We start from the raw sequence: 48,336 nt of genomic DNA, 5'->3' as shown, positions 1-48,336 counted from the left end.
CCCGCAGGTCGTTCCCGCCCGGCAGCTCAAGGACGCACTCGGCATCCGCAGCGTCGGCTACCGCCAAGGCGACCGCGAACTGGCCATCAAGAACCAGAGGCTGGCATGAACACCCAAAGACTCCCCATCCCGGCCTTGCGGTGGGCGACCGCCGCAACCCTCGCCGCCGGCGGATACATCCACGCCCAGCTCTACGTCGACGAGTACCGCTTCATCCACATCATCGGCCCCCTGTTCCTGCTCCAGGCCAGCGCATCCTTCGCCCTCGCTGCCCTGCTGCTGATCGGGACACCACCCCCGCTGCTGAGGGCCGCCGCGGCAGGCGTCGAGCTCGGCGCCCTCGTCGGCTTCACCGCTTCGCGCACCGTTGGCGTGTTCGGATTCACCGAGCGCGGTCTGCAACCGGCACCACAAGCCGTCCTCAGCCTCCTCGCCGAAACCGGCACGCTGCTGCTCCTCGCCATCTGGCAGATGACGGTGGCCACACAACACCGCGCTGCCCGACCACCCGTCAGGCCACCGATCCCGAACCGGGCCACCACCCGCACACCATTCGACTGAGCCACCACGGCGAAGCCCGCCGTCTGCGACACCTGCCACTCTTCCCGGAAGCAAGAGGTATCTCCCATGCACCTGGAACCACGCCCAGGAATCGCCTGGCCGAGTCCGCACCTTCGCGAACTGAGGGACGCTGTGCGCATCCTGCTCGGCCTGGACGACGACACCGCCGTCGTGATCCGCCAATTCAGCTGTGGTGAACTCGGTTACCCACCGCTGGAAACCGTCGTCGAGGTGCTGCCCATGGACGGCGGGCTCCACCGTTGGACACTCCACCGCCCAGCCGACGAGATCACCGAGCACGACCTGGCCTCCGCTTTTCAGTCGGCTCCGGCTGAGCTGGGTTGACGGCGTTGGTGACGTCCTGCTGGCCGTACGCGGTCGCGGGGCATGCCGAGGGCCCGACGCGGAGAGGTCGGGCTCTCCAAGGGTCCTCGGTCGGGGCTGGGCAGGGACGGTCGTACTGGCTCAGGTGGCGGGCCGGGGCAGGCTCCGTAGTCGGGTGAAGGCGGCCGCCAGGTCGTGGCGCCAGGGCCAGGTGGCGGCGATCCGCAGGTGCAGGCGGCGGGCGCCGTGGTTGAGGCGGGCGGCGGAGTGCGGGAGTCGGTAGCGGAGACTCTTCGGCTCGGAGATGGCCAACTTGCCCTTGAGCAGGCGCGTTTTGGTCCAGGAAAGGAGGTAGGTGGCTGCCAGGGCAAGCGCGGGAGCAGCCGACCAGGGCTCCTGCACGCCATGGCCGAAGGCCACGCCGTCCTTCGTCCCACCCTCGCCAGCCACGTCATTGACGTCGGATTTTCCAACGGCGGCTTGACCTGCGGCGGAGCACAGCCGAGGAACGGGCATGGCCCCAGCCTGTGATGGTCACTACTGAGCTTGAACTCGTGGTGTCGCGGTGACTGTCCGGTTCCGAAGGCGAGTCCGGTTTCTGTGAGGCAGCCGTCGAGGAGAGCGGGGCGGTACTGGATCTCGCGAAGGCCTGGCGGACGGCGCGGATCAAGTGGTCTGGGTTGGTGAAGGCGACGTTGGAGGTGTAGCCGCGTCGCAGCAGCGACCACACACCTTCGACGGGGTTGAGTTCGGGCGCGTAGGCCGGTAACTGGAAGACGGTCAGCCAGTCCTGGCCGTCGATGAACGCTCGCATGTCTGCGCAAAGGTGCGTGCCGAGGTTGTCCTAGATCAGGACGATGCGGGCGCCGAGCTGTCGGTGGGCGGCGATCAGCGGGTCGCGGTAGTCGCTCCAGGCAAAGCTCCTGCGCTCGCCCCGCCGTCCGCGATGCCGCCTGGGCCGGTAGATCAGGCGTGACCGTTCGCCTGCTTTGCAGCAGGTCAGGGCGGCGATGGAGAGCTGGCGCGAGGTGCGGCCCCGGACCCGGATGACGGGCGTGTGCCCCCGGCGGGACCAGGTGCGTGCAGTCGGCGGCGTCATCGAGAAGCCGGCCTCGTCCTCGAAGACGAGCCATGCCCCGAGCGCCGCCGCAGTGCTTCCCCCTGCGGCCAGGTCTCCATCACCCAGCCGCAGATCGCTTCCTCGTCGCGTTCGACGGCCCGTCTGGCCGGCACCTGGCAGGAGAAACCGTGCCGGATCAGCAGCTTGCGCACGCCCTGGAGGGTGTACCTCTTGTGGAATCGCCGGCCAATCACGGTTTTGACCCGCGCCAGCGTCCACCGCTGATCGGGCCAGCCATGCGCGACCGGGCCCTTGGCCAACTCCCCTTCCAGCACGACGAACCGGGCATCGCTCAGCCGGGGATGGGCGGCGGGACCGGCCGACCGCAGAGCCCGCGGGCCGCCCCAGGCCCGCCGCCGCTGGACCGAGCGGACACTGACCCGTAACTCCTTCGCGATCACCGAGATCGGCTCGCCCACCGCGAACCGCTCGGCGGCCATCATCCGGATGCCTTCGCGGTACTGTCGCCGCTCATCCGTCAACCCACCACCCTGCGCGTACCTCATAACGACGGCGTACCGCGAGGATCAAGCCTTGTCAGCAGCCACGACAACCCGAGTTCAAGCTCAGTAAAGTCGGTCGGGTGACTGCCGGGTCGGCCATGAGCCATGCACGAGCGAGGTTTCCGGCCTCGGCGTGAGTGCGAGGCGGGCAAGAGGCCCGCCCCCTTCTCCGCGTCTTTGTTCCCGGCGCCCGTATGCGGCGCTTCACCACAGCGGATCCCAAGACCGGAGACACACCACTGATGTCCTCTGACCAGCGGTACCCGCGTGAACCCGTGCCGCCGGCGGCCGGTGTCCAGTTGAACCACACCGCCATCTACGCAAGTGACCGGCGCCTGTCTGCCGAGTTCATCGCCGCGATCCTGGCTTGAAGGTCGGCACCCCGTTTGGGCCGTTCCTGCCTGTCGACCTCGGCAACGGCGTGACGCTCGACTACTACGAGAAGAGGGACGAGCCGATCCAGTCACAGCACTACGCCTTCCTGGTGCCCGACGAGCAGTTCGACGCCATGATCGCCCGCCTGGAGGTGGTCGGGGTTGCCTACTACGCCTGCCCCAGCCATACCGAAGCCGGCCAGATCAACCGTCTATTCGGTGGCCGCGGCGCCTACTTCGACGCCCCGGACGGCCACAACATGGAAGTCATGACTCGGCCTTACGTCCGCCCCTAGTTCCGGTTGGCGGTCTCGTCCTTCTTCTCGGGGATGACCGCCTTGGTGTGGTGTTTGCGCAGGTGGGTCCGGTTGAAAATGTGCGGACCGGGGCCGGTGACGTCGGTGCGGGCTGCGCCACCTGGCCGCTGGTGGCCGCGATGGTAGCCAGCCACGTGCCTCCCGACGCTGCCCCGCGATGACCGTCGTGGCCGTGGCGACTCCAACCAGCTGCCTCCGCCAGACGGTACGACGTCGGGACGCGGCCTGCTGGAGCAACCGGTCGAGCCGGCTTCCTTCGGTTCGCCGCGGGACGCCCGGTACGGCAGCGGCCGCAGACTGCGGCTGCGCGCTTGCGGCGGCCCGCCGTACGAGCCGATCGGCCAGCGGATACGACGGCGACCTGGACCAACAAGGACACCGACACCCACACCGCAACCAACTCCGGATCGGGCGGGCCCTTGCACTCAGCACCACCTCCCTTCATGGCCGCGACCGTGGAGGTGACCCCATGAACCAGTGCCAGGACAGGCACGGCGAGTCCCTGGGTGCCGCCCTCGATCAGCCAGCGGAACGTGGCATGACAAAGCGTCAACTCCTAGGCCTGACGCTGATTCAGCTATTTCTCGCCTTTTGGATGTACGGCCGCCTGCCCGCACTGCGCGCCGCACCCTCTCGCTCCCCATCGCTGAGCACTGCATCACCGCCTACGGTGTCCAGCTGACCGACACCCGCCTGCACTGCACTCGCTCACCGGCTGCTTCCTCGTCGGGACTTTCGTCGCCAAGGTGATCGTGGTCCGTCACCGCCGCTGGCCCGGTTGGGCGCTCCCCCTGGCTGGAGGCACCCTTGTCACCGCTATCGCCCTGGTCTGGTACGCCGCCGCCTTCTGGTACCCGAACGGCTTCCAGGCACCCGGCCTGTGAGAATCAGATTGCTGGGCTGCGCAGGCAGCACGCCTCGGTGATCGTGGTGGCTGTACGCCAAGGAACCTGCGCGAGAGGCTGTTGTGGAGCACGCGATCGAGTGTCTGCTCCTCCGCGCTGGAGGCCCGGTTCACCTTACGCCGGAATGGTGAGGAGCTTTTGGCCGTTGGCCGCGTATATGTCGAAGTGGCCGATGGATCCGGGGGGCACAGGTGCTGTCCCGGAAATCGTGTTGCTATCTGAGTAACCGCCGGCCTGCCAGGTGGCGGCGGTCGCTGTGGCCCCCGTGACCGCGACCGCTTGCAGCCTGCACGTGGTCCCGGGGGGCGCTCCCTCAGCCGTGACCTGCACGGTGCTGCCCCAGGCGGCAGGTGAGAGCTTCACCGAGGCGGACACGCCGGTGGCGGGGTCGCTTGCCGACAAGGTGCGGACCGGGGCCGGCGAAGTCGTTCCCGGCTGCGCCACTTCACTGCCGGCGGAGCCCACGATCGCCAGCAACGTGCCGCTGGAGGCGGCCGCGGCCATGAGCGTCAAGGCGGCCGCGACACTGACCAGCCGCCGCCGACGGGTCGTGCGACGTCGGGCCGTGGTCTGTTGGAGCAGTTGCTCCAACAGACCGGGCTCGGGCACCTGCGGGATGGACGGCTCGGCGGGTGGATCAGTCAGCTGTGGGCTGGGACGGGCGCGATGCGCGGCCCGTCCCAGCAACCGGTCCGCCCGGTCCTCGCTGGGCGCGGGCGCGGTCTGACCCGAGACCTCGGCCTCGGTGATCGACGCGAGCAGGGCGGGCAGCCCCGCCAGTTTGGCGTACTCAGCCCGGCACTCGGTGCATTCCGCGAGGTGGGCGCACACCCGATCCGACTCTGCGGGCGACAGCGTCTCCAGCACGTATGCGCCCAATGACAGCCGGATGGCGTCACGGTCCGCATTCATACTGTCCACCTCCTTCATGCCGCCGTCACGATGCCCATGGGGACGCCGAGCGCTGTGCGGCTTTGACCGTCCCGGCCCCGATAGACGTCTCCAGCAGCAGGACGCAGGCGGTCTGGGGGAGTGGTGTCCGCAGGGCGTCAGCCATCACGGTTCGGTTGTCTGTTCCAGGGTCTGCCCGCAGCAGCATCTCCTGCGCGGCGTCCGCGGCCCATTGCCTGATTGCTGATGTCTCATCTGGCTGCACAGGACACATTTCCCTCATAAGAGACACGGCTCCCGCAACGATTCGGATCAGCCATTGGAACCCTTTTTTGCGAAGGGCTTCCCTTGTCACTCCGCGTTGGGTCGCTGTGCAGGGGCCATGAATACAAGACGCGGTACAGGGTTACATGTCGACGCGCACGGCTACGAGACGTAAGAACCTCGATACGGCATGTGACCCACAAAGCCGTGGACCCGGCTTCGCGCCGCCGAGAAGACCGCGATCGAGTAAGTCAAGGCAGAGCAAGTCAGACCCGGATGCGGATGATCCCGGGGACCTGCTGGTCGTGGTGCACGCCCGTCCCATCCGAAGACGCTATTCGGCGACTTGGGGTGTCGGCGTTGCACAGCCGCATGTCGCTCATGAGGTGCTGTGGCCGAAGTGAGGAGGCTCGAGGGAGAGGCCTCCCCTGACATTGCGTGACCGAGGCGAGCGTTTTTTGGCGGCTCCGCCGCCACCGCGCGAGCCGGTCATGGTGCCGCGTGCCGAGGAGTGGGTCTTCGTGCGGCCCGCCCGCGAAGGGATCTCGCAAAAGGTGCGCATCCGTCGAACCGGGCGGCGTCCGCCGCCCGTGGAAATTGAACAAGCGCTACTAGCCACGGGATCCCCCCACGCACCGACCGCAAGGAGCGAGCTGAGATGACCGACACGCTCCACTCGCAGCAAGCACCCGTGACGCCCGCGACGCTCACACCGACCATGCACGGGGAAGCCTCCGCCACCGAACGGCCGGCCCGTACGCGGCGCGAACATCACGCACTTCGGTTGTACGAGGCGCTCGGGGAACACAGCGGCTTCACCGCCCGCCTCCACACGGGCACGTTTGTCATCGCCCGCGACGGCTACGTCGCAACCGGCGCCGACCGCGTTCGGCTCCTGGCAGATGCCACGTACGGCATGTTCCGTTACGCCCTCGACATGCTGCTCACCCGGCGCCCCCGCATGCGGGCGATCGGCGCTCAGGAACACGAGGGCCGCATTGACCTGGAAGTCGTGGAGATGCACTACTCGCCCGGGAACCGCACAGAACACCCGCCGGATGCTCGACCGCAGCGCGAGGCACGATCCGCGCCCGCCCATCCCGGGCACCACCGAGCCCACCTGAATCTTTGGGCGCAGCGCGGAGATGCTCCGGGTCCGAGCGCGCGACGCCGGGCCGAAAGGGTGACGTCGTGAGCGTGTTCCTGCCGGGGATCGGTGCCGCCTGCTGCCTCGGCGTCGGCTTCGTCCTCCAGCAGCGACAGGCCCAGCGGGCGCCCCTTTCTGACTCTCTCTGCTTCCGGTTGCTGCTCGGCCTGATGCGTTATCCGCAATGGCTGGTCGGCATCGCCGCGATGATCGTGGGCATGGCGCTGAGCACCATCGCCCTTGCCAACGGCGAGGTGTCGCTGGTCGAACCGCTCACCGCGACCAACCTGCTCTTCGCGATGGCACTGTCCCGCTGGCTCACCGGCCAGCCGCTCGGCTGGAACGGCTGGGGTGGGGTGCTGCTGCTGGCGCTGGGCGTGACGGGGTTCCTCGTCGCCGGACAGCCGTCAGAGGGCGGGCACCTGGCCGGGCCGCTGCGCCACTGGATCCTCTTCGGCATCGTCGTCGGACTGGCCGGGCTGCTCGTCACGCTCGCCCAGCACCTCCGGCCGGCGCTCCAGGCGGCCGTGCTGGCCTGCGCCGCCGGACTCCTGTACGGGTTGCAAGACTCCCTCACCCGCATCTCGAGCCGGATCGTCAGCAGGCACGGGATCGCAGTGCTGTTCGCGCACTGGCAGCCCTACGTGGTCGCGTGCCTCGGCGTGACCGGCCTGGTGCTCGTCCAGACAGCATTCCAGACCGCGCCGCTGCGCTCCTCGCTGCCCGCGCTCACCGCTGCGCAGCCGCTGGCCGGGATCGCCAGCGGGGTCGGCATCATCGGCGACCGGCTCCAGGCTACGCCGGGCGCGCTCACCGTGCAGACCGTCGGACTCATGGCGATCGTGATCGGCATCGTGCTGATCGGCCGCCACCCCTGTGTGGCTCCAGAAGTCCCGCACGGGCGCTGAGCTGCGTGTGCGCCGAGTCTTGGCTGATTCACCGTCAGGCACTGCAGTACTCGTGGATGAGCCCGCCGAGGGTGTCATGGCGCTGGAGCTGCTGTGCCGGGAAGGCGGGGAGTGCTCGGTTCGGAACCCGCTCGATTGAGGAGAAGAGGGGGCCATGCCCCAGACCCGCGAACTCTTCAGCACCATGACCACCAAGCCCTGGCTCGGCTGGCAGCTACCCGCGACCGAAACGCTGGTTGCCGTGATCCTTGTCGCCGTCGCCACGGTGGTGGGTGCCTGGCTGGCCCGGCGTGGATCCGGTCGTTCGGCCATGCTGCTCGCTGCGGCTTCCGGGATTTTGCTGATCATCGCTGTTCTCGATCTTCTGCCCGACGCGTGGGAGGGGGCACATGGGGCTGGTGTGCCACTGTGGGCGGTGCCGGTCACCGCGCTCGCCTCGTATGCGGCTGTCGGCGTCGTGGTCCGTATTGGCTGCCGTGCGAGCTGGGCCGTGCCGGTGGCATCGGCGCGGCATCCGGGCTCGCCCTGCACCGGTTCCGGGAGGGGGCGACTCTGGCGCTGACCGCCTCTTTTGTCGTGGTGTCGGCGCTGCTGGTGCATACCGCGAGCGAAGGCCTGGCACTTGCCGCCCTGCTGGGGGCGCAACCGCGCCGGCGAGTGGCGCCCTGGATCGGGCTGGCCTGCCTGAGTCCGGCCGCGGGCGCCTTGGTGGCCAGTGCGCTGCCCATCCCGAACGGTCTCATGCCGCTGCTGCTGGCATTCGTTGCCGGGGTACTCGCGCGGGGAGCGTGGGTGGCCCTCAGGCTCGCCCGTCAGCAGCATCCTCGGGAGCGGCGATTCCTTGGAGCGCCAGCAACCGTCGCGATGACTCTCGCGGCCCTCCTCACGGCGCTCGTCGTCCTTGTCGGTGCCGTCGGCCACTGAAGCTGACATGGCCCCGGCGGCGAGTGGGGGCGGGCACGGCTATGCGGGGGGCCTGCGGGGGCGTTCACCTCAACCTCCGCCGCGAGGAAGCCAAAGCCAGCGTCCGGATCTTTCTCGGGGCGCGCCCGACGGCTCCCGGGAGCTGATCGCTCTCACCGTCGGCTCCCGCGAACCGGGCCGGTCCTCAGCCGCACTTGATGCGTGAGAGCGCCGACGAGGCGTACGCCCCCTCCGGGCGGCCGGTGACGGCGCCCTTCACCTCAGGAGGGCCTGGCCAAGGTGTTCCCCCCTCTCGTGAGCAGAGGTACGGGGTTCACCAGAGGGCCGACGTCCTCGGCTCTCCTCTCTTGCGAAATCCGTGCAGCCCGGAGCAAAGAAGGGGATCCAGGGCATCTGCACGCCGAGGGCCGCCGCGAGCGGGCCGGGCGCGGGCAGGGACGTTCGCCCAGTTCAACGGCGCGACGGCCCCTCAGGGCCGCCAAGAGGACCACGGACGTGAGGACCGCGTTGCCGGTGCCCAGTCCAGTCGGGTACGGCGTCGTCGAGCTCTGACAGAGGCGAGTGAGGTTAGCCCGGCCATCGGCATTGACCCGACCTGCAAGAAGTCGAGCAAAAGGTGCGAACGGTTCGAACCGTTCGGCATGCGTCGTCCGTGGAACTGAATGAGCGCGCCTATCCAGGACCGGCCCACCGACCGCCCCGACCTTGTTGGCGGTCTCCCCCGTTCCGAGCTCCGCACATCCACAGAAGAGCCAGAAGACCATGTTCGTGACCGATTCCCCCAGCCCGAGCTCACTGCTCGGCCGGCCCTGCCGTCACCAGGCGTTGCTCACCCTGCCCGCGCAGGAGGCGCACGTCTCCGCCGCTCGTCACTTCGCGGCCGATCTGCTCACGACCTGGAGTGTGCCCGCGAGTGAGCGGGACTCCGCCGTTCTCATCGTCGACGAACTCGCCACCAACGCCGCCCAGTACGGCCGAGAACGCATGACCCTCCAGCTCGTGCTCGACGACGGCACTCTGCACATCGTGGTCACCGACTCCGGCAAGGCCGTGGAGCGCCACCGCCCCGACATCGCCCCCGACGAACACGGCCGAGGCACCGGCATCGTCCAGTACCTCGCCCAGTCGACCCAGGTGCGCCAGGCACGCAGCGGCCGCGAAGTCCGCGCCTACCTGAGGTGCTCGCCATGACCGGCCGGGACGTCCCGCACGGGCCGCGGCCCTCCGCCGGGGCCGACACTGCAGCACAACGACAGGCCACTGGGGGCGGCTGCGGCGCCGGGTCACCCGACGACCCCTCCGAGTGGTCCTCCGCGACCCACAAGCCGCGCCCCGTCGACGGCTGCCCGGACCCGGCCCAGGTGCCCACGCGGTTCCGGGCAAACCTGTCGGCCCTCGATCACGGCGGCCCCGACCACGACGCGGTGCTGTGTCAACGCTGCGGCAGAGGTGTGAGCGTGGAGGTCAGCCCGAACAGCGGCGAGGACATGGCCGCCCCGCCCCCGCACGAGGCGTACGCGGACGCCCCCGACCTGCGTCGCGAGATGCACCAAGTACTCGCCCTCGGTGCCGAGCGCGACGGCCGCCGGGCCAGGTCCGTCACTGGCCCCCCGGTCGATGCACTGGCCGCCGAACGCGCCTGGCTACTACGCCGGGCCGCCCTCATGGACCGGATGGCCCTGGACGACCCCGGCCCCGGCCTGGTCGCGGCCGCCGCACAAACCGCCGAACAACTCGTCCTGCACGACCGCCGCCACCCCGACCTGGTGGCCGGCCCACACCATCCCGACGCGATCACACTCGCCCCCAGCCGCCGCCTCTACGTCCGCCAGGAGTACGCCGCCTGGACGGCCGCCGGGCGCCCCGGAACCAGAACCGACCCCACTCCCATCAGGAAGAAAGACATATGACTCGCACGGATATCAACACCCGGAACGCCCTCACAGCAACCGACCGACCCCGCTCGCCTCGCCTCTCACGCTCGAAAGCCCTGCGTGAACATTGCGCCGATCTGCGACAGGAACGGTCATGCCAGGGAGGGGCGATGAACGCACCATGGCCGAATGCGCAGACCCACCAGCCGTTCCAGATGCCCGAACGTGATTGCTCCCAGGGACAGCGGCTGGGCGTCCATCCGGCCCAAACGCCCCCGCACGTCCTGCGGGCCGGGCAGCCGGCGCAAGTGGCCATACAGGTCACAGGCGGCGAACTACGCCTCGTCATAGGCCTGTTGCCGATCGATCTCCCCGCGGTTGCGGCGGCGCCCCAAGGTCGTACGGTTGCGCACGGTAGCAAGCATGCCTTCGAAGGGCTGGTGTAACGATGTTCCGCAATGCGTTGGAGCCCTGGCACCTGCTGATCCTGGTCGCGGTAGTGGTTTTGATCTTCGGTTCGAAGAAACTACCCGACACGGCCCGGGCGCTGGGCAAGTCCATGCGAATCCTCAAGAGCGAGACGAAGGCCATGAAAGACGACGGCGCCTCAAACGAGCCACGCCCCGAGCCTGAGCCTGAGCCTGAGCCTGCACCGGGACCGCGGACGATCTCGGGCGTTCCCGAAGACACCGCCACCGCCCGCACCGTGCCCACGGACAGCACGACCAGACACCGAGACTGAGCCCGGTCCTGCGCCCCTGGCTGATCCCCCGCACGAGACGCTGCCCGAAGCCTCCCCTGCCGGCTCGCCTCTCGCGCTGTCGGGCCGCCCGCGTCGTTGCCCGCAGTATCGGCCGGCGTCTTGGCCGGAGCAGTGCTGTTTCCTAGCCCGGGCGCGGGCGCGTAACAGTGGGCGGTCTGGGGACCTTCGTGAGCCGCCCAGCCTCGTGCAGGGCAGGGCAGATCAGCTCGCGGTAAGTGGTGCCGACCTGAACCAACTGCCTCCTGGACGTGCTACCTGCCGCAACCGACGCCGTGGCGAGCTCGCGCCCCACCGGGCGACACAGACGATCAAGTACTAACGCAGGGCCGGTAGTCTCCGGTCCGGCGCACGAGATGAGGACGTGGCGTGCCCCAGTCAGCCCGCAACAAGGAGAAGGATTCCGGGGGGCGGATGCCGCTCGCGGAGCACGTTCGTGAGCTTCGCAACCGGCTCGCCAAGGCCGTCCTGGCCATCCTGGTCGTCACGATCGCTGCGGCCTTCCACTACAGGGACATCATAAACTTCTTCACCAGGCCGGTGCTGGACTCGGTCGGCTGCCCGACGTCCTTCGCCGATCTGGCCAAGCAGACCGCGAACACCACCTGCGCGCGGATCACGATCAACGGTCTGCTCGCGCCCTTCACCCTGGCGCTGAAGGTGACCCTGATGGCCGGCGTCGTGCTGGCCTCGCCGGTATGGCTGTACCAGCTGTGGGCGTTCGTTGCCCCCGGCCTGCACAAGCACGAGCGGAAATACGCCTACGCGTTCGTCGGCGCGGGCGTCCCTCTGTTCTTCGGCGGCGCCTTCTTCGCCTACAAGGTGCTGCCCACGACTGCGAAGGTGTTGATCGACTTCACCCCGCATGGGGTGAGCAACCTGCTGCCGCTGGACGATCTGCTCGACCTCGTCACCCGCATGGTGGTCGTCTTTGGTCTCTCCTTCGAGATGCCGCTGCTGCTGGTGATGCTGAACCTCACCGGGGGAGTGTCCGGCCGGCGGATGCTCGGCTGGTGGCGCGGCATGATCCTGGGGATCACGGCCTTTTCGGCTGTGGCGACGCCGAGCACGGACCCGCTGTCCATGCTGGCGCTGGCCGCGCCGATCTGGGTGCTCTATTTCGCCGCTGTTGTTTTTTCGCTTTTCCACGACCGGCGCAAGGCCCGCAGAGAGACAGAGGGACCCGGCGACGACGAGGCCTCCGACCTCGCCCTCACGCCGCAGGACATCGGCGAAGTGGAATCGGTGTCCGTCGGCCAGACCCTGCCCGCGCAGCCGGACGCTGACGACGACCGCGCCGACGGGTAACAACAGCTAACACAATGAGGTGGATCGGCTCAGGGGGCGTGTCCGGGGCGGTGAATTGTCCTTGCCGTCGCGGGCGAGGACGACTTCGCGGGTGTCGCAGGTGCCGTACTGGAGGATCCAGTGCGGGAACTTCGCCCGCGAGTATCCGGTCATCGAGTGCGGGGCGGCGATGTTCGGTTCGCCGAGTTCTTTGCGGACGATCTCGGCTGGCGGGGGCTCGGGCAGGTCCCGGCGCGCTGGTGCGGCGTGGGCCGCGTGGTGGGTGGATGCCGGTGTGACGGCTGCGGGAGCTGTGGTGAGGGGGGCGAGGAGTGCGGTGGCGGCCGCGGTGATCAGGGCGAGTTTCGCGGGGATCCGCAGGCGTTGATCTCTCTTGTGCGGCAGGGGAGTTGGCGTCTCAAGAGAGATAGCGGCGCGCACGCTGCCGGTGTCGGTGTGCTGAGGTGGAGTCACCCGAACGGCGGGCGGGAATTCACCGCAGAAACGATAATGCGGTGGGCCGTTGCGGTCGACCGCGGTCGCGGCGGCGAGACTGCGCTGCGGATGACTGGTAGCGCTGAGTTGGGTTCTGTCTCTGCCCGGCCGAGAGGCGGCCGCGTTGTGCAGGCGCTGGTTCCGCACCGTCACCAGATTCCAGCGCAGGCGACCGGTCTGCCGCGTTCAGTTCCTCATGGGTGCCCTGTACGGGCCCGGTCCGGGGCGCGGGTACAGCTCGCTGTCCGGTACCCGCGCGCCCTGCCGCTGGCACTGTGTGGCCGACGAGGGGGCGGCGGTCGGCCGGTTTGCGACCGGCGCGAGCAAGAGTGCCTGTGAGCTGGTCGTTTCAAGCCATACCTCGGCAGAACACGTAGTGGTGGTTTCGCGCTGAGGCACTGGTTCCGCCGCCGTGTGTCGGGGCTGAATGGAAGCGAGGCTAGAGCGGGCAGGCAACACGCTCCGGCTGATTGCGCGCACTCGCGGCACACCCGATCCGGAGGACTTCTTGGTGGACCAGCTGGCATTGCGTCCGTACCGACTGGCCGTGGCACCGACCGTGCGGCGCATGTCCATCGTGGCCCGGGTGTACGGGTATCCACCGGATCACAACGCGGGTTCGGAGTGGATGCTGCACTCGATGCTGCGGCCTCTGGCCGAGCGTGGCCATCAGGTGGAGGTCTGGCTGTCCCATCCCGGAAGGAGCGAGAAGGCCTACGAGATCGACGGGGTGCGGGTCGTCCCTTTCCAGGAGGGTATCGACTTCGCCGCCCACGCCCACACGGCGGACGTGCTGGTCTCCCATTACGAGAACGTGCCCCTGGTCGCCGGCCTCGCCCGTGACCGTCTCATCCCGCTGGCTGTGATCTGCCACGACAACTTCGCCGCCAGCTTCCACAACGCGGCGGGTGCCGATCTCGTCGTCTACAACAGCGAGTGGATCAGGCGGGACGGCGAGATCTTCTACGCCCGCTACCCGCGCGAGTTCCTGCCCCGGCACAGCATCGTGGTGCGGCCGCCGGTGATCGCTGAGGAGTACCGCACGCAGCCCGGGGACTGCGCGACCCTGGTCAACCTCAACGCCGACAAGGGCGGTGAGGTGTTCTGGCAGATCGCTGCCTGGACGCCGCAGTGGAAGTTCCTCGGCGTCCGTGGCGCCTACGGCCAGCAGATCATGCCTCCACCACGGCTGCCCAACTGCGAGGTCCTCGACGGAGTTCCCGGTCAGCGGATGCGCGAGCACGTCTACAGCCGCTCCCGCGTGATGCTCATGCCCAGCCTGTACGAGTCCTGGGGACGCGTCGCCGTCGAGGCGTTCGCCTCAGGCATCCCTGTCATCGCCCACCCCACCCCCGGACTCGTCGAGTCATTGGGCGAAGCGGGCATCTTCGCCTACCGCGACGACCTCAACGCCTGGATCGACGCCCTGGCATCCCTCCAGGACCCCGAGAACTGGGCCCGCGCCTCCCACCGGGCCAAGGCCCGCTCCATCGAACTGAGCGCCGCACCCGACCTCGACCTGTGGTGCGACGCCATCGAAGCGCTGACCACCACACGCACACCAAACGGCCCCCGCCGACGCGCACTTGGCACGCTCGTCGACGCCACGGAGATGGTCCGCAGCACGGGGGACAGCGATGCGGCCCGCGGCGGCGAACCGCACCCGTGCACGTGTTCATCACAGGGCTGCGCAACACAGACCAACCACCACTGATTCGGTCGAGCGCTACGAAAAGGACGGCAGGTCATGACTCAGGAAACCCTCACCTCCACCCCCGAACCCGCCCCGGTCGTCGAGCCCCGCGCGGCCATCGCGCAGACCGCTGCTGCGCCCCTTGCTCCCTACACTCACATCCGGCGCTTCAACTACTCGGGCAGCGTGGAGAACTTCACCGTTCCTCCCGGTGTCACCACGATCAACGCCCGCTGCTGGGGCGGCGGGGGCGCGGGGCCCGGGCAAGGCGGCGGGGGTGGCTTCGCCACCGGGAATGTCGCCGTGGTGCCGGGGGAGACGCTGCGGGTCGTCGTCGACCTGGGGGGAGGCCCGAGCGGCGGGGGCGGAATGAGCGGTTTGTTCAGTCAGCGGCTGGGGCAGACGCTTTTGATTGCCGGAGGCGGCGGAGCATGTTTGCTTGGGAATAACTCCGATGCCGCCGCTGCGCGCGGTGGTGCGGGCGGCGGCGCCAGCGGTTCCGACGCCGTGGGCTCATCGTGGGCCGGCTCGCCAGGCACGCCGGCGCGTGGAGCATCGGGGTCGACGGGCGGTGCTGCTGCTTCCAGGTTCGACGTGAACGGCGGGCGTGGCGGCAACAGCGGCCAGAACGGCGGCGCCAACGTGATCGGGACCGCTGGAGGCCAGGTGCCGATCCCGGGCATGGGGGGAGGCGGGGGCGCCAGCTACGGCGGCAATACAGGTGGAGGTGCCGGCTACGCAGGTGGCGGTGGAGGGATCGCCGTCGGCAACGCGGCGAGCGCCTACTTCAGCGGCGGTGCTGGTGGCAGCAGCTTCGTGAGCGGCCCCGGTGTCACCTCGGGGCGTACGGCGCCTGGCAACGGCACCCGCGCAGGCGGTCAGGACGACCCCTTGTACCAGTCGCCTGTAGGTGAGGCGGGCAACCGTGGGCAGGTGGTCTTGCAGTGGTCGGAGTTCACGGTGACACCGGGCGGCCCCCCGGACGTGGAGTTGGTCCAGGGCGGGTCGGCGGGGTATCCGGGGGTACGGGTCGATGCCGGTGTGGCGTTCGATCCGGTGTCGGTGACGGTGACTCTGCCCGCGGACCATGGTCTGTTGTTCGGTACGCAGACGCTGGCCGACTACCAGCTGACCGTGCAGAACGCAGGCGGGCAGAGCACCCAGTACGTGGGGGAACTGTCCCAGGACGGTATGTCGCTGGTGTTCTCGGACGTGGCTCTCGAACTGCCCGGTACGTCGGTGATGTGGGTGGCGGTGAGCGCCGGCCACAACGCCGAACTCGGCGCGACGAACCTGGCCTTCACAGTGGGAGGCAAGGCTTCCCCGTCCACGACGGTCATCGTCACCCCGAACTTCACCGTGTCGCCGGGCGGCAGCCCGGTGACCGCGGAACGCGGTGGGCCGCCTAAGTATCCCGGGGTGCAGGTGCGCAACAACGGATCACAGGGCATCCCGCTGCAAGAGGTCACGGTGACTCTTCCGCCGGACGCCCAAATGCGGTTCGGTACGGCGGCCACCCCGGACCATCAGCTGACTGTGTGGGACTCCGACGGAAACATCACCGTATACGGGGGGAGCATCTCCGGCGACGGGCAGTCGCTGCACTTCTCCGACGTCGACCTGGGCATCCCCGACGAGGGATCGCAGTCGGTCATGTGGGTCTGCGTGAGCGCAGGCGACGGCACACCTGTGGGTGACACCCACGTGGAGTTCTCCGTCTGCACCCGGACCTCGCTGTCCACCACCATCCACGTCATCTGAGCAACCCAGCGGCCCTACGGCCCCGCTGTGCCCGAGTAGCCCAGCGGGGCGGCTGCTGAGTCCTCTCTCGACCCGAGCCGGAGATGGGCCGGGTTTTCCACACAAGGGAGATTGGCATGAATGCATCAGCATTAGCGGTATCACCGGTCGACGCACAGACGTCGGACCCGGAGCAGACGGGTATCAAAACCCTCGGGTACGCGAACCGGTTCTCCGTCTGGGACTCCGAGTTCCGCTACGACGGACGCATCCGCGTCCCGATGGGCATCAAGATCACAAAGGTCGAGTACGCCTACTGGGGCCGGGACGACCTGTCCTACATCACCGCCGTCGAGGTGCCACGCGGCCGCATGGGCATCAACCAGGAGTACGAGGTCATCGACCTGACGTTCCTCGCCGACTCCGACGTCATCACCTTCACCTTGCGCGGTGACCTGAACGTCGACTCCGCACCGGAGCTGGGCCAGTACAGCCGCACGTACCAGCTCGGCGTGAAGGTCAGCCTCAGCGACGGCACCACCCGCATCACGCACGTTCAGGTAGAGGTCCTCTGGCCCCTCTACGACCCGGACAACGGGCGGATCGGGCGTCCCTTCGTCCGCCTGCCGTACGACACGGCCTGGGGTGGGACTCCCAACAGCCAGGCCGGCTTCGGCTACGTGTCAGACAACGGCTACATCGCCGACAAGTTCATCGTCGACCTGGTCAACCCCCGCCAGGGCAGGGACAACGTGGCCGGCAACAACGCCGACCACGTGTACTACCAGCTGGTGCACGAGGACGGCACGCCGTCCCATCTCACGCCCGCCCCGGTCAAGTTCAACGTCAAGGGCCACGCGGACGCCGGAACCGGCAACAAGCGCATCCTCGACGCCGTCAACCTGCTGGATGAGGGCGACAGGCCGGGGTACTACCGGTTCCTGGTCTGGCCGCAGTCCACCAACACCTCCGACGGCAAGACAAGTGCCCTGAGCTGGAACCCGGACAAGCCGGAAGACGCCTTCCAGCTCGGCAGCGTCTACTTCCGCTACACCGCCACCCGCAGCGCCGGCTTTTCGGTCGTGCCGGGCGGCCCGCCGGACGTCAGGCTGACCGCGGGCGGCCCCGTCGGCTATCCCGGGGTGCATCTCGAGACCAGCGAAGGGCCGGTCGGCGTGCAGACCGTCCAGGTCAGCCTGCCCGAAGGGATGGGGCTGCAGTTCGTGGAGGAAGGCAACCCCGGCTACCAGCTGACCGTGCTGGACTCCGACGGAGCACAGAAGAACTTCGTCGGACAGCTGTCCCCAAGCGGCCAGACCCTCACCTTCTCCAAGGTCAACCTGGCACTGACGGGCAAGTCCTCCACATCCACCGCGTGGGTGGCCGTCAAGGCTACGGACCCGAGCACCACGGCCCGCACGTCTTTGACGTTCCAGGTGGGAAGCGAGACGAGCCAGAGCACCCCCATCGAGGTCGGTGCCCGCTGACCGTCCAGCCCGTGCCCGCACCCCGCCGAGGTCAATTCTCCCCCGACGGGGCGCGGGCGGCGAGCAGCAGAAGTTGAATACATGGAGTGAACGGAGACCACACATGCGTCCGATGTCTGTGGGCCGACTCGCGGCCCTCGCCTCGACGGCCCTGCTGGTCCGTCCTGGAGGGTCCATGCGACACCCCGTCTCCCGCCTGCGAATGCGAGCACTGGCCGTGGGGCTCGCGCTGGCGGCGTCCGCGCTTGTGCCCTCCGGCTCCGCTGGTGCGGCTGATCAGTACGAGTGGGCCGCGCTGGGCGACTCCTACACCGCCGGCGGCTTCGTCGGGGACCCGCAGCCCCCGCTCGGCGATGCGTCGCGGGACGGCTGCGACCGCACCACCCACGCCTACCCCGGCGTTGTCGAGGGGGAGCTCGAAGAGTTCCCTCCGGGCAAGTACGTCCACCTGACCGTCAGCTGCGGCAACGCCACCATCGCCGACATCGCCGACACCAAACAGACGCCGATCAGCCCGGTCCAGCCCCCCCGCCGGCGGCTGGCCCGCAGTGGACCCGCAGATCCAGCGAGCGAAGCTCAATGACCAGACCGATGTCGTCACCATCGGCGTCGGCGGCAACAGCCTGCCTTTCGGCGGCATGCTCCTCAAGTGCCTCGAGCTGGGCGCGACGCCCGGCAAGTCCTGCCGCGAGTACTACACCAGTCCTCCCGAGGGGGAGGAGAGCATCAAGGACAAGCTCGCCCGGGTTCAAGACGAGTACATCGGGATGCTGGCCAAGGTGCACCAGGCCGCACCCAACGCCAAGGTGATCACGGTCGGCTACCCGGCCGTCCTGCCGGAGGAGGGCAGCGCCTGCAATCGCCTCGCCCTCACCGAACTCGGCTCGATCAAGCACGCCGACATCGACTGGCTCCGTGACGACGTCCTCAAGCCGCTGAACAGCACGATCCAGCGGGTCACGGACTTCTTCGGCGACCGCTACGTCGACGTCTACTTCTCCAGCGTGGGCCACGACGCCTGCCAGCCCGCGGGCACCAAGTGGGTCGAGGGAATCTGCGGCGACGCTGCGGGCTACTGGCCCGCCAAGCTCCCCGGCACCCTGCTGAACTGCGCTGTCATCCACAAGAGGGTCACCCTGGTTCACCCCAACGCCGAAGGCCACGCCAACACTGCCGCCCACGTCGAACGAGCCATCCGCATCGCCCTCCTCCAACACTGACCAACCTGCCCAAACCCTGACGCCATAGCGGCACCCGCACGAAAACGCGGCCCGGAATACCCGGCCGACGAGCACAAGGAACGCCGACCTCCGGCGGTCGGGGCACCTGGCGGGTGCTCGCCGAGCGCATCCAGCGCGAGGCGTACACCGGAAGGTGCGCCGACAGGCCCACGCGGACTTCGCCGCCCTCACCGGCGGCGAAGTACCCGAACCCCCCACAGAGCCCAAGGCCCCACAACATACTGAGCTGCGTACCGCCGTACCGCCGTAGGTGGGCGTATGGGCAAGGACGGAGTGCCCCGGCTGCGTCTGGTCGACCAAGCCGCCTCCGCCTCCGCCTCCGTCAACGGCCAACTGCCCTGGTCGGCTCACCCCTCAGGTATGTGCGGGCAGGTCTCGCGCTGCTGATAGCTCCCGGGCACGCCCGCGCCGACAGCCGTCCAGAAGGCCCGGGAGTCCCGGAAATGGCCGCCCAGGGTGTGCCAGGAGTTGATGGCGAAGGCATCGCGGTGGAACACGGTGTCCTTGCGGGACTGGTGGGTGGTTTTGGCCCTGATCGGTGCGACAAGGGCCTGTTCTGAGTTCAGATCACTGATGGGTTGCTTCGGCTCCCGGGAGGCTTTCGGCTGCTGCAGGAACGATCTGTGACGCGTGGTGATGTGACTGATGCCGATTGGGAGTTGATCGAGCCGTATCTGCCGTTGGGTGAACGTGGGCCGATCCCTGACCTGCGCAGCTACGATCTACGACCGGTTCCGGGTTCGAGGGGATTGACCTTCACGGTTCGACATCGAGGCGGGGCGACGTCAGCTGGTTGAGGGGGACCGTGCCGTCCAGTACGTCCAACGGTGTGGTGACCACGGGCAGGCGCCGGACGATGTCGTCGTTCAGCAACTGCGTCTGCACGAGCACCGCCGTTTGATCCCAGTAGATGCGCTCGCTCCGCACACGCGGGCCCCGGAAGTCCACGACGGCGATGACGGGTATACGGACCTGCTGCCCGGTGGGTGCCAATCCAGGCAGAATCCAGGGCACCTCGATGTCGTGGGTGAACGACACGATCATTTCGTCTACGAGGCTGTCGTCTCCCACCGTGCGGGATATCGAACGCACAGTGAAATCGTCCGGGTTCCGTCCAATGAACCAGCGTGCGTAGAAGTCCTTGACGCCGTCGTACCCACTACCGCCCATGGCGGTCGGCACATGGACGACGATGGGGTCGTCGTCCATCGTGGCCATCGTGGCCTCCACGTCCTGCGCCACGAACTCGCCGGCGGTGTGGGCTTCCCAGATACGCTCCATCGTTGCGCGATCAGCCATGCCTGCTCCTGACAGTAGGCGTCTCGGCTGTGCGGGTGTCTCGGGTCTCGGGATAGCCATACGCCGCTGCCCATTGCGCCGCATCCCCTTCTTCTGGACGCGAGGAAGACAGCGCAGAATCAGGATAGGCAGGTGTGGGTCCGCGCGCACTCTTTGGCGTTTACCGAGTTCGGATCACGAGTCTGGACGTTCTGCTGCCCTGGCTGGATCCGGGGCGGTGGACAGGCGGGATGGCTCGGGGTGATCTCACGGACGACGAGTGGGCGGTGATTGAGCCGTTGCTGCCGCTGGGCGAGCGCGGTCCGATTCCTGACCTGCGGCGACTGGTGAACGGCGTGATGTGGCGGTTCTGTACGGGCAGTCCGTGGCGGGACATGCCCCAGCAATACGGGTCCTGGTCCACCGTCTACGGGCGCTTCCACCTGTGGGCCGGTGCGGGGGTCTTCCAGGCGCTGATGGCAGCGGTGATCGCTGAGGCCGCCGCCCGGGGGCAGGCGGAGCTCGGGCTGGTGAGCGTGGACTCCACGTCTGCCCGGGCCCACCACCACGCCGCCGGGATGGTGCTGGACCCGGAACTGCTGGAAACGCTGGAAAAGGCCGTCGCCGAGGAAAAGGGGCTTCTCCAAAGAGGCAAAACGCCTCGATAGTCGACCGGGACGAGGCTCCGGACGAGGCCCGTGAGGAGCGTCGGCGTCTGCGCCGGCGTCGCAAGGCTCGTCTCCGCGCTGCCAAACTGGGCCGTTCCCGTGGCGGGTTGAACAGCAAGGTGCACCTGTCGGCGGACTGCCGCTGCCGTCCGCTGTCCTTCGTCCTCACGCCCGGCCAGGCCGCCGACAGTCCCCGTTTCACCGCCGTTCTGGAACGCATCAAGGTGCGCGGGCCGGAGGGCCGCCCCCGCACCCGCCCCGACGCGGTCGCCCCGGACAAGGCGTACTCGTCCCGCGCCAGCCGCGCCTACCTGCGCCGACGCAAGATCCGGGCAGTGATCCCGGAGAAGACCGACCAGGCCGCCAGCCGCAAGAAGCGCGGCTCACGTGGCGGACGCCCCATCAGCCACGATGCGGCCTTGTACAAGGAGCGCAACACGGCCGAACGCTGCATCAACAAGATCAAGGAATGGCGCCGGCTTGATGGGGATCTTTGAATCTCCTCACCCTGTGCTGAGGATGGCCCGGTGGGGTCTCTCTCGAGGGCCGGAACAGGTGGTGTGGGAGCGGGTTCAGGGTTCGATGGCGAGGTGTTCGATGAGGTCGTCGCGCAGCGTGAACCGATAGCGGAGATCGATGGTGCCGCCGGGGAAGTTGCCTTCGAGGTGGTGTGTGGCGACGTAGTGGGCTGTGTCCGTCTGCTGGGCGTTCGTGAGGTGGATGGTGTAGGTGAATTCGGTGGCGGATCGGTCCAGCCACCGCTCGATCGCGGCGCTTCCCTGGTAGGTGTTGCCGTCGTCGATCACTGTGGCGTCGTCGGTGAACGTCGTGACCGCGGTGGCGGTGTCGTGGACGCGGTGCGCTGTGAGGTAGCGGGTGATCACCTCGGGCAGGTCGTCCGGGATGATGGTCCGGGGCTGGTTGTCGTGCATGACGCTCCTGATGGTGGTGGGGGGTTCAGACGGTGGGGGTGGTGCCGCCGTCGATGACGTGTTCGGCGCCGACGATGGCCGAGGCGCGGTCGGAGACGAGGAAGGCGACGAGTTCGGCGACCTCCTCGGGCCGGTTGGGACGGCCGAGCGGGATGCCTCCCAGGGAGTCCATGAGCCGGCCCAGCGCCGCTTCCTGGCTGATGCCGGCGTCGTGGGCGATCCGGGTGACGAGGTTGTCGGCGGCCGAGGTCTGGACGAAGCCGGGCGAGATGGTGTTGACGCAGACGCCGTGCGGGGCGACCTGGTTGGCCAGGCCCTTGCTGTAGGTGGTCAGGGCGGCCTTGGCGGCGGCGTAGGCCAGGGTGCCGTTCCACAGCGGCATGCGGCGCTGGATCGAGGTGACGTGCACGACCGCGCCTTTGCCCGTGGCGATCATGTGCGGGAGGAGTGCGCGGTCCAGGCGGACGGCGGCCAGCAGGTTCGTGTTCAGCTCCCTTGCCCAGTCGTCCTCGCCGAGCGCGGCGAATCCTCCTGCTGGTGCCTCGGAGCCGCCGAGGTTGTTGACCAGGATGTCGACGCCTCCCATGCGGGCGTCCACCTCGGAGGCGACGTGGGCGGCGCCCTGGGCGGTGGACAGGTCGGCGGTGATGAACGTCTTCTCCTCGACGTCGTCGGGGCGGCTGCGGGCGGTGACCAGCACGGTCGCGCCGGCCTCGGCGAGCCGTCGGGCGATCGCGGCTCCGGTGCCCTTGGTGCCGCCGGTGACCAGAGCGCGTCGTCCTTTGAGGGATTCGCTGATGGGTGTGGTCACGTTGTGCTCCGTTCCCGGGCGCGGGTATACGAGGCGCCGCTCCCTTCCAGACTGCTAAAATAGAAGCTACTAACTTCGACATTAGCAGTAACTGAGGGGATGGTCGCCGTGGCGAGCCGGATCAGGCTGGAGGACCGGGAGTGCCCGCTGTCCACGACGGTGGAACACGTCGGCGAGTGGTGGACACTGCTGATCCTCCACGACGCCTTCGACGGCTACACCCGCTTCGACCAGTTCCAGGAGAGCCTGGGCATCTCCTCCAGCATGCTCACCACCCGGCTGAAGACCCTGGTCGCCGACGGTCTTCTGGAGCGCCGGCCCTACCAGACCAGCCCCGTCCGGCACGAGTACGTCCTGACCGAACTCGGGCGCTCCCTGCGCCCGGTGATCGTCGCCCTCGCCGCGTGGGGCAACTCCCGCCTCACGCCGACGAAGCGCAGCATGATCCTCGTCGACGCGCACACCGGCGAGGAAGTCGAGCCCGTCGTCGTCGACGCCAAAACCGGCCGCCGACTCGACGACAGCGCCGCCTACGTCTTCACCGCAGGCCCCGCAGCCAGCGACGCGATGCGCACCCGTTACGCGGCACGGCCGGCCATCCCCGCAGAAGAGGCGTAAGTCCGCCCGGAAGAGCCTCGTACAGCCTTGAGCAGGGCCGCGAGCACGGGCTGCACCTGACCGGCCTCGCGGCACCGGCTTGTCGCCGGCGTGATACCTGCCAACTCTCCCCAGTCGTTGAGAACTGGATCAAGTGAGGCGAGGAGCAACACCGGTCGTTTAGTTTCCAAGAATCCCCGGCGGGATCTAGGTCAGTTTCTGTCAGTTTCTGTCCTATATAGATGGGCTGGGCGCCGGTGCTGCCTCACGACCGCTCGGAGGTAGCCCGTCATAGCCCTCAGTCAGCGGAACCTGAGGTTGGAATAGGCTCACTCAGGGCTTGCCGGAACAGACTCCCCACCGGCGACCCAACAGCCTTCGGCGATCCCGTGGCGGACCGTCTCATGCGCCTACAAGCCGGCGCGGGCGGTGCCGTAGCGGTCGGTGACCTGCACGGTCGCGGAATCGGGCTCGCGCCCCGGCCGAAGGCTGTGTTCACGTCCGACGACTACTCGTCTGGGCGATCAAGTTCGGAACATCACTCCAAGCTGTCCAACATCTTTCGGCCGCGGCTCTGCCTGCCGTTCGGTTGGATGCCGAGGAGCCGCCAGCACCGTGCCGTGGCCTTCGCCCGCATCTGCTACGACCACCTCGGCGGCTCCTAGTCCGTGGCGATCACCGATGCGATGAACGAACAGGGCTTTTCGGAGCGGAAGTTCGGCCCGGCCCTTACTCCCTCGGGCGCCGCATGACTCACGGACACGGGTATCACCCAGGAAACGGCACCACAGGTACGCACGTGCCTGGACTGGACGGAGCGGCGCTTGCATCTGGCGGGCGCGGTCGCCGCGGCCGTATTCCACCATGCAGTTCAGGAGTAAAGCTTCCGTGGTCGCAGACCTTAGGCTTGGCCGGTTCCGAGGGCGTTGCGCAGGAACAGGGTGGCCTGGTCGATGGCTCCGCGGGCGGCTTTGGACTGGCTGAGGGAGTTGAGCAACATGAAGTCGTGGACCGTGCCGTCGTAGCGCACGGTGGTCACCGGCACGCCGGCTGCTCGGAGCTTGGCGGCGTACGCCTCACCTTCGTCGCGCAGCACGTCGGCCTCGTCGACGATCAGCAGGGCGGGCGGCAGGCCGGTGAGCTGCTCGGTGGTGGCGTGGTTGGGAGACGCGGTGATTTCCGCGCGCTGGTTCGGGTCGGTCGTGTAGGCGTCCCAGAACCACTCCATCAGCTTGCGGCTCAGGTAGTAGCCGGTGGCGAACTGGTCGTAGGAACCAGTGTTCATGGCTGCGTCCGTGACCGGGTAGTACATGGACTGCTGTACGAACTTGACGTCGCCGCGTTCCTTGGCCATGAGGGCGAGTGCAGCGGTCATGTTCCCGCCGACCGATTCCCCGGCCACCGCCATGCGCTGTGCGTCCAGTCCCTTGGACGCTCCCTCGCGGATGATCCACTGCGCGGTGGCGTAGCCCTGCTCGATGGCCACGGGGTAGTGGGCCTCAGGTGACGGCGTGTACTCGACGAAGGCCACCGCCGCACGTGCGCCAACCGCCAACTCGCGCACCAGGCGGTCGTGGGTGCCGGCGTTGCCCAGTACCCAGCCACCGCCGTGCATGTACAACACGACGGGCAGCGTTCCGGTGGCGCCCTGCGGTTTGACGATGCGTACCCGTACGTCGCCCACGGTGGCCGGTACGGTGACCCACTCCTCGTCGACCGGCAGCTTGTCGACCGGTGCGGCCTGGAGGTCGTCGAGGACCTTGCGGGCTGCGGTCGGATCCAGCTCGTACAGGAACGGATGGTGCGAGGTCGCGTCGGCGAGCTCCTGTGCCTCGGGCTCAAGAACGATTGAGGCGGTCTGAGCAGCCATTGGGAATACTCCCTACCTTGTTCGCGTGGGGTCGGTCCCGGTCATTCGTAGGATCGCGGAGACCCCAGGGGTCTGGGTGTGGCTCAAAAAGCTCATGCCGAAGATCGTGGCTTTCAGTGATTGGCCGCCCTGACCCCGCGACGACACGGCCACTGATACGAAAATCCCCCGTCTGCCCAGGTCAGGAGCGTTCACGTGGCCTCCACCGGCTGGAGGTTGACCTGGTAGCCCAGGCGGTTGAGCTGGCTGACGAGGCGGCGGGTGGCGCGGGTCTTGCCGGTGCGTTCGAGGAAGTAGTCGCCGCCGAGGTCGGTGTACTCGATGTCGCGGGTGAACATGTGCCAGATCGAGACCAGGATGGAGTGCTGCAGGGCGACCAGGGCCCGTCGACGGCCGCGTCGTCCGACCAGGCGTCGGTAGCGGGCGGCGAGGTAGGTGTCCTTGGTGCGGCAGGCGGAGATCGCGGCTTGGCCGAGGACGCCCTTGAGCCACGGGTCGCCGGGGCGGGTGCGGCCCGACGGGTTCTTGCCCGCGGACTCGTAGTTGCCCGGACACACCCCTGCCCAGGAGGCGAGGTGGCCGGCTGAGGGGAAGCGGCTGATATCCGCGCCGATCTCGGCGAGGATCACCTCGGCGGTGTGCGCGCTCACCCCGGGGATGGTGGCCAGTAGCTCGACCTGCCGCTGGAAGGGCTGAATGTGTTCTTCGATGCGGGCGTTGAGGCGCTGTTCCATGGCGGTGGCCTCGTCGATCCGGTCCAGCATCGTCTGGGCCAGGAATGCATGGTGGTCGGTGAAGTAGCCGGTCAGCGCCTCGATCAGGACCTCACGCCGGGTCCGCAGGTTGGCCGCGGCCAGCTCGGCCAGCACCCGCGGATCGCGCTCGCCGTCGATCAGCGCCTTGAGCATCCGGCGCCCGGAGACGCCGAGGAAGTCGGAGACCACCGAGGTCAGTTTGATCCCGCAGTCCTCCAGCAGGTTCTGCAGGCGCTGGGCCTCCCGGGCCCGTTCGCGCACCACGTCGGTGCGGTATCGGGTCAGGTCCCGCAGCTGCCGGATCGGTCGCGGGGGCACGAACGAGGGACGGACCAGGCCGTGTTCGACCAGCTTGGCGATCCACTCCGAGTCCTTCACATCGGTCTTGCGGCCTGGAACTGCCTTCATGTGGCGGGCGTTGAGCAGCCAGCACTCCATGTCGTTCTCCAGCAGGTAGAACACCGGCTTCCAGTACGAGCCGGTGGCCTCCATCCCCACCACCGTGACGCCCTCGGCGAGCAGCCAGTCCCGCATCGCCAGCAGCCCCGACGTCATGGCCGGGAAGGTCCTCACCTCCCCGCGGCGCCTGGTCCCCTTCCCGCGTCCCGGGACCCGGATACACACCTTCACGTCCGCCTTGCTGATATCGATCCCGGCGCAGCGTTCATAGACCACGTCCACCGCCGGCCCTCCCCTTCATGTGTCCCAACGGGGCACGACCGTCCGGCGGGGTCCCAGGAGGCGAAAGAGTCTGATACGCGTGCTCGAAGCAACACTTCCGAGCGCCTGACGAGCGGGACCCCGGCGTCCTGCTGATTGACGGGCTCGGACACGCCAAGTGGCCACGACGTCAGCCGGACAGCCGCACCCGATTTTCCCGCCCTCGGGGCGACGCCGACAGGCGTCCGGCTTGCTGATTGGGATGCGCGAGCAGTCGCTTCGTAGGGACACGTCGGCGTGGTCGTCTGCGGGAACACAATCGACGCGAGCTGCGAGGAGGCCCAGGTTGGCTGAGTTGTGGGCGGGGACGGACGCGGGGAAGGCCGAGCACCATTGCACGGTCATCGACATGAGCGGGGCGAAGCTGCTGTCGCGGCGGGTGCCCAACAACGAGCCCGAGCTGCTGGAACTCCTCGGCGACGTGCTTGCGCTCGCGGACGGTGCCCCTGTGACGTGGGCGGTGGACCTGAACGCCGGCGGGGCCGCGCTGTGGATCGCCCTGCTGACGGCGCACGGCCAGCAGGTCATCTACATTCCCGGCCGGACCGTGCACCATGCGTCGAGTTCCTACCGCGGAGATGGCAAGACGGACGCGAAGGACGCCTTCGTCATCGCTGACCAGGCGCGCATGCGCCGTGACCTGCAGCCCCTGCAGGAATGGGACGAGATCGCGGTCGACCTGCGGATCCTCACCGCCCGCCGCTACGACCTGTCCGCAGACCGCACCCGCGCCATCAACCGGCTTCGCGCCCAGCTGCTGGAGTACTTTCCGGCTCTTGAGCGTGCCTTCGACTACAACACCTCCAAAGCCGCGCTCGTCCTCCTGGCCGGCTACCAAACCCCTGCCGGCCTACGGCGCATGGGCCAGTCACGGCTCACCGCCTGGTTGGCCAACCGCAAGGTCCGCAACGCGTCCGCCGTCGCGGCCGCAGCGATCGAAGCCGCGAACCTGCAACACACGCAGATCCCCGGTGAGAAGACAGCCGCGGTCGTGGCATGCACGCTGGCCCGAGCGGTCGCCGAGCTGGACCAGGAGATCGCCCGCATCGATGCGCAGATCGAGGCCCGGTTCCGCAAGCACCGGCACGCTGAGGTGATCACGAGCATGCCCGGCATCGGCAGCCTGCTCGGCGCCGAGTTGGTCGCCTGCACCGGTGGTGACATCGCCTGCTTCGGCAGCGCAGGGCGCCTGGCCGGCGTTGCCGGCCTGGCCCCGGTCCCGAAGGACTCCGGCAAGATCAGCGGCAACATGCGCCGCCCCCGCCGCTACCACCGTCGGCTCCTACGTGTCTTCTACCTGTCCGCCCAAGTCGCCGCACGCTGCTGCCCCACCTCACAGGCCTTCTACCAGCGCAAACGCGATGAAGGGAAGACACACAAGCAGGCCGTGCTCGCACTCGCCCGGCGGCGCCTCGACGTGCTGTGGGCGCTTATACGCGACCAACGCACCTTCACCGTCAAGCCACCTCGGCCCGACCACGCAGCGGCATAGCCAACTCACCAGGCGTCACATCAGGCTTGACAAACCACATTGGGAATCATTGATGAGAATCACCGTGCGTGCTGCCCCGGCCCTCACTCGCCCGCCGGGGAAGATCCTCGTGCTCGCGGCTGGTGAACAGCTCCAGCAGGGCCCTGACGGGCATGTGGGCCTCCGCCGGATGACGCAGCCTCCCGTCCAGATGGAGGGTGTAGCGCGTGCGCCGTCCGTCTCACTCCCGGCTGAGGTAACCGGCCTGTTCGAGGTCGCCGACGATGCTCTAGGCGGTGCGTTCGGTGATGTGGCAGGCCGCGGCGATGTCACGGATACGCGTGGTGGGATCGTGCGCGATGGCCAGCAGCACACGCGCATGGTTGGTGAGGAAGTCCCATCCTCCGGCCTGCCGGTCCACGATAAGCCTTGCCCCTTCGACGCTGCCGTGCCGGGAAGACCGGCTGGAAACTCCGGAAACCCGCTGCATCCATTGTCTGCGGGGAAGCAGATCGCCCCTGCGCTAACCGACCGTGATCAATATCAGCGCCAACCACGGTTCCATTGGCCAGCCCCGGGGGCCGATGACCAGCGTTTCGGCGACACTCCCGCAGCGTGAGCTGGCCGGGCGGCGGTCCTGGCAGGACGCATAGTGGAGCGAAGCGTGGAGCGGTGGCGGCCGCAAGGACCGCGATGGGAGCGCGTGTGACGACACCCCAGATCGACTACCAGGCACTGTTCGCCGCGACCCCGAGTCCGTACGTGGTGCTGGCCCCCGACCTGGTGATCGCCGATGTCAACCAGGCGTATCTGGCGGCGACCGGCCGGGCGCGGGAGGAGCTGCTCGGGCGGTACTTCTTCGACGCCTTCCCCGAGAACCCCGCCGACCCCGACGCTGAGGGGGTACGGAATCTGAGCGCCTCCTTCCACCGGGTCCTGCACACCCGGGAGCCGGACTCCCTGGCGGTGCAGAAGTACGACATCCCCGTGCCGGGCCGGCCGGGTGGGTTCGAGGAGCGGTGGTGGTCGCCCATCAGCACCCCCGTGCTCGGCCCGGACGGGCAGGTGGCGTGGATCATCCACCGCGTGGAAGATGTCACCGAGTTCGTGCTCTCCCACCCCGCCCGCCCAAAGACGGCAGGGGCCCTGAGCGAGCGGGAGGCGATGGAGGCCGAGCTGTACGGGCGGGCCCGCGACCTGCAGCGGCTGAACGAGGAACTGCGCCAGGCCCACGCCCGGGAGCGCCAGGTCGCCGTCACTCTTCAGGAGGCCATGCTCCAGTCGCCGGACCTGGCCCGGCACCAGGACATCGCGGTGCGCTACCTGCCCGCCGCCGGGTCGCTGAACATCTGCGGTGACTGGTACGACGTGGTGGACCTGCCCGATGACGGGTTGTTCGCCGTCGCGGTCGGCGACGTCGTCGGCCACGGCCTGGACGCCGCCGCCGTCATGGGCATGCTCCGCAGCGCGCTGTCCGCCGCCATCCGGGCGCTTCGTGAGCCCGCCCCGGCGATGGGAGTCCTGGGCCTGTACGCGCGCTCGGTGCCTGGAGCACTGGCCACCACCGCGGTCAAAGCCGTCATCAACACCCACCGCCGACACATCACCTACAGCAATGCCGGCCACCCCCCACCGGTCCTCGTCCACACCGACGGCACCTTCGACCTTCTCGACCAGGCCACCGATCCACCGCTGGGGGTCCGCCCCACCCACGTTCCCCGCCCCCAGGCGGCCATGCCCTACACCCCCGGCGACACCCTCGTGCTCTACACCGACGGGCTCATCGAACGCCGCGGCGAGGACATCGACGCTGGCCTTGACCGGCTCACCGACGCCCTCACCCGCCATGCCCGCCTCGGCCCCGAACGCCTGGCCGACGCTCTGCTCGCCCGCCTCGGCGTGGCCAGCGGCGGGCGCGACGACATCGCCTTGATCGTAGTCCGTCTGTAGAGCCCTGGTGGGACGGCCTACGCCGTCCCACCAGGGGGGCCGGCCCGGCGGGCATTTCATCCGGGTACTCGCCCGTGACGAGGTAGACGACGCGCTGAGCTACCGCTACCGCGTGGTCGGGGTCTGTCCAGCCAATGACCGTACAGACCCGGCCGACGCTGCCCGCGCCCGCTTCGGACCGGGCGCCGTCTTCCCGGCATCCCTGGCACCATCGCCCTGAACCGCCCCAACGCCCGGCTGCGCACCACTTCCCCTCATCCCGGGCAAGCCCCACCCCTACGATGCGGTCGTGCGGAACACCAAAGCGTTCAAAGAAGCCGTCGCGCAGACCCTCACCGAACTGGCCGGCCGAGATGTGACCCTCACGCCGGCCACGGTGGAGGACACCATCGAACAGAACGTCCAGGCGGTGGCCAACCAGCTCCGCATCCACGTGCGATCAGCCTGGAGGTACTTCGACGCCTCCGCACTCGCCGACAGCCTCACCCAGAGCGTGCGGGAATTGAAGACGGGGCCGACGAAGAGGTCGGGCAAGCTCCCCTGCCACCCCAGGGCAACCCCGAGCCGGCCCTGATCCTGGCGGGCGTGCCGGACGCCCTGGCCCAAACCGGCGGCGACCTGTACGCCGTCATCATCAACGTTGCTGTCAACGCATGGATGGCCGGCCACATCCACGGAGAGGACGGTTGCGAGGGATGCCACGGCAGCCGCGGCCCCACCGGCCACGACTGGGAGGCCCGCATGCGCACCCTCACACAGATGCAGCCCGACATCACCAAGTGGTTTGACCGAGACGTGTGGACCAGCGCCTTTAACAGCACCGGCTTCACCGTCACCCGCCACTGACCGACCTGGTCGGCGGTCCCTGGCCACGGCTGCCGGGACAGGCTTGCCCACCCCCGAGCGGCAGAGCTTGCCCCGGCTCAGGGGGCGGCTTGCCCACCGAGTGATCCGCCCTCAGTCGGCGGCCGGTGGCGGCGGCATCCCAAACGTCGCTGGCGTGACGACGCTGCCGACACGGACCTGCCGGCCGCCGTCCTCGGCGGGCGGGTACACGACGACAGTCGGCGTGTCGACCATGTACTCAGGGGGCGGCGTGGACCTCGAGGGCGCATGCGGGACGGCAGAGGCATTCGTACGCTGGTGATGCTCGGGGCTACCGCGGAGGTCACCCATGCCCCGAACCATCTGGAGCGGTGCGATCAGCTTCGGCCTGGTCAGCGTACCGATCAACGTGGTTGGCGCGACCGAGGACCACAGCATCAGGTTCCACCAATACCACCTCGAGGACATGGGCCACGTGCGCTACCGCAAGGCATGCGAGCTGGAGGACCGCGAGGTCGACCAGTCCGAGATCGGCAAGGGCTACGAGCTGTCGAAGACCCAGGTCATCCCCATCACCGACGAGGAACTCAGCAACCTCCCGCTGCCGACAGCGAAAGCGATCGAGATCGACGCCTTCGTGCCCCTGGATTCCATCGACCCGCTGAAGATCGCCGAGGGCTACTACCTCCAGCCGTCCAGCCCGGTCGCGGCCAAGCCGTACAAGCTCCTCGTCCAGGCCCTCGGCCGCTCCTCGAAGGTAGCCGTCGCGAAGTACGCCTGGTCCGGCCGGGGGAGACTCGGCCTGCTCCGGATCCGCGACGACGTCCTGGTCCTCCACGCCATGCGCTGGCCGGACGAGATCCGCGACCCTACCGAGCTGCTGCCCCCGCCGGTCGAGGTGTCCGAGCAGGAGATCGAGGGCGCGCTCGCCCTCATGGACACCATGACGGTGGACGAGCTGGTGGGCCCCGACTTCGAGGACCGGTACACCGAGGCCATGGCCCAGATCATCGAGGCGAAGCGCGGGGAGAAGCCACTGCCAGAGGCGCCCGCGCCACTCGTTCGTCTTCTCGCCCGCGGTGGTGCCTTCTCCGTTCACATTCAGCACCGGGTTCGGCGGTCCTGGGGTCGGAAGCCGTACAGGGTGCGGTCGGCCTGGCCGAGACAGCCGTGCGGGGGGACGGTGTGCCCGTGGAGGTGTTCTTGTTGCGCCGGTACTCGAACTCGCTGGTCCTCGACAAGAAGGTTCCCGCTCTGCTGGCCACGTTGGGCTGCACGCTGGCCGAGATCTGCGGCATCGGCGCGGTCACCGTGATGGAGTTGTTAGCCGGGTGTCGGCCCGGTGCGTCGGGAGCGAACAGCGTGACGCGCAAGGTGCCAGGCCGCGTGGACCGTATCGGGTACGAGGACCACGGGATCGAAGGCATCGAGTACGTCGAGTCGTTGAAGCCGCTGATCGCCGAACTGTCACCCCGGGACGGAAGATCCTGTCCCTGCGCTTCGTCGCGGGCCTGACCCAGTCGGAGATCGGTGACGAACTCGGCATCTCCCAGATACATGTCTCGCGGCTGCTGTCGCGGACGCTGGTGCGGCTGCGCAAGGGGCTGACCGTCGAGGAGTGACGGCGCGCTGGCGACTGGAGGAGTGGCGGGAGGGTAGGCCCTCCGTCGACTCACGCGGCACGGCCCGGCGGAACACGCCGGGCCGCTTCGCCGTTCAGAGGTGCTTCGCCGCGCGGGGGTGCCTCGTAGTACAGGCACTCCGCCGCGCGGAACACCTCGCCGTACGCGGCACTCGGCCGTGCCGCTGCTCGAACTGGTCAGACGGGACGTTGCGCGAACTGTTATCCGGTTACCCTCGGTAACACCTTTTCCGAAGGGCGCCCCTCCAAGCGAGGTGGCGCGGCCGGGCCCTCGATGCCCAGCGGCGCGCTCACGGTGCCGTCACCTTGGCCACCCCGACCATCGCGTCCCGCGTCACCAGGGCGACGAGTTCCTCCTCGGACAGGTGCTCGGTGCCGGCCGGACGCTCGGGCAGGACCAGCCAGCGCACCTCGCTGGTGGAGTCGCGGACGGTGATGCGCACGTCGTCGTCGGGTTCGAGTCCCATCGCGGACAGCACCGTGCGCGGTTCCCTGACCACGCGTGCACGGTACACGGGGTCCTTGTACCAGCTCGGCGACAGACCGAGCACCGGCCAGGGGTAGCACGAGCACAGCGTGCACACCACCACGTTGTGGGTGGTCGGGGTGTTCTCGACCACGACGATGTGCTCGCCCTGCTGCCCCGAGAAGCCCAGTTCCCTGATGGCGGCGGTGCCGTCCTGGAGCAGGCGCCGCCGGTAGCCGGGGTCGGTCCACGCCTTGGCGACGACCTTGGCCCCGTTGAGAGGGCCCACGTTGGTCTCGTACTGGGTGATGATCTCGTTCATCACCTTCGGGTCGATCAGGCCCCGCTCGGTGAGCAGCTGCTCGAGCGCCTCGGTGCGCAGCGCCACGGAAGGGGTGTCGCCCGGGCCGCCGGTGGTGGTCATGCCGTGGTCTCCAGGTAGCTCTCGTACATTTCCACGGTGAGGGCGAAGGGTTCGGCGTCGGGGCCCCACACTCCGCGTGAGTCGAACCGCACCGTGTAGACGTGCTGCGGGTTCTCGCCCAGGAAGTGCGCGTTGGTGTCCGGCAGCACATGGGCGGGCTGGACGATGTCGACGACTCCGGTGTGTCCCCGGATGTAGCCCGGCAGCCGGGTCCGGGTGTGTCCGGGTACCGACATGCTCTTGGCGCGTACGCGCTCGCCGACGCCGAAGGCCGCAGCGGCGTCCACCGGGCGCAGCGACCTCTCGGAGGTGGGTGCGTAGTGAGGTCTGGCGGGTTCGGTGATCGGCGGCTCCGCCACGTGTTCGCCGCGCAGGTTGCGGGCGCGGGCCTCGATCGCGCCCGGCGCCAGGACGGAGCGTTCCGTGAGCATCAGCTCACCGGCGTTGAGTCAGCGCCCGAAATAGCCGTCGTCCAGGTAGGCGGCCCGGTCCAGGCGCTCCAGCGCGTGCCGGAAGGCGTCCGTGTTGATGCCGCCGGAGGCGATACGGCTGGAGAGGATGGCCAACGCGAACGCCTTGCGCTGCCAGCCCTCCGCGAAGACCGGCTCGTCGCGTTGCGGCGGATGCAAGGGGCCCCAGCCCAGGGTGCCTCCCATGTCGGCAATACCATCCATGAGGCAGCCTCTCATGCGTCCGCAATGACGGACATGGCTACCCGAATTGTATGGTCCGAGGCCTCAGGCGTCACGCCGCACAAGCCGTGCCCGCCGCGGTACAGGCTGTCCGGGCGCCGCGGCCGGCATCACCCGGGACAGGTGCGCGCCACAACGCTCGGAGTCGTCATGAGGCCGTGCGCGCCGCGGGGGCGGATTCCCTCCGGGATCGGCCGCGCGGCGTGGCGTCGGCGAGGGTGCCCAGCAGGACGAGGGCGTCGGCGCTCGGGGTGCCGGGTTCGGCGGAGTAGACCAGCAGCCGCTGGCCGGGAGCGCCGGCCACGGTGAACGACTCGTAGTGCAGGTACATCTCGCCGACTTGCGGGTGCCACAGCGGTTTGTCGTCGCTGGTGCAGGGTCGTACGTCGTACCGGGCCCACAGCTCGGCGAAGGCCGGGCTGCGCAGGGAGAGTTCACCGATGACCTGGGCGATGCGCGGGTCGTCGGGGAACGGCGCGGACTGCGCGCGCAGATTGCTGACCATGCCGCGGGCAGCGCGCTCCCAGTCCCGGTAGAAGCGACGGCCGGCGGGATCCAGGAACAGCATGCGCAGTTGGTTGTCCATCGTGGCGAAACCGCTGAAGAGCTGCCGCCCGGCCGGGTTGGCGGCCAGGATGTCCAGCGCGGGCCCGACGACGCAGGCCGGCAGGTCCAGGAAGTGGTCCATGAGCCGCGACAGTTCGGGGCTGACGGTGGTCACCGGCGTGCCGGCGGTCGTCGGCGATGGCTGGACGAGCTGGAAGAGGTGCGCGGAGGCGGCGTCGTCGAGGCGCAGAGCGCGGGCCACGGCACCGAGTACCTGCTCCGAAGGATGCCGTTCGCGGCCCTGTTCCAGGCGTGTGTAGTAGTCGGTGCTGACTCCGGCGAGCAGCGCCACCTCCTCCCGGCGCAGGCCCTTGACCCGGCGGGAGGTGTGCGACGGCAGGCCCGCCTCCTCGGGTGCGACCAGATCGCGGCGGGCGCGCAGGAAGTCTCCGAGCTCGTTTGCCCTCGTCATACGGGTCACCGTACCGCCGGCCGGGCCGGCCGTCCTGGGTGTGTTGCACCCTGGCTGAGAGGGGGTGGAGCACACCCTTCTTCGCCGCTTCCCGCCTTCCTAGCGTTGCTTCCGAAACTTCGTATGGAAGGCGAGAACGCATGCGTCAACTGGTGAGTGCGCCCGAACCGGCCGCACCGCAGCGGATGAATCCGGCACTGACCCGGGTCCTGGCGGTGGCCTGCGGCCTGACCGTGGCCAATCTGTACTACGCGCAGCCGCTGCTCGAACTCATCGCCCGCTCCTTCGGAGTCGGCCAGGGCGCGGCCACGCTGGTGGTGACCCTGACCCAGGCGGGTTATGCCCTGGGGCTGCTGTTCCTGCTGCCGCTCGGCGACCTGGTCGAGAACCGCCGGCTGGCGACGCGGACGCTGCTCGTGACCGCGACGGCGCTGCTGCTTGCCGTGGCGAGCCCGGTGTTCGGAATGCTCCTGGCCGTCTCGGTGCTGGTGGGGACCACCTCCGTGGTCGCGCAGGTCCTGGTGCCGCTGGCGGCCCACCTGGCCCCGGCCGACCAGCGCGGCAAGGTCGTCGGGCAGGTCATGAGCGGTCTGCTGACCGGCATCCTGCTCGCGCGGACGGTGGCGAGCCTGGTCGCCGACCTGCTGGGCTGGCGGGCGGTCTACGTGATCTCCGCAGTCCTCATGGCGGCCCTCGCCGTCGTCCTGCGCCGGATGCTGCCCCGGCGCGCACCTGACCACACGGCCAGCTACCCCGCGCTCCTGGCGAGTCTGGGCGAGCTGGTGCGGCGCGAGCCCGTCCTGCGCCGCCGGGCGCTGTGCCAGGCGAGCATGTTCGGGGCGTTCACCGCGTTCTGGACGGCCATTGCCTACGAGCTGATCGACGAACACCACTTCGGCCAGGTCCAGGTTGCTCTCTTCGCACTGGTCGGCGCCGCCGGGGCGGCCGCGGCGCCGATAGCCGGCCGGATCGCGGACCGTGGTCACGGACGCGGTGCCAGCGGCGCGGCGCTGCTGCTCGCCTCGTCGGCGTTCGTGGTCGCCGCCCTGGGGCACGGCAGTGTGCCACTGCTGGTCCTGGCCGCGCTGCTGCTGGACTTCGCCGTGCAGTGCCACCAGGTGCTGAGCCAGCACGAGATCTACGCCCTGCGCGGTGACGCCCGTGCCCGCGTCAACACCGTCTTCATGACCACGGTCTTCGTCGGCGGCGCCACCTGCTCCGCCGTGACCGGGGCACTGCACACCGCCTACGGCTGGACCGGCGTCTGTGCCGTCGGGACGGCGCTGCCCCTCGCCGGTCTGCTGATGTGGGCCCACGGCCAGTGGACGACGGCTCACGCGACGGCTCCCTCGGACGCCGTACGTCCCGCCGAGGCGGTGGACACCGTGGACGCCGCGTGAACCGAGCCGGTCGGCCCCCGACTGCCCACTTCCCCCTGACCACCGGACAGTTCGGCGTGATCAAGGAGATCGGTGCTGAACGGGAGGGAGCCCGGTCGACCGAGGCCGACCGGGCTCCGAACGCCGCGGGGCGGAAAAAACGCCGCGGCGTCTGTCCGGCGCGTCCGGCGGGCGGTCCCGGCCCGGGTCAGACTCGGGCTTCGCCGATCGGTGCGATCGCGGCCGCGGCGGGCGTCGCCGCCGGCTCGACGGCGAGGCTCTCGCCGATGTCGTCGAGGGAGAGCCCGATCGGCTCACGTATCAGGAAGGTGATCGCGATGCCGACCGCGAAACAGCAGCAGGCGATCAGCGTCACGATCCGGAGTCCGGGGCCGGCCAGGATGAGCGGCACGATGAGCGCTACGGCGAACGCGCCGACCTCGGCCAACGCGTCATCTGGTCGGTGACACTGCCGTGCGGCACCTGCGACCGCTGCCTGGCCGGCATCACCGCCAACTGCCGCACCGTGCGCAAGGCCGGTCATGAGGCATGGGACTTCGACTGGCAACTGTCCGGCGGTTACGCCCAGCACGTGCTGCTCCCTCGCGGAATGGCGATCGCCATCGTCGCCGACGCCCTGACGGACGCGCTCGCCGCACCGGCCGCATGCGCCACGGCGACGGTCATGGCGGTGGTCGAACGCGCGCCGCGCATGGCGGGCAGGCGGGTGGTAGTCGTGGGAGCCGGCATGCTCGGACTCACCGCGGTCGCGGCTGCCGCAGCGGCCGGAGCGGCGTCGGTGACAGCCGTCGACCCCGCCGCCGACAGGCGTGAGCTGGCAGGGCAGTTCGGTGCCACCGACGTCCAGCCGACCATGCCCGACACGGGGCCCTTCGACGTGTTGCTCGAGTTCTCCGGCTCCTCCGGGGCACTGCAGGAGGGACTGCGCACACTCGATGTCCAGGGTGTCGCCGTCCTCGCCGGAGCCGTTCTGCCCGGGGCCCCCGTAGCTCTCGAGCCGGAGGCCGTGGTGCGCCGTCATCTGTCCGTCGCCGGCGTGCACAACTACGAACCACGACACCTGACCGCTGCGCTCGGCTTCCTGGAAGAGACCCGGGAGCGGTTCCCCTGGCAGGACCTCGTCGGCGAACCCCTCCCGCTCGAGAGCATCGGCAGCCTGCTGACCGAGCCTCCCGGAACCAAACCGCGGTACGCGATCGCCGCGCCCTGAGCGCCGACTGGGCCGGCGCCCGTCCGCGGCGAGTGTGCCGAGAAACCGTCCGTCCTCAGCGGTGACGCGGAGAAGTGCGGCCCCGGGCCGTCCACTTGCCGATCTGATCCACGATGACCAGCGTGACCATGCCTGCGGCTACACCGATGGCCGTGTCCACCAGACGCAGCAGCGGCTGTTTCCAGGCCCCGTGCGCGTTCAGTCCCGCGACGACCATGACGACTGTGGTGGTGATGGCTGCGGTCGCTTCGTCGCCGGGCCGTCCGATCAGCCCGGGCACCAGGACGCTCAACCCCACGAGCAGGGCGAGGCCCCACGCATGGAAGGGCAGGAACACAAGGTAGGCCAGGCAGAGTACGAAGCTGATGAGCATTGCCGACATGCGAGCGATCGCCGCCGTTGCACTCTTCCTTTTGCATTCCCGGACCACGAAAATCGTAGAAATCGCAGCCCACATGCCGCCGAGTTGCCCCTCCTCGTACGGCTGGTGAGCGCCCGACCACATACTGGTGGCCGCCCAGTAGCTCAGCAGACTGGCCAGGCCGACCTCGATCGAGTACCTCAGCAGCTTCCCCTCCCCGCCTTTGGCGAGCCCGACTTCAACGCCATTCTGCGACCGCCGCTTCAGTATCCGGGAACGGAACGACTACTGGTGGCCGGAGTCGTGGGCCGCGCTGAGGATGAGATCCGTGACGGCTTGGGGATGGGAGACCAGGCACACGTGTGAGGAGTTGATCTCCACTGTCTTGCGTGCGTGTGCGCGCTTGGCTTCGTACCGTTAGAGGCTCGGGTTGATGGCCCGGTCCTGTCTGCCGGCGAGCACGTAGACGGGCTTGTCCTGCCAGGCTGCCGCGGTGAGCTTGTCATTGAAGGCCGACTGCGCGATCGGGCGCTGCGTCGATGCCATGACGGACGCCTGCTGCTGGGAGAGGTCCTGGGCGAAGGTGGCGTGGAGTTTGGCGGGCCGGATGTACACGTCGGTGCCCGTGGTGCCGTCGCCGTTGCGGAACGGGACCCGCGCACGGCAGTGGCTTGGGCATCGAGGTCGAGATCGTCGAGCGCAATCCGCAGGAGGCCGGGTTCGTCCCGCGCGTCGCACGCGCCGCCGTCCCTTCGCTCGACCGCCTGGTCGTCGCCGTCGACCCGGCCGTCACGACGACGGACACCGCGGACCTGACCGCCTTCACGGTGGCCGGCCGCTCCTACCCGCTGGAGCAGATGTAGGGCGACCGCCGTCCCCGCGGCTACATCCTCCACAGCGAGCAGGACCGCCGCACCCCCACGGCCGCGATGCGCCGCGCCGCCGCCCTCTACCACGAGCACCAGGCCGACTGCGTGGTCATCGAGGCCAACAACAGCGGCGACTACCTACCGGCCCTCTTGGCGGAGGCCGACCCGACGGTCCCCTGCCGCGTCGTCCATGCCACCCGCGGCAAGCGCGCCCGCGCGGCACTGCTCGCGATGCTGTACGAGCAGTCCCGCATCAGCCACGCAGGCCCGCCGCGCACGTTCGCGGCGCTGGAGGAGCAGATGACGACGTATGTCGGCGCCTCGGAGACCGAGGAGAAGTCGCCGGACCTGCTCGACCCCTGCGTGTGGGCGCTCACCGATCTCTTCTTGGATGCTTCGGTGCCTGGACCGTCACGTCCGTCTGACGGTCGTCTTACAGGCCGCCGTTAATCGGCACGCCGAAGATCGCTCTCGGGGTCACTTTCTGTGTTCCAGCAGGAGACGGGCTGCCGGGCGACATGGTCGCCCGAACTGGGCGCATCTGCTTTCGAAATCCGGCGGAAGCCAGCCTCGTCCCAGCAGCCGCGGGTGGGCAGGAAACGCGGTGAGCGCGGCCAGGACGAACAGCAGCGATGCCCAGGGGGTGCGGAGCTGCACCGTCATGTACCGCTGGCTGTTGTAGACGTCCTGGAAACTGGTCTGGAAGACGTCCGGTGCGACGAGGTCGATGGTGTCGAGGCCGACCCAGAAGAGGTCGAGGGGCCTCTGAGGGTGGCCGAAGTAGACCTTGCGCGGGGTGACGGTGATTTCGCCGTGCCCGTCCGGTACCCAACGCGGTTGGGCGTCGTTGGCGGCGGCACGGCGCCGGGCGGAGTTGCCGACAACCGAGCCGACCATGCTGCCGATCACGAAGGCGGGGCTGCCGAAGGCGAACGTGTTCTGGTGCCTGTAGCTGCCGTCCCCGATGGCTCTCCAGGTCAGTCGCTGAGCAGGCCCGACAGCCAGCGCGCGATCGCCGGGTTCGAGCCGGGCCATGGTGGCAACGAGCGGACGCTGATCTATCCGCTTCTCAACCAGGTCCGCGATGATGTCGCACGAGTGCCACAGGTACTCGTCGAGTGCGGACCATGCAGGTTGTTGCCCGTTGCCGGAAGAAGGTGGCGCGAAAGGGTTGTCCACTGTCTCTCCGATGTCCCCGTCTGGACGCGCTGCTGGCGGCCTTGATCTGTCGCTCACTTTACTGACGGGGCGCCAGGCCCGCCCACGCTCAGCTGCAGCAACTCGATGACCATGAGGAGCGCAGTCACCAGCGCGGCACATGGCGCGAGGCATCAGCCGCAGTTCAGACAGCTGTGACTCAGTACGCGAGGGCGAAGCGTTTCAACCGGTATGAAGTGGAGAAGCTGCTGCGCCAGGCCGTTCGGCACTCAACGACACCGAGGACAACGCCGACCGCCTGACCCAGAGCCTGCCCGCGAACCCGTCGGCGGCACGTACCCGAGGTTGGGTATTCGCCCGAGCCCTGCCGAAGCGCTGTGAGTGCGCGCTGGGGTGCCAGTGGCACCTGCCGGCGCCACGTGTGAGCCGGAGCCGGCGACTCGACCGGCGTTTCCAGGCCGACCGTGGTGGGCTGGTCGTGGCTGGGGAGTTCGGTGGTCAGGGGCGCTTGCTGGTCACGGCGTCGTCTGCCCGTTCGTTTACAGATCATCTTTGGCCGAAACTGACCAAAACGGCATGCATCCTGGGTTTTGCGCGTGCTTGTATGCGGCCAACGCGACGGGGGTAGCGCAGAGTTGACCGCTGGCCCCCTGTCGGCTGCTTCAACACAGGGGGCGCAAGTTGAAATTGAGAGCTCTGCTCACAACAGGAGCTGTGGCGCTGGGGCTGCTGGGAACAGCTGCTCCGTCGGCTCTGGCTGAGCAGTCCGATGCGGGACAGCTGCGGGTCACCGTCGGCCCGGCCAGGTCCCAGGTGAACGGACTCGCTGCCGGTCCGGCGTCCAATGCCACCTGCACCACCAACAAGATCACGATCAACCGGTACAGCGAGTGCGAGTGGGTCACGATCCACGTCGACGTCATCAAGGTCATCAACGGGCGGCCCGAAATCGAGGGCACCGTCGACTTCGACGTCAAGCACCAGATGACCCTCAAGGTGAACTCCGCGAACTGGTCGGAGAAGTTCACCGTCTCCAAGGCACGCATCACGCGCGCGGGCAACGGCGTCCACGTCGATATCGCCGCGGCTTCCGGGGGCGGCACCAAGGCCACCGTCCACTTCCCGCAGGGCCACGTTCTCAACAGCGGAGCTGCGAGTGGCAGCGTCGACTACACGACCGGGGCGATCCCCAAGGGCCGCGTCAACGCCAAGGCGAAGACGCACTATTCGTACACCTTCACCAAGCCCGGCTACACCCCCGGCGCCGTCTCCTACGACTCGGCCGTCTACCGGTGCGACAACTACTACGGCAGCAGGCAAGCCAACCGGTCCGGGTGCGCCATTCCGGAAGTGCCCACCGCGGTCAGCATGGTCGGCATCCCCTACATCGACGACGGGATCCACAGGCTGCGTTCCAGCGGCGGCCACTACGGTGACCCCTACGGCGGCAAGCCCCTGCACTGGATGATCAACCCCACGCAGGAGGACAAAAACCGCAGAGCGGTCTGCCCGAGAACAGCCCCACCGGACATGCAGCGCGCCGGCCGCACCTCGTGCGACGAGTACCCCTTCGCCTCGACCAAGGAAGGCGGCACCCACCTGCCCGCCAACCAACGGGAGATCACCTGGGTGCACATCCAGGAGAACCGCAGCCAGGGCGGCCGCATCACCGCCTGGCGCGGCAAGATGCACGTCATGGACGGCGACCCGTTCTACGTGATCGCCTGACCGCCCTAGACTCCCCGCCAGTCAGGGTGCCCCCTTCTCCCGCCTCTGTGCCGGGGCAAGGGGGCACCCTTCTCCGCTGAAGGAGGCTTGTCTCATGCTGGTTCGTGAAGCGACGTTCACCGTCGATGTGGGCGAAAACGGCTACCTCATCGGATTCGACGACGACTACGACTGGCCGAAGGAGATGCCGTTCGGCTGGCGGTGCGGCCTGGCCACCGACTCCAACGCCATCGTGATGCCCACCACCGACACCGGCCCCGTGCAGATGATCATCCAGGTCCACGACGGCCCGCCGGCACCCGAGCGCGGCAACGACTGGGAGCCGCCGGAAGAGATCAGCCTGCGCGCCGACTACCCCGAACTGTGCCTCGCCGTCATCAGGAGCGAGTTCTGGGACGCCTGGCCAGAAGACGAACCCCCGCTCGAGGTGCCGCCCTCCAACGAGGGCGAGCAGTGGGTACGGATGCGCCTGTACAGCCACGCCGACGACCCCGAACCGGGCATCGGCGACCACGGCGAACGCCACCTAGTCCAGCTCTGGCGCGCCCCCCAGGCGCCCAGCCTGCACCCAGAGATCACGGATGCCGACCGGCAGGCCCGGGCCGAGTACGCCGCGCAAATGAACATGCCGGTGGAGGAGTACACCACGACCTACCCCCTCACCTACACCCCCGATAACCAACCAGACTGACCTCCTTGGCCGTGCCGTAGTCGCCTCGTCGGACACCGCGATCGCAACTCCCGCGGCGCAAGGCGCGATACCCGATGCGACGAAGATGCTCACCGCCCAGGCCCTGGACCGCGCTGCCCTTCAAAGGACCGGCAGGCCAACCGCCGTGCGCAGCGCCGGGCGGTGGCGGTCACCGCCGACGCCAAAACGAACGGGCACGGGGCGCACGGGCACGCCGCGCCGTCTCAGCGTGCCCGGCGCACACCCGTGCGCCCACGCTGGGCGGTAAGAGGGCCCCTGGGTGGGGGAGCATGTGCGCAGTTGTCGCTCGTTCGTAAGGGGTCGTCATGCGTTCCATCCGCCGCGCGGTGCCACCGGTGCTGCTCTCCTTCCTGCTGCTGGCAGGTTGTTCATCCGGTTCACACTCCGGGACGGATACCTCGGGAAAGGGCGGAGCGTCAGCGGCGGGGTCGTCGGGGAGTGCGGTACCAGCAGGTACGACGAAGATCCCGGTGGGTGCGGGGCCGCAGACGACGTACACGGTGCAGCAACAGCCGCCCGCGGGCAGCTGCCACTACCGATACGAAAAGGGCGAGCCCCTTGAGGATCCGACGTGCACCCCGGGCGCGACCTCGCCCGCGGTGACGCAGACGAACTTGGCCACGACGATCTGTCGGAAGGGCGGATACACCAAGAACATCCGGCCGCCGGAGGCGATCACGCGGAAGGAGAAGGCGGCCAACGCCGCCTCGTACGGCTACAAGGGCAGCCTCGGGGACGCCGAGTATGATCATCTTCTTTCGCTTCAGCTCGGCGGCGACCCGAACGACGCCCGCAATCTCTGGGTGGAGCCGGCCGATCCGGGCCACAAACCGGGCGGCGGCATCAACAACAAAAAAGACCCGGTGGAGACCAAGCTGCACACCGCGGTCTGCTCCGGCAAGGTGACCCTCCACGCCGCGCAGCAGGCCATTGTCAGCGACTGGACCACTGCGCTCAGTCGGCTGGGACTCGGCTGAGGCCACAGTTTCCGCTCACAGGAGCCGGATCCGGGCGTGCGGACCACCCCGGACCTGGGCTCACAGAACTGCCAGCGGCTGCTCCTGACTGGCCGCTGCACGCGGCGGGCCGTGACGGCAGGGCCGAGCTGGGCATTGGCGATCACCATGCGGTAGAACGGAACCCACGTGACCGTGGACGGTCACCTCCAGGCAGGGGGAGATGCGTGTGGGGATGCCGCCGGACCTGAAGGTCATCGCCGAAGGGATGATCAAGGCCTCGATGGGCATGGTGACGACGGTCATGATCGGTGCCCGGGACACCACGATCGCTCTCTTCCATGAGCTGGACCGGCAGCACGGCATGGCCGGGGACGACGACGCCGGCCGTGCGTTCGCCAAGGTGTACAAGCCCGCGGCGGCCACGACGCTGGACAAGATGGGCTTCAGCGCCTACGTGATGGGCGAGACCGGCAAGGGCCTGATGCGCAACGCGCGTGAGTTCATGGCCCGGGAGAGCAGCGTCGCCTCCGCGATCCTGGGCAAGCAGGTGGATCTGACCGCCGGCATGGGGGACCCGAGGGCGGACTGCCCCGAGAGCTTCATCGACCTCGGGCAGGATCTGCCCGAGGTGGTCGGTGACACGGCCTGGTACGACCAGTACGCCCCGGCAGGGATGAGCGACCGGTTCCGAGGCTCACCGGACAAGCTGCACGATGTCGCCACCTCATGGCGGGCCGGCGGGAAGATGATGCTGCGCTTCCTGGAGGACGCGCAGGCCTACGCCCACACCGCCGACAAGGCGCATTCGGGGCAGGCCGCGGACGCCTTCCGCTGGTACTTCAAGAACTTCGTCGGCTTCGCCGCCCCGCCGGAACAGGCCAGCCCCGATGAGACGCTCGTCGCCAACCTCGTGGCCGCCTGCAACCAGCTCGCCAAAGCCTGCGACCAGTACGCCGACCACGTCGAGCGCGCCCAGAGGCAGATCCTCGACGACAAGGCCAACATCTTCCACGTCGACATGCCGTGGGACTCACCGATGTTCGGCGGCAACGGAGACGACGGCGGTCTGCTGAACCTGGTGCTGGACGACACGTGGATCCACCGCCTCGGCGACGTCGCCCACGCACTCGACACATCACAGAAGCGGGTCAAGCTGCCGCACGGCTCGGACCAACCGCCGGGCTGGCCCGGCGGGCCGCCACTGCTCCCGGTACCGGTGACGGGTCCTGTGCCGGTCACGATCGCCTCATACCCCGGGCAGATCCCCGGCATCCTGCCCATGGTCAACCGGGTCGACCCGGCCATCCCTGCCCAGGACCCGATCCCACCGGAACCCGGCACCACCCGTCTGCTCACCCCGGCCGAGCAGACGCAGTTCCGGACCTGGATGAACTCGCTGAACACCGGAGGCTTCGCCGGCGGCGGAGGCCCCACCAATCCGAACAACGCCTACCAACTGCGCACCGCAGGGTATCCCGAGAGGGAAGTCCCCCTGCCTGGACGCACGCGCGGGCTGATGGTCGACGGCATACGTCCCGCGGACGGCTACCTGGTGGAGGCGAAACACGTACAGGACCCCGACTGCGCGAAGCGCAGCTTCCGCAGCATCGAGCGGGTCAACGAGACCCTGGCCAAGCCGGTCAAGGTCGATGACGAGGGCAACGTGAAGTGGGACCCGGTGGTCGACGGCATGTACCGCGGAGACGAGACAGAACTCCGGCGGTACCAGAGCGCGATGGACAATCCCGCGAACCGGGAGGTCCGCGGCCTTGAGATCGTGACCAATGGCAAGGACAACGCGGCGTACTGGGAGTCGATGATGGCTATGACCGGCGTCACCGGGTCCGCACGATACGTACCCTGAGCTTGAAGGATTTCCGTGACAGACGAGTACAGCCAGAGGTCGAACTTCGTCTTCGCTCCCCCCGAGAACAATCCCGGAGCGTGGCAGGCCAGCCTGGAGATGTTCCGCGACGCACTGCAACGAGCGTTTCCCGGCGCCTTCCTGGAGACCACGGTGTCCTCCTTGCGGAGCGTGCCTGTCCTCGATTTTGAGATCGAGGCGGCGCCGGGCGTCTTCGTAGCCGGTACGGCAGCCATGCCCGCACCCGACTACGCGCACATCACCCTCATCGACGTGACCGTCGGCGAGGCGGCCTTGTTCGCCCAGTGGCTTCGCGACTCCTTCGTGCCCTCACCGGCCAGTGTGCGGTTCCTGAGCAGCTTCGTCATGGAGAACGGGGTGGAGACTCCCTCTGCGCTGCCTGCCACGGGCAGCGCGTCCGAGATCGAGGCCCTCTTTCGTCATCACCTCGCATCTGCCGGGATCGAGTGACTGCCCAACGTGAAGTGTCTGAAGCGACAGCCGTCGACGGGAGATCGAGAAGCGGACACGCAATTAGAGTCCGGCAGAACCGGGCGATACGCGACTGTCCCGCAGCGCGTTTCCCGAGCCCGACGTCGTCGCCCCGGACAGTACGCCGGCCCCGATCGAGGCGGCTTGTGCCCAGCGTCGCTGCGAATCCCAGACCACCCGGGCTCTTGCGCTGCGCCGGGCCCCGGCGGAGCGTGCCACCCGGCGCCCAGGTCGGCACGTCGGCTGTTGCTGTCGAGCCTGCCCCGCTGCGTACGACGGCGTGAGCACGTCGATCGTATGTGAGGCCAACGTCCTGGCCGAGGAACTCGCCGTCCGTGACGACCGGCGCTTCCGCCAGGGCCTTCGGCTGTCCAAGCTGCAGCACCACAAAACGCTCGATGAATACGGCTTCACCTTCCAGCCCGAACTCGACCCCCGCAAGATCAAAGACCTCGCCACCTCGCCTCGTCGAGGCCAAAGCCAACGCGGCCCTGCTGGGACCGCCCGGGGTCGGCAAGACGCACATCGCGGTCGTGCTCTCGGTCGCCGCCTGCCGGGCCGGCTTCTCCGTTTACTTCTGGCCATCCACTGAGCAAGGTCGCCCTGGCCGGGCTCTGTGACTTCATAGAGCCCGACCGAGGAGCCCGTCACTGATCATGCAGCCGGGTCTCCGCCCCGGCCTGCGGATCCCAGACGATTTCTCCGCACTCAAAGCTACTCACTCGGCCACCAGGGTCCTGGGAACTGCTCTCACTCGCGATTGGGTAGCCGAGCCGGCCCGCCGGCCCGCCTTGGCGCAGGTACTCCTCGCGGATCTCGCCGAGAACAAGGTGGGCCCCTGTCTCCTCGGTCCAGAAGACCGACGTGAGGATCTCGACGACGTTCCGCGGCGGATGGTGGAACGTCGACCTCCCGAGCTCGACAACCGCGCGCGAGGACACCCGCTGTCTGTCGCTCGAGATAGTCCCGACGAAGTCCTGGCGCTTTCCGCGCCGCTCGTCGTCCAGCGTGATCTCCTCGCCCAATGGCCTCGCGAGCAGCCCCGCGCCGCCCAGGCGTGCGCGGAGCTCGCCGATCGTCCAACGGTGCGCCGGGTCCCAGCCGCCCCGAAGACGCATCCGTTGCGCTTCCACTTGTGCCGCTGTGCGTTGCTGGTCGAGGATCCCGTAGACGACCACCTTCCCTTGGCCCGCCACCGTCGGCGCCGGGTTCTGACCTGGCGGGCGGGTGTCCATGAGGTTGTAGTGCGCCCACACCGGGCGGAAGACCTTTCCATCGGCGACGGTCGGCGGATTGAACTTCGCGAAGCGCTCGAGCTCCGGATCGTTCCAGATCTCCCGCAGGGTCAGACCGTCGAAGGCATGGAGCTGTCCCATCGCCCGAGGGTTCGCGGTCGCGTCCTGAATCGGCCTGATCGTCCAGACGATGCCGTCCTGATTCCCGTTCGCCGACAGGGAGCTGTGGCCGCCCGGCATCCCGTCATCCCCGGGTTTGACACTGGCCGTTGCGACCGGACCGTTTTCGTGGTGGAGAACACCGGCTCGGGGATCGTAGCGGTATGCCTTGAGACTGTCCTTCTCTGGCATCTGGTAGACGAGGCCCGGCCCTTGCCAGTACACCGGGCCACCATGGATGTTCGGACCGAAGCTTTGGGAGGCGCCGTAGTCAGCTTCCGTGAAGGCGGGATGGAAGGTGTTCTTAAACGCCTGGAAACCCTCCCCGATGAGCTTTGGCTCAGCAGCTGTCTGGTCCTGCGTCAGACGCATGGTCGCCGGATCGAGAACGTAGTAGCGGCCCTGCTTGCCGCCCCCGACCAGTCTCCCGCCCGGGAGCAGCACGGGCCCGCCGGACCCCAGATCGGTGTCTCCCCAGTGCGATGGAGTCCCGGTGGGGTTGTAGTTACTGTCCCGGTCCCCGTCGCGCAGTCGCTTGGCGTTCGAGGGCTGGAAGTGTCCGGCCAGTTCGAGTCCGGGCCATTGCGGGATGACGCGCAGTTTGACGAACGCATCCGCGAGGTCGGCCGACGCGGGCGGCGAGGCCTTCTCCGCGTTGTTCCGAGGCACGAAGATGTCGTTGCCGGTCTCGAAGTAGATATGGCCGTCATCGGTGCCGACGAGCCCGTTGCCGGACTGCCAGACCCCGGCTCCCCATTGGTTCGCGGTGGCCCGGGTCGTGCAGAAGACGGCTGTCGCCTCCAGGGTGGCGGCTGCGTAACCGAAGATCCAGCCGTGATAGACCCCCTGGTCACACTGGAAGGTGCCGAAACCCACGTAGACCTTGCCGTTCAGCAGCAGGAGCCCGGGACGGTTACGCTGGACGGCGGCGTCGAAGGTCATGCCGGTGCGCGGGTCCGTCCCCCCGATCTTCCGGGGCGGCACGCGCGGCGTCCCATCGCTGAGCTTGAGGGCGTGAAGATAGTTGTCGCCTGCCAGGTCGGTCGAACCAGCCGGAGTCGGAGCGCCGCCGCGTGCCCAGGTCCGGGTCACCACATACATGGTCTGGGTCGCCACGTCGATCACGGGTGTGCTTGTGATGCCGACAGTCCCGATCGTCTCGCGGCAGATCTCCGCGTCGTTCAGCAATCGTGTCGTTCCGAGCGGCACGGTCTTCCAGACGAGGCCGCCGGGGTTCCAGCCGACGTCTTGGTTC

52 protein-coding genes and 6 pseudogenes are annotated in these 48,336 nt (G+C 68.5%); 36 read left to right on the top strand and 22 right to left on the bottom strand.

The features are described from left to right. Positions 1 to 105 precede the first annotated feature (105 nt). Both LMU33_RS39565 and LMU33_RS39560 read left to right on the top strand, forming a co-directional pair. On the top strand, positions 106 to 561 hold the full coding sequence (locus LMU33_RS39565) for a hypothetical protein (RefSeq protein ID WP_228626749.1): 456 nt from the start codon (positions 106 to 108) through the stop codon (positions 559 to 561). A gap of 132 nt (positions 562 to 693) precedes the next feature. Further along, positions 694 to 906, top strand: coding sequence for a hypothetical protein (locus tag LMU33_RS39560; protein ID WP_228626747.1), 213 nt, complete (start codon positions 694 to 696; stop codon positions 904 to 906). A 120-nt stretch (positions 907 to 1,026) separates the two neighbouring features. Here the strand turns inward: LMU33_RS39560 and LMU33_RS39555 are convergent, their stop codons facing one another. Then, entirely contained in the window at positions 1,027 to 1,335 is a 309-nt protein-coding gene (locus tag LMU33_RS39555) for a transposase (protein ID WP_228626745.1), read from the bottom strand. Between the two features lie 137 nt (positions 1,336 to 1,472). Next, positions 1,473 to 2,511, bottom strand: a pseudogene (locus LMU33_RS42265) (IS630 family transposase); the annotation flags it as partial. Between the two features lie 239 nt (positions 2,512 to 2,750). Here LMU33_RS42265 and LMU33_RS39540 point away from each other — a divergent pair. Beyond that, a pseudogene (locus LMU33_RS39540) lies at positions 2,751 to 3,178 on the top strand (VOC family protein). On the opposite strand, the gene LMU33_RS39535 reads toward LMU33_RS39540, so the two are convergent. Further along, the gene (locus LMU33_RS39535; RefSeq protein WP_228626741.1) at positions 3,175 to 3,333 is read right to left on the bottom strand and encodes a hypothetical protein; all 159 of its coding nucleotides are present in this window, start codon (positions 3,331 to 3,333) and stop codon (positions 3,175 to 3,177) included. The pseudogene LMU33_RS39540 and the gene LMU33_RS39535 overlap by 4 nt on opposite strands. A 618-nt stretch (positions 3,334 to 3,951) precedes the next feature. On the opposite strand from LMU33_RS39535, the gene LMU33_RS39530 reads away from it, so the two are divergent. Next, entirely contained in the window at positions 3,952 to 4,083 is a 132-nt protein-coding gene (locus tag LMU33_RS39530; protein WP_308280851.1) for a DUF6529 family protein, read from the top strand. 135 nt (positions 4,084 to 4,218) lie between these two features. Here the strand turns inward: LMU33_RS39530 and LMU33_RS39525 are convergent, their stop codons facing one another. Then, entirely contained in the window at positions 4,219 to 5,034 is an 816-nt protein-coding gene (locus tag LMU33_RS39525; RefSeq protein WP_228626739.1) for an anti-sigma factor family protein, read from the bottom strand. Positions 5,035 to 5,917: 883 nt separating this feature from the next. Between LMU33_RS39525 and LMU33_RS39520 the strand changes: the two genes are divergently transcribed. From LMU33_RS39520 to tatC, 8 genes are all read left to right on the top strand, one after another. Further along, a complete protein-coding gene (locus LMU33_RS39520) occupies positions 5,918 to 6,454 on the top strand; it encodes a hypothetical protein (RefSeq protein WP_228626738.1) in 537 nt (178 codons plus the stop codon). Next, positions 6,451 to 7,314, top strand: coding sequence for a DMT family transporter (locus LMU33_RS39515; RefSeq protein ID WP_228626736.1), 864 nt, complete (start codon positions 6,451 to 6,453; stop codon positions 7,312 to 7,314). Before LMU33_RS39520 ends, LMU33_RS39515 begins: the two co-directional genes overlap by 4 nt. Before the next feature lie 154 nt (positions 7,315 to 7,468). Beyond that, positions 7,469 to 7,876, top strand: coding sequence for a ZIP family metal transporter (locus LMU33_RS39510; protein WP_228626734.1), 408 nt, complete (start codon positions 7,469 to 7,471; stop codon positions 7,874 to 7,876). Between the two features lie 14 nt (positions 7,877 to 7,890). Continuing rightward, positions 7,891 to 8,238 (top strand): hypothetical protein, encoded by a 348-nt coding sequence (locus LMU33_RS39505; RefSeq protein ID WP_228626732.1) that lies wholly within the window; start codon positions 7,891 to 7,893, stop codon positions 8,236 to 8,238. Between the two features lie 768 nt (positions 8,239 to 9,006). After that, the gene (locus LMU33_RS39500) at positions 9,007 to 9,429 is read left to right on the top strand and encodes an ATP-binding protein (RefSeq protein WP_228626730.1); all 423 of its coding nucleotides are present in this window, start codon (positions 9,007 to 9,009) and stop codon (positions 9,427 to 9,429) included. A 266-nt stretch (positions 9,430 to 9,695) separates the two neighbouring features. Then, positions 9,696 to 10,148 (top strand): hypothetical protein, encoded by a 453-nt coding sequence (locus LMU33_RS39495; RefSeq protein WP_228626728.1) that lies wholly within the window; start codon positions 9,696 to 9,698, stop codon positions 10,146 to 10,148. Between the two features lie 412 nt (positions 10,149 to 10,560). Next, a complete protein-coding gene (gene tatA / locus LMU33_RS39490) occupies positions 10,561 to 10,854 on the top strand; it encodes a Sec-independent protein translocase subunit TatA (RefSeq protein WP_228626726.1) in 294 nt (97 codons plus the stop codon). Between the two features lie 387 nt (positions 10,855 to 11,241). Then, positions 11,242 to 12,180 carry a twin-arginine translocase subunit TatC gene (gene tatC / locus LMU33_RS39485; RefSeq protein WP_228626724.1) on the top strand — a complete coding sequence of 313 codons (939 nt, stop codon included), beginning with the start codon at positions 11,242 to 11,244 and terminating at the stop codon, positions 12,178 to 12,180. Between the two features lie 6 nt (positions 12,181 to 12,186). Here tatC and LMU33_RS39480 read toward each other — a convergent pair whose 3' ends face one another. Beyond that, positions 12,187 to 12,600 carry a hypothetical protein gene (locus LMU33_RS39480; protein ID WP_372478151.1) on the bottom strand — a complete coding sequence of 138 codons (414 nt, stop codon included), beginning with the start codon at positions 12,598 to 12,600 and terminating at the stop codon, positions 12,187 to 12,189. A gap of 622 nt (positions 12,601 to 13,222) precedes the next feature. Here LMU33_RS39480 and LMU33_RS39475 point away from each other — a divergent pair. The 5 genes from LMU33_RS39475 to LMU33_RS39455 all read left to right on the top strand — a co-directional run bounded on the left by LMU33_RS39475 (position 13,223) and on the right by LMU33_RS39455 (position 18,794). Then, positions 13,223 to 14,368, top strand: coding sequence for a glycosyltransferase family 4 protein (locus LMU33_RS39475; protein ID WP_228626722.1), 1,146 nt, complete (start codon positions 13,223 to 13,225; stop codon positions 14,366 to 14,368). A 573-nt stretch (positions 14,369 to 14,941) separates the two neighbouring features. Beyond that, a complete protein-coding gene (locus tag LMU33_RS39470) occupies positions 14,942 to 16,108 on the top strand; it encodes a hypothetical protein (RefSeq protein ID WP_228626720.1) in 1,167 nt (388 codons plus the stop codon). Between the two features lie 116 nt (positions 16,109 to 16,224). After that, positions 16,225 to 17,574, top strand: a complete 1,350-nt coding sequence (locus LMU33_RS39465) for a hypothetical protein (protein WP_228626718.1) — start codon at positions 16,225 to 16,227, stop codon at positions 17,572 to 17,574. 103 nt (positions 17,575 to 17,677) lie between these two features. Next, positions 17,678 to 18,157 carry an SGNH/GDSL hydrolase family protein gene (locus LMU33_RS39460; protein WP_228626716.1) on the top strand — a complete coding sequence of 160 codons (480 nt, stop codon included), beginning with the start codon at positions 17,678 to 17,680 and terminating at the stop codon, positions 18,155 to 18,157. Then, positions 18,123 to 18,794: a GDSL-type esterase/lipase family protein gene (locus LMU33_RS39455; RefSeq protein ID WP_228626714.1), complete on the top strand. Its 672-nt coding sequence runs from the start codon at positions 18,123 to 18,125 to the stop codon at positions 18,792 to 18,794. The genes LMU33_RS39460 and LMU33_RS39455 overlap by 35 nt, the downstream gene beginning before the upstream one ends. A gap of 368 nt (positions 18,795 to 19,162) precedes the next feature. On the opposite strand, the gene LMU33_RS39450 is transcribed toward LMU33_RS39455, so the two are convergent. Together LMU33_RS39450 and LMU33_RS39445 are read right to left on the bottom strand one after the other, a co-directional pair. After that, complete coding sequence (locus tag LMU33_RS39450; RefSeq protein ID WP_228626712.1) at positions 19,163 to 19,312, bottom strand: hypothetical protein; 150 nt, start codon at positions 19,310 to 19,312, stop codon at positions 19,163 to 19,165. A gap of 259 nt (positions 19,313 to 19,571) precedes the next feature. Then, complete coding sequence (locus LMU33_RS39445) at positions 19,572 to 20,114, bottom strand: nuclear transport factor 2 family protein (RefSeq protein ID WP_228626710.1); 543 nt, start codon at positions 20,112 to 20,114, stop codon at positions 19,572 to 19,574. Positions 20,115 to 20,248: 134 nt separating this feature from the next. On the opposite strand from LMU33_RS39445, the gene LMU33_RS39440 reads away from it, so the two are divergent. Further along, positions 20,249 to 20,761 (top strand): transposase, encoded by a 513-nt coding sequence (locus tag LMU33_RS39440; RefSeq protein WP_228626708.1) that lies wholly within the window; start codon positions 20,249 to 20,251, stop codon positions 20,759 to 20,761. An 86-nt stretch (positions 20,762 to 20,847) separates the two neighbouring features. After that, positions 20,848 to 21,243: pseudogene (locus tag LMU33_RS39435) on the top strand (transposase); the annotation flags it as partial. 90 nt (positions 21,244 to 21,333) lie between these two features. Here the strand turns inward: LMU33_RS39435 and LMU33_RS39430 are convergent. Then, positions 21,334 to 21,693 (bottom strand): nuclear transport factor 2 family protein, encoded by a 360-nt coding sequence (locus LMU33_RS39430; RefSeq protein ID WP_228626707.1) that lies wholly within the window; start codon positions 21,691 to 21,693, stop codon positions 21,334 to 21,336. Between the two features lie 25 nt (positions 21,694 to 21,718). Beyond that, entirely contained in the window at positions 21,719 to 22,504 is a 786-nt protein-coding gene (locus LMU33_RS39425; protein WP_228626705.1) for an SDR family oxidoreductase, read from the bottom strand. 99 nt (positions 22,505 to 22,603) lie between these two features. Between LMU33_RS39425 and LMU33_RS39420 the strand changes: the two genes are divergently transcribed. Continuing rightward, positions 22,604 to 23,122 (top strand): winged helix-turn-helix transcriptional regulator, encoded by a 519-nt coding sequence (locus LMU33_RS39420; RefSeq protein ID WP_228626703.1) that lies wholly within the window; start codon positions 22,604 to 22,606, stop codon positions 23,120 to 23,122. Positions 23,123 to 24,002: 880 nt separating this feature from the next. On the opposite strand, the gene LMU33_RS39415 is transcribed toward LMU33_RS39420, so the two are convergent. After that, positions 24,003 to 24,971, bottom strand: a complete 969-nt coding sequence (locus tag LMU33_RS39415; RefSeq protein ID WP_228626701.1) for an alpha/beta hydrolase — start codon at positions 24,969 to 24,971, stop codon at positions 24,003 to 24,005. Between the two features lie 191 nt (positions 24,972 to 25,162). Beyond that, on the bottom strand, positions 25,163 to 26,407 hold the full coding sequence (locus LMU33_RS39410) for an IS110 family RNA-guided transposase (RefSeq protein WP_228626699.1): 1,245 nt from the start codon (positions 26,405 to 26,407) through the stop codon (positions 25,163 to 25,165). A 325-nt stretch (positions 26,408 to 26,732) separates the two neighbouring features. Here LMU33_RS39410 and LMU33_RS39405 point away from each other — a divergent pair, with 325 nt between their 5' ends. Then, entirely contained in the window at positions 26,733 to 27,938 is a 1,206-nt protein-coding gene (locus tag LMU33_RS39405; RefSeq protein ID WP_228626697.1) for an IS110 family RNA-guided transposase, read from the top strand. Positions 27,939 to 28,206: 268 nt separating this feature from the next. On the opposite strand, the gene LMU33_RS42170 is transcribed toward LMU33_RS39405, so the two are convergent. After that, positions 28,207 to 28,338 carry a hypothetical protein gene (locus tag LMU33_RS42170; RefSeq protein ID WP_372478150.1) on the bottom strand — a complete coding sequence of 44 codons (132 nt, stop codon included), beginning with the start codon at positions 28,336 to 28,338 and terminating at the stop codon, positions 28,207 to 28,209. A gap of 272 nt (positions 28,339 to 28,610) precedes the next feature. Between LMU33_RS42170 and LMU33_RS39395 the strand changes: the two genes are divergently transcribed. Beyond that, complete coding sequence (locus tag LMU33_RS39395; RefSeq protein ID WP_228626695.1) at positions 28,611 to 29,867, top strand: PP2C family protein-serine/threonine phosphatase; 1,257 nt, start codon at positions 28,611 to 28,613, stop codon at positions 29,865 to 29,867. A gap of 25 nt (positions 29,868 to 29,892) precedes the next feature. Here the strand turns inward: LMU33_RS39395 and LMU33_RS42165 are convergent. Beyond that, a pseudogene (locus tag LMU33_RS42165) lies at positions 29,893 to 29,985 on the bottom strand (phosphate signaling complex protein PhoU); the annotation flags it as partial. Positions 29,986 to 30,156: 171 nt separating this feature from the next. Between LMU33_RS42165 and LMU33_RS39390 the strand changes: the two are divergent. The 4 genes and pseudogenes from LMU33_RS39390 to LMU33_RS39375 form a co-directional block, all read left to right on the top strand. Then, on the top strand, positions 30,157 to 30,441 hold the full coding sequence (locus LMU33_RS39390) for a hypothetical protein (protein WP_228626693.1): 285 nt from the start codon (positions 30,157 to 30,159) through the stop codon (positions 30,439 to 30,441). An 11-nt stretch (positions 30,442 to 30,452) separates the two neighbouring features. After that, the gene (locus tag LMU33_RS39385) at positions 30,453 to 30,713 is read left to right on the top strand and encodes a hypothetical protein (protein ID WP_228626691.1); all 261 of its coding nucleotides are present in this window, start codon (positions 30,453 to 30,455) and stop codon (positions 30,711 to 30,713) included. A 328-nt stretch (positions 30,714 to 31,041) separates the two neighbouring features. Further along, a complete protein-coding gene (ku, locus tag LMU33_RS39380; RefSeq protein WP_228626689.1) occupies positions 31,042 to 32,007 on the top strand; it encodes a non-homologous end joining protein Ku in 966 nt (321 codons plus the stop codon). A 74-nt stretch (positions 32,008 to 32,081) separates the two neighbouring features. Then, positions 32,082 to 32,314: pseudogene (locus LMU33_RS39375) on the top strand (sigma-70 family RNA polymerase sigma factor); the annotation flags it as partial. 310 nt (positions 32,315 to 32,624) lie between these two features. Here the strand turns inward: LMU33_RS39375 and nthA are convergent. From nthA to LMU33_RS39360, 4 genes are all read right to left on the bottom strand, one after another. Next, positions 32,625 to 33,224 carry a nitrile hydratase subunit alpha gene (gene nthA / locus LMU33_RS39370; protein WP_228626687.1) on the bottom strand — a complete coding sequence of 200 codons (600 nt, stop codon included), beginning with the start codon at positions 33,222 to 33,224 and terminating at the stop codon, positions 32,625 to 32,627. Beyond that, positions 33,221 to 33,655, bottom strand: a complete 435-nt coding sequence (locus tag LMU33_RS42160; protein WP_372478149.1) for an SH3-like domain-containing protein — start codon at positions 33,653 to 33,655, stop codon at positions 33,221 to 33,223. Before LMU33_RS42160 ends, nthA begins: the two co-directional genes overlap by 4 nt. An 18-nt stretch (positions 33,656 to 33,673) precedes the next feature. Continuing rightward, positions 33,674 to 33,898, bottom strand: coding sequence for a hypothetical protein (locus LMU33_RS42155; RefSeq protein WP_372478148.1), 225 nt, complete (start codon positions 33,896 to 33,898; stop codon positions 33,674 to 33,676). A gap of 166 nt (positions 33,899 to 34,064) precedes the next feature. Beyond that, complete coding sequence (locus tag LMU33_RS39360) at positions 34,065 to 34,934, bottom strand: helix-turn-helix transcriptional regulator (RefSeq protein WP_228626685.1); 870 nt, start codon at positions 34,932 to 34,934, stop codon at positions 34,065 to 34,067. 140 nt (positions 34,935 to 35,074) lie between these two features. On the opposite strand from LMU33_RS39360, the gene LMU33_RS39355 reads away from it, so the two are divergent. Beyond that, positions 35,075 to 36,334 (top strand): MFS transporter, encoded by a 1,260-nt coding sequence (locus LMU33_RS39355; protein WP_228626683.1) that lies wholly within the window; start codon positions 35,075 to 35,077, stop codon positions 36,332 to 36,334. A 187-nt stretch (positions 36,335 to 36,521) separates the two neighbouring features. Here the strand turns inward: LMU33_RS39355 and LMU33_RS39350 are convergent, their stop codons facing one another. Continuing rightward, a complete protein-coding gene (locus tag LMU33_RS39350; protein ID WP_228626681.1) occupies positions 36,522 to 36,761 on the bottom strand; it encodes a hypothetical protein in 240 nt (79 codons plus the stop codon). A gap of 15 nt (positions 36,762 to 36,776) precedes the next feature. Between LMU33_RS39350 and LMU33_RS39345 the strand changes: the two genes are divergently transcribed. Further along, positions 36,777 to 37,544 (top strand): zinc-binding dehydrogenase, encoded by a 768-nt coding sequence (locus LMU33_RS39345; RefSeq protein WP_308280850.1) that lies wholly within the window; start codon positions 36,777 to 36,779, stop codon positions 37,542 to 37,544. Between the two features lie 55 nt (positions 37,545 to 37,599). Here the strand turns inward: LMU33_RS39345 and LMU33_RS39340 are convergent, their stop codons facing one another. After that, positions 37,600 to 38,001, bottom strand: a complete 402-nt coding sequence (locus LMU33_RS39340) for an FUSC family protein (RefSeq protein ID WP_228626679.1) — start codon at positions 37,999 to 38,001, stop codon at positions 37,600 to 37,602. 321 nt (positions 38,002 to 38,322) lie between these two features. Then, positions 38,323 to 38,520, bottom strand: a complete 198-nt coding sequence (locus LMU33_RS39335) for a hypothetical protein (protein ID WP_228626677.1) — start codon at positions 38,518 to 38,520, stop codon at positions 38,323 to 38,325. A gap of 56 nt (positions 38,521 to 38,576) precedes the next feature. Between LMU33_RS39335 and LMU33_RS39330 the strand changes: the two genes are divergently transcribed. Further along, on the top strand, positions 38,577 to 38,768 hold the full coding sequence (locus LMU33_RS39330; RefSeq protein ID WP_228626675.1) for a hypothetical protein: 192 nt from the start codon (positions 38,577 to 38,579) through the stop codon (positions 38,766 to 38,768). A gap of 24 nt (positions 38,769 to 38,792) precedes the next feature. Beyond that, positions 38,793 to 39,224 carry a phage terminase large subunit family protein gene (locus tag LMU33_RS39325; RefSeq protein ID WP_228626751.1) on the top strand — a complete coding sequence of 144 codons (432 nt, stop codon included), beginning with the start codon at positions 38,793 to 38,795 and terminating at the stop codon, positions 39,222 to 39,224. Between the two features lie 27 nt (positions 39,225 to 39,251). Here LMU33_RS39325 and LMU33_RS39320 read toward each other — a convergent pair whose 3' ends face one another. Continuing rightward, positions 39,252 to 39,953, bottom strand: a complete 702-nt coding sequence (locus tag LMU33_RS39320; protein ID WP_228626674.1) for a hypothetical protein — start codon at positions 39,951 to 39,953, stop codon at positions 39,252 to 39,254. 792 nt (positions 39,954 to 40,745) lie between these two features. Between LMU33_RS39320 and LMU33_RS39315 the strand changes: the two genes are divergently transcribed. The 6 genes and pseudogenes from LMU33_RS39315 to LMU33_RS39290 form a co-directional block, all read left to right on the top strand. Continuing rightward, a complete protein-coding gene (locus tag LMU33_RS39315; RefSeq protein WP_228626672.1) occupies positions 40,746 to 41,660 on the top strand; it encodes a NucA/NucB deoxyribonuclease domain-containing protein in 915 nt (304 codons plus the stop codon). A 94-nt stretch (positions 41,661 to 41,754) separates the two neighbouring features. Beyond that, entirely contained in the window at positions 41,755 to 42,351 is a 597-nt protein-coding gene (locus tag LMU33_RS39310; protein ID WP_228626670.1) for a hypothetical protein, read from the top strand. A gap of 326 nt (positions 42,352 to 42,677) precedes the next feature. After that, positions 42,678 to 43,349, top strand: a complete 672-nt coding sequence (locus tag LMU33_RS39305; protein ID WP_228626668.1) for a hypothetical protein — start codon at positions 42,678 to 42,680, stop codon at positions 43,347 to 43,349. Positions 43,350 to 43,551: 202 nt separating this feature from the next. Beyond that, positions 43,552 to 45,195 carry a restriction endonuclease fold toxin-2 domain-containing protein gene (locus LMU33_RS39300; protein WP_228626666.1) on the top strand — a complete coding sequence of 548 codons (1,644 nt, stop codon included), beginning with the start codon at positions 43,552 to 43,554 and terminating at the stop codon, positions 45,193 to 45,195. Between the two features lie 15 nt (positions 45,196 to 45,210). Beyond that, positions 45,211 to 45,666: a hypothetical protein gene (locus tag LMU33_RS39295; protein WP_228626664.1), complete on the top strand. Its 456-nt coding sequence runs from the start codon at positions 45,211 to 45,213 to the stop codon at positions 45,664 to 45,666. A gap of 331 nt (positions 45,667 to 45,997) precedes the next feature. Next, positions 45,998 to 46,265: pseudogene (locus LMU33_RS39290) on the top strand (ATP-binding protein); the annotation flags it as partial. 69 nt (positions 46,266 to 46,334) lie between these two features. Here LMU33_RS39290 and LMU33_RS39285 read toward each other — a convergent pair. Then, a partial coding sequence (locus LMU33_RS39285) for an LGFP repeat-containing protein (protein WP_372478147.1) occupies positions 46,335 to 48,336 on the bottom strand: 2,002 nt, incomplete at its 5' end.

Origin of the sequence: Streptomyces barringtoniae (genome assembly GCF_020819595.1) — a bacterium.
In the GTDB taxonomy this organism is placed as follows: Bacteria; Actinomycetota; Actinomycetes; order Streptomycetales; family Streptomycetaceae; genus Streptomyces; species Streptomyces barringtoniae.
This window is presented reverse-complemented; position numbering and strand designations above follow the sequence as displayed.

Coding starts and splice junctions, on each gene's coding strand:
- LMU33_RS39430 (WP_228626707.1), bottom strand. CDS start 21,693: ATGCACGACAACCAGCCCCGGACCATCATCCCGGACGACCTGCCCGAG.
- LMU33_RS39465 (WP_228626718.1), top strand. CDS start 16,225: ATGAATGCATCAGCATTAGCGGTATCACCGGTCGACGCACAGACGTCG.
- LMU33_RS39305 (WP_228626668.1), top strand. CDS start 42,678: ATGCGTTCCATCCGCCGCGCGGTGCCACCGGTGCTGCTCTCCTTCCTG.
- LMU33_RS42155 (WP_372478148.1), bottom strand. CDS start 33,898: ATGGATGGTATTGCCGACATGGGAGGCACCCTGGGCTGGGGCCCCTTG.
- LMU33_RS39300 (WP_228626666.1), top strand. CDS start 43,552: ATGCGTGTGGGGATGCCGCCGGACCTGAAGGTCATCGCCGAAGGGATG.
- LMU33_RS39360 (WP_228626685.1), bottom strand. CDS start 34,934: ATGACGAGGGCAAACGAGCTCGGAGACTTCCTGCGCGCCCGCCGCGAT.
- LMU33_RS39510 (WP_228626734.1), top strand. CDS start 7,469: ATGCCCCAGACCCGCGAACTCTTCAGCACCATGACCACCAAGCCCTGG.
- tatA (WP_228626726.1), top strand. CDS start 10,561: ATGTTCCGCAATGCGTTGGAGCCCTGGCACCTGCTGATCCTGGTCGCG.
- LMU33_RS39310 (WP_228626670.1), top strand. CDS start 41,755: ATGCTGGTTCGTGAAGCGACGTTCACCGTCGATGTGGGCGAAAACGGC.
- LMU33_RS39460 (WP_228626716.1), top strand. CDS start 17,678: ATGCGTCCGATGTCTGTGGGCCGACTCGCGGCCCTCGCCTCGACGGCC.
- LMU33_RS39420 (WP_228626703.1), top strand. CDS start 22,604: ATGGTCGCCGTGGCGAGCCGGATCAGGCTGGAGGACCGGGAGTGCCCG.
- LMU33_RS39340 (WP_228626679.1), bottom strand. CDS start 38,001: ATGTGGGCTGCGATTTCTACGATTTTCGTGGTCCGGGAATGCAAAAGG.
- LMU33_RS39520 (WP_228626738.1), top strand. CDS start 5,918: ATGACCGACACGCTCCACTCGCAGCAAGCACCCGTGACGCCCGCGACG.
- LMU33_RS39565 (WP_228626749.1), top strand. CDS start 106: ATGAACACCCAAAGACTCCCCATCCCGGCCTTGCGGTGGGCGACCGCC.
- LMU33_RS39395 (WP_228626695.1), top strand. CDS start 28,611: ATGGGAGCGCGTGTGACGACACCCCAGATCGACTACCAGGCACTGTTC.
- LMU33_RS39445 (WP_228626710.1), bottom strand. CDS start 20,114: ATGGCTGATCGCGCAACGATGGAGCGTATCTGGGAAGCCCACACCGCC.
- LMU33_RS39525 (WP_228626739.1), bottom strand. CDS start 5,034: ATGAAGGAGGTGGACAGTATGAATGCGGACCGTGACGCCATCCGGCTG.
- ku (WP_228626689.1), top strand. CDS start 31,042: ATGCCCCGAACCATCTGGAGCGGTGCGATCAGCTTCGGCCTGGTCAGC.
- LMU33_RS39415 (WP_228626701.1), bottom strand. CDS start 24,971: ATGGCTGCTCAGACCGCCTCAATCGTTCTTGAGCCCGAGGCACAGGAG.
- LMU33_RS39355 (WP_228626683.1), top strand. CDS start 35,075: ATGCGTCAACTGGTGAGTGCGCCCGAACCGGCCGCACCGCAGCGGATG.
- nthA (WP_228626687.1), bottom strand. CDS start 33,224: ATGACCACCACCGGCGGCCCGGGCGACACCCCTTCCGTGGCGCTGCGC.
- LMU33_RS42160 (WP_372478149.1), bottom strand. CDS start 33,655: ATGCTCACGGAACGCTCCGTCCTGGCGCCGGGCGCGATCGAGGCCCGC.
- LMU33_RS39475 (WP_228626722.1), top strand. CDS start 13,223: ATGTCCATCGTGGCCCGGGTGTACGGGTATCCACCGGATCACAACGCG.